Origin of the sequence: Streptomyces sp. NPDC048172, assembly GCF_043202595.1 — a bacterium.
Taxonomy (GTDB): domain Bacteria; phylum Actinomycetota; class Actinomycetes; order Streptomycetales; family Streptomycetaceae; genus Streptomyces.
Genome location: NZ_JBIDAT010000005.1, coordinates 635,329 through 690,385, shown reverse-complemented (window position 1 = coordinate 690,385; position 55,057 = coordinate 635,329). Strand labels below are relative to the sequence as shown.

Here is a 55,057-nt window from a genome sequence, read left to right as displayed (position 1 = left end):
GAGGACGCAGCGCCGAGGAGCTGGGCGCAGGCACATGGCGACCTCGGCGACGCCGCGGCGCTCGACCGGCTGCGGGCGGCGCGGGACCTGCTCCAGGGCGCCACCCGCGGCACCGTGCCCGTGGCGGAGCTGCGCGGCGTACTCGACGACGTGGCCCGGGTCCCCGAGATCGACGGGTCGGGCGGTCTGGGCTGGCGCCTCCGGACGCCGCCCGGGCGGAGGCTCGCGGTGGAGCTGGTGCTCGCCTGGTTCGACGTCCAGGAGCGCAGGCCCGGACGGCTGCGCCCCTGCGGCAACGACGAGTGCTGCCTCTTCCTCCTCGACCGCAGCCGTGGCAACACCGCCCGCTGGTGCTCGATGAAGACCTGCGGCAACCGCCTCAAGGCCCGCCGCCACCAGGAGCGCGCCCGGCACGTGCCGGAGTGACCGGAGTGATCAGGGCTCCGGGGGCCAAGGGGTGTGGCAGCCCAGGCGGACGTGGCCGTCGGGGGTGCGGTGGAGCTGGAGGCCGTCGGGGGCGAGCACGTTGTCGACTAGGGGGTCCCTGCCCTGGCCGACCCCCGTCAGCTCCAGCCGGTCGCCGCGCGAGACGGGCAGCCAGGCCGGTGGCCCGGACGCGGGCGGTTCCGGGTAGTCCGTGACCGCGACGGTGAAGCCCCTGCTGTCCGAGCCGACCAGCAGCCGGAAGGACCTCGCCGTGGTGTGCCCGACCACGTAGTGCGCCGCGACGCGGACCGCGTCCGCCATGCGGCGGACCAGCGGCGCGGGCGCCCCGCTCGCCGCGAGGACCGTGCGGGTCACCTGCCCGACCGCCGCGTAGTCCCCGGCATCGTCGCCGTGGCCGCGCGGGAACTCCAGGACGAGCGACAGCTGGTGGGCCGTCCATGGCGCGGAGGCCGGGTCGTCCCGCACGATCCGGGGCAGTCCCGGCAGATTCACGCTGGGTCCCATCGACGCCTCCCCTGCATCGTCGGACGCCATGGCGCGTCCCGGCACCCGGGCTCGGAGCAGCGGGGCCGCGGCAGGCGGGGCCAGTTCAACACCGCCGCGGCCGCCCGCGTACACCGCGCCGGGGACCGGGGCGCCGGTCCCGCAGACGCTACGTCCGCACCGGGGACGGGCCCAGGAAGAAACGCGCCAAATCGCGGCGGGTAACGGACTGTTGACGCGGAGCGACGTTCCGCCTCGGGATCCGCCTCAGGCGGGACGCGGGTCGGAGACCGCCGCGAGCCAGTCGAGGAGGATCCCGTTGACCTCCTCGGGGCGCTCCTGCTGCACCCAGTGGCCGCAGCCCTCCAGCAGGTGCGAGGAGACCAGTCCCGGCAGGGTGACGGGGAACGCCTCGATCGCCTGGGACATCCAGGTGGTGGACGCGTCCAGGGTGCCGCCGACGAAGAGCGAGGGCTGCGCGATCGCCGCGCCGTCCAGCCCGGCGAGGTCCTCCCAGTCGCGGTCCACGTTGCGGTAGCGGTTCAGCGCCCCGGTCAGGCCCGTCCGCTCGAACTCGGCCGCGTAGACGTCGAGATCGGCCTCCGACAGCCAGCCGGGCAGCGCGCCGCCGGTCCCGTCCGCGCCGCCGGACGGGAAACGGTCCCTCAGCCTGCCGCCGGGCGCGACGAAGTGCACGTCCGGCGCGTCGGCCGGGGGCATCGTGTCCGCCGACAGCGCCGCGTAGAACCCGGCGAGCCAACCGCGCACCTCGGGCTCGATCTCCGCCTCCGCCCTTCCGGGGCGCTGGAAGTAGCTGACGTAGAACTCCTCGTCGCCGCCGAGGCCCGCGAAGATCTCGGTGGGCCGGGGTCCGCCGCGCGGCGCGTACGGCACGCTCAGCATGCCCACGGCCGAGACGGCGTCGGGGTGCAGCAGCGCCGCGTGCGCCGCGATGCCCGCGCCCCAGTCGTGGCCCACGACGACCGCCGTACGCTCGCCGAGGCCCCGCACCACGGCCGCGCAGTCCTCGGCCAGCGCCCGCATCCGGTACTCCTCGACGGCCTCGGGCCGCGACGAACGCCCGTACCCGCGTACGTCCATGGCCACCGCCCGGTATCCGGCGGCGGCCAGCGCGGGGAGCTGGTGCCGCCACGAGTACCAGGACTCGGGGAAGCCGTGCACGAGCAGCACGAGAGGGCCCGTGCCCTCCTCCACGACGTGGATCCGCCCGGCGGGGGAGGGGACCAGACGGTGCGACCACTTCTCCATGACAACTCCTCGGTGCGGTGTTCCGGGTGACGGCCCTTCCGATCATGCGGGGGCCGTCACCCGGGGGCGACGATTCTTGCCGGATCGGCAATTCGCGGCCCGCGCCGAGTAGCATCCGGGCACTGACGACGGCGCCGCTCAGGGGGATGCATGCGGAGTTACGAGGGACACGCACTGTCCGTGCGCGGGGGCCCGAGTCTGTACGGCTGGCTGTTCGCCACGGCGCTGCTCCTCGCCGCCGCCGTGCTGTCCCTGTTCACCGGCATGGAGGTCCGCGATCCGGCCGCCGCGGAGGGCGAGATCTCGCGGCGTGACCCGGTGGAGTGCGGCTCCGTGCTGGGGCCCGCCCGCTGGAGCGAGGAGAAGTGGACCGAGAACGGGATCGCGTGGCGCACCCGCGTGTGCGACAACGCCCGGATCACCCGGCTGGGCTGGACCGGCATCTTCCTGACCGGCGGCCTCGCCGTGCTGGTGACCGGCCTGGGCGTGAACGCCTGGCAGCGGTCCAGGAGCTCCTCACCGGAGAGCTGACCCCCGGCAGCCTCACACCCCCACCGGCTCGCGGAGGTCCGCCGTGCGGGCCTCGCGGCGTGCTGTCGCCTCCGTCGGGTCGAGGACCGGGACCGCGGTGAGGAGGTGGCGGGTGTACGGGTCGCGCGGGGTGTCGTAGACCTCGTCGACCGGGCCCTGTTCGACGACCGCGCCCCGGCGGACGACGGCGACGCGGTCGGCGGCCTGGCGGACGACCGCGAGGTCGTGGGCGATGAGGACCAGTCCCAGGCCCAGTTCGCGCTGGAGTCCGGCGAGGAGGTCCAGGACCTGGGCCTGGGTGGTGACGTCGAGCGCGGAGACCGGCTCGTCGCAGACCAGCACCTTCGGGCCGGGCGCCAGGGCCCGCGCGATGCCCACGCGCTGCCGCTGTCCGCCGCTGAACTCGTGCGGGAAGCGGTGGTACCAGTCGGGGTCGAGCCCGACCTGCGCCAGCAGCTCCCGCGCCCGCGCGGTCGCCTCGCGGTCCGTCAGTTTCCCGGCGGCCCGCAGCGGGTCGGCCACCGACTCGCCGATGGTGCGGCGGGGGTTGAGGGAGGAGACCGGGTCCTGGAAGACCATCTGGAGGTCCGGGCGTACGCCGCGCAGGGCCTCGCCCCGGTAGCGGACGGCCCCGCCGCTCGGCGGGAGGAGTCCGACCAGCATCCGGCCGAGCGTCGTCTTGCCGCTGCCCGACTCGCCGACGACGCCGAGGGTCTCGCCCTCCGCGACCGTCACCGAGACCCCGTCCACCGCGACCGCACGGTCCTTGCGGCGCCCGAACTCCCGCCGTACGTCCGCCGCTTCGAGGAGGACCTCCCCGGGGGCCGCCGAGGGGCGGGTCCGGGGGGCCTCCAGGCGGGGGACGGCGGCGAGGAGTTCGCGGGTGTAGGAGGCCACGGGGGCCTCCAGCACCTGCCCGACCGGGCCCTCCTCGACGGCCCGGCCGTCGCGCATCACCAGCATGGCGTCGACGCTGCCCGCGACCACGCCCAGGTCGTGGGAGACCAGCACGAGGCCCATGCCGTTCTCGGCGCGCAGCTCGTGCAGGAGGTCGAGGATCTGCGCCTGCACGGTGACGTCCAGCGCGGTCGTCGGCTCGTCCGCGACGAGCAGCTTCGGCTCGCAGGCCAGCGCCATGGCGATCAGCGTCCGCTGCCGCATGCCGCCGCTGAACTCGTGCGGCCTGGCCCGGGAGCGGCGGGCCGCGTCGGGGATGCCGACCCGGTCCAGCACCGCCACGGCCCGCTCGCGGGCCGCGCGCCGGGAGACCCGGGGCGCGTGCGTACGGTGCACCTCGGCGATCTGGTCGCCCACCGCCATGTACGGGTCGAGGGAGGAGAGCGGGTCCTGGAAGACCATCGCCGCCGTCCCTCCGCGCAGCCTCCGCAGCTCGTCCCGCGGCGCGTTCAGCACGTCCGTGCCGTCGACCGTGACCGCGCCCGACACGCGCGCGCCCGTCTCCCGGTGCAGCCCGAGCAGCGCGCCCGCGACGGTGCTCTTGCCCGAGCCCGACTCGCCCACGATGCCGAGGGCCGCGCCGGGCGCGAGCGAGAAGGAGAGCGCGTCCACCGCGCGTACGGAACCGTCGCCGGAGGGGAAGTCGACGGTGAGGTCCTGTACGTCGATCAACTGGCCGGTCATGACAGGGCCACCCTTCGGTCGGCGAGTGCGTAGAGGACGTCGGCGACGGCGTTGGCGATCACCACGGCGGCGCCGGTGACGAGGACGATCCCGACGACGACGGGCAGGTCCACCTCGCGCACGCTCTCGATCAGCAGCCGCCCCAGCCCCGGCAGCCCGAAGAGCTGCTCGGTGATCATCGCGCCGCCCAGCATCGTCCCCAGGTCCAGCGCGCTGAGCGCGATCACCGGGGGCAGGGCGCCGCGCAGCGCGTGCCGGGTGACGACGGCGCGCTCGCTCACCCCGTACGCGCGGAACGTACGGACGTGATCCTCGGCGAGCACCTCCAGCGTCGAGGAGCGCGTCAGCCGGGCGTACTTGGCGCTCTCGAAGAGCCCCAGCGCGAGCCACGGCAGCAGCATGTTCCACGCCCACTGCTCGGGGTCGCGGGTGAGGGGGACGTACGAGGGGAACGGCAGCCACTGCAGATAGGCGCAGACCGCCATGAGCAGCAGCAGGCCCAGGATGAAGACGGGCGTGCCGCTCCCGGCGAGGGTGAGGACGGTCAGCACGCGCTCGGTGATCCCGCCGCGCCGCAGCGCCGAGACCAGCCCGGTGCCGACGCCGAGCAGCAGCCAGATCACCATCGCGCCCAGCGCCAGCGAGGCGGTGGCGGGCAGGCCCTCGGCGATGAGGGAGGTGACCTCCTCGTCGTTCTGCCGGGAGAGCCCGAGGCAGGGCGCCTGGCAGTGCTGGACGCCGTTGCCGGCGGGGAAGTCCCGGCCCGTGAAGAGGCCCTGGACGAAGTGCAGGTACTGCGCGTACACCGGCTCGTTCAGCCCCAGCCGCTCGCGGACCTGCGCGACCTGCTCGACGTTGCAGCGGTTGCCGCAGGCGAGCCGCGCCGGGTCGCCGGGGACGAGGTAGAAGAGCGCGTAGAGCGCGACGGACAGGACGAGCAGCACGAGGACGGCGCCCACCAGCCGCTTGGTGGTGAACAGGGCGAATCTCACGGGGTCTTCTTCTCCTTGCGGGTCCCGCGTGTCCCCGTCCCCGTCCCCGTCCCCGTCCCCGTGCGGCCCACCCGCAGGCGGCTCGCCTCGCGCGGGTCGAGCGCCGTGCGCACGGCGTCGCCGAGGACGGTGAAGGCGAGGACGGTCACGAAGAGCAGCCCGGTGGGCAGCAGCACGTACATCGGGTCGGCGCGGAACCAGGTCGTCGCCGTCGAGAGCATCTGCCCCCAGGACGGGGTGGGCGGCTTCACGCCGATGCCGAGGAACGACAGCGACGCCTCCAGCACGATGTTCGTCGGCAGCAGCACGGCGGCGTACGTGATCACCGGCGCGGCCAGCGACGGCAGCAGCTCGCGCCGCGCCACCCGCAGCCGTCCCGAGCCGCCGAGCCGGGCAGCCGCGACGAAGTCCAGCCCGCGCAGCGTCAGCGCCTGCGCCCGTACGACGCGCGAGGTGGCGCCCCAGCCGAGCAGCCCCATGACGAGGATCAGCAGCAGCGGACGCGGGAAGCTGTCGGGGACGACGGTGGTGAGCGCGATGGCCAGGACCAGCATCGGCAGCGCCACCATCACGTCCGTGACGCGGCTGAGGACCTGGTCGGCCCAGCGGCCGCCGAGCGCGGCGGCGAGCCCGACGGAGACCCCGATCAGGATCTGGACGACCGTCGCGCCCGCTGCCACGAGCAGCGAGATCCGCGCCCCGTACAGCAGCCGCGCGAACAGGTCGCGGCCCGTGCCCGGTTCGACGCCGAGCCAGTGCTCGGCGCTGACGCCGCCGAAGGCGCCGCGCGGGGCGCCGCCGCTCGCGGAGTCGATCAGTCCGTCGTGGTAGGTGTCCGGGTCCTGGCCGCTCGCCGCCGCCAGGAGCGGCGCGGCGAGCGAGGCCAGGATCAGGACGGCCAGCACGGCGGCGGCCACCACGGCCGAGGGGCGGGCGCGCAGCCGCCGCCACAGGCGGCGGTCCGCGCCCGGCGCGGTGGCCGCCGCCCCGGCCACCTCGGCCGCCTCGTACGCGGTCGTCATTACTTGACCGCCACCTGCGCGATGTCGAGGACGCCGGTCCAGTCGCTGATGACGACGTTCTTGACGTCCTTGCCGACGAGCCGCTGGTAGACCGGGTGGAAGAGCGGCACGGAGAGCGCCTGCTCGCCGATCTCCTTGTCGAGGGCGCCCCAGCGGCGGGCCGCGGCCTTGAGGTCGGTGTCGCCGCTGATGTCGTCGAACTTCTTGTTGATCTTGTCGTCGTCGAGCTGCGCGTGGTTGAAGTTCGAGCCGTCCTTGACGATCTGCCGCCCGTCGTAGATGGGCGCCAGGAACGGGTAGCCCGCGGGCCAGTCCGCGCCCCACTGGGAGAGGAAGAAGCCGGGGGTGTCGCCCGCGTCCTGCCGCTTCTCGTCGTAGGCGTTGCGCTCAAGGCCCTTGAGTTTGACGGTGATCCCGGCCTTCTTCAGCGACTGCTGCACGGCCGTGGCGACCTTCGAGCCGATCGCGCTGTCGTCGGTCGAGTGGGCCAGGGTGACGGTGAGCCCCTTCTCGTACCCGGCCTTCTTCAGGACCTCGCGGGCCTTCTCCGGGCTGCCGTTCTTCCCGGCCGGGAAGTGGTCGTAGGGCGTGTAGCCCAGCGCCTTCTGGTTCGGCAGGAAGGTCGTGGCGGGCTCGGCGAGCGAGGTGCCGCCGACCGCGTTGACGACGCTGCGCCGCCCGATGGCGTACGAGATCGCCTCGCGGACCTCCTTCTTGTCGAAGGGCTTCACCTTCGGGTTGAACGCGAGGTAGTTGGTGTAGCCGAAGTGGCCGACGCCGACGCGCTTCTTCAGCTCCTTGTCGTTCCCGTCCTTGCCCAGCTTCGCCAGCTCCGCCGGGCCGAGGTTGGTGTCGGTGGTGATGGCCTTCGCGTCGTCGCCCGAGCTGGTGGAGAGGCGCTGGTTGATGACGGCCGGGTCGAGTCCGGAGCGCACCTCGATGGAGTCGGGGTAGTCGTGCCGGTGCGGGTCGTTCTTCGCCGACCAGTGGGTGTTGCGGGCGAGCTGGAGACGCTCGCCGTCGTTCTCGTTCTTGACGACCTTGTACGGCCCGGACGACAGCGGGTGCTTCTCGTACTTCGCGCCCTTCTCCTTCTTCTCCGGTACGGGCGCGAACTGGGTCTGCGTCGCGACGTACGGGAAGTCGCCCACGGGCTTCTTCAGACGGAAGACGATGGTCCGCTCGTCCGGCGTCTCGATCGAGTCGAGCGTCTTGGGGCCCTTCTTCGCGAACGGGCCCTGGAAGTCGGCGCCGCCCTCCAGCCAGTCCCGCAGGTACGGCGCGCCGCCCGACAGCTCCGCGGCGAACGAGCGCTCGACCCCGTACTTGATGTCGGCCGAGGTGATCCGCGAGCCGTCCTCGTACGTCAGGCCCTTCTTGAGCTTGTACGTCCACACCTTCGCGTTCTCGCTGGGCTTGCCGAGCCCGGTCGCGAGGTCGGGGACGACCTTGGTGCCCTCCTCGCCGTTGGCGCGCTTGCGGGTGGTGAGGGTGCGGAACACGAGGGAGGGGACGTTGCCGCCGCCGGAGGTGTAGAGCCGGGCCGGGTCGAAGTTGACCTGCGGCTCGGTGTTGAGGACCAGCAGCTTCCCGCCCTTGGCGGGCTTGCCCCCGGCGCCGCTCTCCGAGTCCCCGTCCTGCGGCCCGGCGCAGGAGGCGAGCACCCCGGTCAGGGCGATTCCGGCGACGGCGGTGACGGCCGTATGACGAGACGGGCGTATCAGTATGTGATTGCGCATGGCGAGAGAGTGCCTTTCGCGGCGGCAGACGCCGTCGGCGTGAGCGAAGGAGGAGCGAAGGGAGGAAGAGAGAGGCGAACGCGTCGTGTCAGGCCGCTGCGGGACGCCGCTGCGGGGCGCTGACCAGGAAGCTCAGCGACAGTCGATGTCGGAGACCGCGTGCGCGTGCACACCGATGAGCACCAGGCGGAAGCCGGTGTGCTCGGGGAAGTGGTGGCGCGACATGGGCAGAAGCCTGGACGATCTGCCCTGGTCCGCACAAGACGGTATCGCCATGCGAGACGGAGTGTTTCGAGTGCCGGGACAAGAGGTGTCGCGTCGGAGGTCAGGATGGGGTCAGGAGTGCCTCAACTGCCGTAGGAACGTGGCGTTGTCGGGGGTTTTCCTGAGCCGTTCGAGGAGGGCTTCGAGCGAGGTCCGGCTCCCGTCCGTCCCGGCCCCGAGGGCCTGGCGCAGTGCCCGTACGCCCGCGAGCTCGGTCGAGGGCATCAGCAGCTCCTCGCGGCGGGTGCCGGAGGAGGTGAGGTGCACGGCGGGGAAGACCCGCCGGTTCGCGGGGGCCGCGTCCAGGCGCAGCTCCATGTTGCCGGTGCTCTTCAGCTCCTCGAACCAGAAGTCGTCGGCCCGGGAGCCCGTCTCCACGAGGGCGGTGGCGAGGATGGTCAGCGAACCGCCCTCCTCGGCGGCCCGCGCCGCGCCGAAGAACTTCTTCGGCCCGTGCAGCGAGGCCGCGTCGACCCCGCCGCTGAGGGTGCGGCCCCCGGACGCCGCCGCGCTGTTGTGGGCCCGGCACAGCCGGGTGAGGGAGTCCAGCAGGATGACCACGTCCTCGCCCTGCTCGACGAGCCGCTTGGCCCGGGCGAGAGCGAGGTCGGCGAGCGCGATGTGCTCCTTGGCGGGCCGGTCGAAGGTCGAGGAGAGCACCTCGCCGCGCACGGAGCGGCGCATGTCGGTGACCTCCTCGGGGCGCTCGTCGATCAGCACGACCATCAGATGGCACTCGGGGTGGTTGGCGGTGAGCGCCGCGGCGAGCTGCTGGAGCAGCACCGTCTTGCCGGTCTTGGGCGGCGCGGCGATCAGCCCCCGCTGCCCCTTGCCGACCGGCGCGATCAGGTCGACGAGACGGGACGTGAGCCCGCCGCCCGCCCCTTCGAGGCGCAGCCGGTGGCGGGGGTGGAGCGGGGTGAGCTCGTGGAACCGGGGCGGCCGCTCGCGCGGTGCGTCGCCGGGCTGCAGAAAGCCGAGAGCGCTGGTCATGGGTGACCTTTCGTGAATGTCCTGAAATGAGAAAAGGGAGGGGGGTGAGAGAGAAGGCACCCGGCCGGAAACGGCACGGGGCGCGGCACGGCACGGCGCGTCACGTCACATACGAGATACGCGACGGATCACCACGTGGTGCGAAAGGAAGCGGGACGGAACCCGCTGTCAGAGAGATGCGGCACCGGCGCCACACGAAGGGGCTGCGACAAGTGCCGTGAAAACCGTACCACTTAGGGGGCTCAGCTCTCCGGCCGCCGGGGGAGGAGCAGCACCGCGGGCACCGTCGCGCAGCACAGCCCCGCCAGCGACCAGACGACGAGCCGGAACGCGGAGGTCGCCTCGGCCGCGCCGGGCGACGCGGAGGCCAGCGGCGCCGAGTAGAGCGCCGCGGCGCACGCGAGGCCGATCGCGCCGCCGAGCTGCTGGACGTTCTGCAGCAGCCCCGCGGCGGTCCCGGTCCCGTGCGCGGGCACCTCGGCCAGCCCGAGCGTCAGCAGCGGGGAGACGATCAGCCCCATGCCGCAGCCCGCCAGCAGCAGCCACGGCGCGAGCGCGAGCGTTCCCGGACCCGTCGGTGCGGCGGTCAGCGCCCCTCCCGTGCCCGCCAGTCCGGCGGCCAGCACCGCGATCCCGGCCCCGAGTACGCGGCGGCCGTGGCGCGGCACCAGGAACCGGGACGCCGGGGTGGAGGCGAGCGGGATGCCGAGGCTCCAGGGCAGCACCGTCAGCGCCGCCGTCGCCACGCTCCGGTCCAGGCCGCGCTGGAGGTAGAGGGCGAGTGTGAAGAAGAGCCCGTGCACTGCCGCGAAGACCAGGCCGCTCACCACCACCGCGCCGGTGAGGCCGCGGTGGCGGAAGAGCCGGGTGTCCACCAGTACCGGCAGGCCCCGCGCCGTACGGGCCCGCTCGCGCGCCACGAACGCGGCCAGCGGCACGCACGCGAGGACCGGCAGCGCGCCGGCCCACCACGTCGCGCCCGCCTCGCCGCCCTGGAGCAGCGGCAGCACGACGGCCACCAGGCCGAGCGCGAGCAGCGCCGCGCCGGGCAGGTCGAGCGTGTCCCGCGCGGCGACGGGCGTCCGCGGCAGTGTCCGTACGCCCGCGAGGACGCACCCGCTCACCGGCACGTTGATCAGGAACACCGCCCGCCAGCCGAGGCCCAGCACATCGGCCTCGGCCAGGAGCGCGCCCGCCACGGGGCCCGCGACCGTCGTCAGCCCGGTCACGGTGGCGAACAGGCCCATCGCGCGGGCCCGTTCACGCGGCGCATGGAGGAGCTGGACGAGGGCCAGGGCCTGCGGCACCATCAGTGCGCTCGCCGCGCCCTGCGCCACGCGCGCGGTGATCAGCACCCCGGCTGTCGGCGCCGCCGCGCACGCCAGCGAGGCGGCGGCGAACCCGGCGGTCCCGGCGAGCAGTACCCGGCGGTGCCCGTAGCGGTCCCCGGCCCGGCCGCCGACGGTGAGCAGCACGCCCAGGGCCAGGGTGTAGCCGGAGGCGATCCAGCCCGCCGCCGCGTTGTCCGCGCCGAGTTCGCGCTGGATGGCGGGGAGCACGACATTGACGACGGTGCCGTCGAGCAGATCCATCACGGCCGCGAGGAAGACGGCCACGAGCGCGATCCGGCGCCTTGAGGCGCTGCTGAACATGTGCGGAGTCCCTTCCGGGGAGACGAGTCGGAAGGGAGGCGGCGGACGGGAACCCGTCCAGCCACCCGTCACTCAACGGGAATCGCGACGGGAAGGTTCCCCGCGGGCCGGGCGCGCCGGCTCACATGTCCCAGGACGGCTTGCCGGGGTAGCGGAACTGGTGCTCCCGCAGCACCTGCCGGACGTCCAGCCAGGCGTTGTACAGCACGGCCTCCTCCTCGGTGGCGACGCCGTCGATGATCCTGTCCCGCCAGTGGTGCAGCTCGTCGTCGGGCATGTGGGCCACCCAGGAGAGGTAGTCGGGGAGGGTCTGCCCCTTCGTGCGGGCGGCCGTTTCGAGGACGGGCCGGTGGTCGGCGATGACGGAGGAGTCCATCCGGTCCATGCGCACGCGCCACCGGTGGTCCATCCCGTCGTCCCCGACGCCCTCGAACGTCCAGCCGTCCTCGTCCTCGCCCCTGCCGCGCTTGAACAGTGCCATCCGCTTCCCCTTCAGCCGTGGCCGACAACCGCCACAGTGTGACGCGGCACCGCTGCCGCCCCGCGCCCGTTCCACAGACCCTTCACGGGGCCGGGTTCTCGCGGAGCTCCGCGAGGTCCTGGGCCGCCTGGGCCAGGAGGTCGCGCATGGCGGACTCGGCCGCGTCCGCGTCGTGGGCGCGTACGGCGTCCAGGACCGCGCGGTGGCTGGGGACCGGGTCGCCCGGGTGGTGGCCGGGGCCGTGGACGATGCGGTCGCGCGCGGCGAGGCCCGTGGAGATGACCATCTCCATGCGCTCCAGCAGCTCGTTGTGGGACGCCGCGAGCAGCGCCCGGTGGAAGGCGAGGTCCGCCTCGACGGCCTCCGGCGCCCCGTCGTCGGCCTCGTCCATGGCGGTGAGCGCGGCGTCGAGCGCCGCGAGGTCGGCGTCCGTACGCCGCTCGGCCGCGAGCCGTACGGCCGCGGGCTCGACGATGCCCCGCACCTCGTCCAGGTCGCGGAGCAGCGGCGGGACCCCGCCCGCGCCGGGGCCCGCTTCGGCGCCCGGTCCCGTGCCGGACTGGAACTGCCAGCGCAGCACGTCGACATCGAGCAGGTTCCAGTCCGCGCGCGGGCGGACGAAGGTGCCGCGCTTCTGCCGCGCGTCGACCATGCCCTTGGCGGCGAGCACCTTCAGCGACTCGCGGAGCGCGGTGAGGCTCACGCCCAGCTCCGCCTGGAGCGCCGCGAGATCGAGAGTGGCGCCCTCGCCGAGCTGGCCGCCGAGCACCCGGTGGGCTATGGCCTCGACCGTCTGGCCGTGGACGCCCCGACGCGCGTACCCGGACATCGGGCACCTTCCCTTCTCCTCTACGACCCCCGCCGTTCACCTCGACCTCGTACGGCCGGGTCAGGCCGATGACTTTACGACGCTCCAGCCGCCGTCCACGACCAGGCTCGCTCCCGTCACGAACGAGGCCTCGGGGGAGGCCAGGAAGGCGACGGCGGCGGCGACCTCGTCCGGGTCGCCGAGGCGCCCGGCGGCCGTCTCCGCCGCGCTGGCCCGCCGCTCGTCCTCCGGGACCCTGTCCCACAGGCGGGTCAGGACGGGGCCCGGCAGCACCGCGTTGACCCGCACGTCAGGCCCGTACTCGACGGCGAGCTGGCCGCACAGCGACAGCAGGCCGCCCTTCGCCGCCGCGTAGGCGGGATGGCCGGGGATGCCGTGGCGGGCGTGGACCGAGGAGACCAGCACGGCCGCGCCGCGCTCCGCGCGCAGCTCCGGCAGGCAGGCGCGGAAGCCGAGGAAGGCGGCCGTCAGCCCGACGTCGAGCTGCCGGTGCCAGGACTCCGGGGAGGTCTCGTGCGCGGGGGCGACCTCGACCGCGACCGCGTTGGAGACCAGCACCGAGACCGGGCCGAGCGGGCGCGCGGCGGCCAGGACCGCCTCCCAGCCCTCCTCGCCCGCCACGTCGGCGGCCACAGGCACGGCCGTGCCCCCGTCCTTCACCAGGGCCTCGGCGGTCTCGGCCGCGCGCTCGGCGGCGATGTCCGCGACGACGACCGAGGCGCCCTCGGCCGCGAGCCGACGCGCCGTCGCCGCGCCGATCCCCGCCGCCGCTCCGGTGACGACGGCTGTACGTCCGATGAACCTCCGGGTGTCAGCGCTCATGGGACGAGGGTCGTCCGGTAGAAGAACGGCGTCAAGAACTATTCATAAATAACGAGTTCTTGTACGGTGCCGCGCATCGCACTTGTCACTCGTCAAGAGAGGCAGAGCCCATGACCGCAGTACGCAGCGACCGCATCCACTTCGGCGGCGACTACAACCCCGAGCACTGGCCCGAGGAGGTCTGGGCCGAGGACGTCCGGCTGATGAAGGAGGCCGGGGTCACCATGGTCACGGCCGGGATCTTCTCCTGGGGGCTGATCGAACAGCGCCCGGGAGAGTACGACTTCGGCTGGTTCGACCGCGTCATGGACACCCTGGCGGAGGCGGGCATCCGCGTCTGCCTCGCGACCATGACGGCCTCGCCGCCCCCGTGGCTGAGCGAGCTGGCCCCCGAGATCCTGCTGGAGACCGCCGAGGGCGTCCGGAAATGGCCCGGCTCCCGGCAGCACTTCTGCCCCTCCAGCCCCGTCTACCGCGAGCACGCGGCCCGCCTCGTCGAGCGGCTCGCCACGCGCTACGCGGACCACCCCGCGCTCGACATCTGGCACATCGGCAACGAGTACGGCTGCTCGAACCCCGTCTGCTACTGCGACGTCTCCGCCGCCGACTTCCGCCGCTGGCTCCGCGAGCGCTACGGCACCGTCGAGGCCCTCAACGCGGCCTGGGCCACCACCTTCTGGTCCCAGCGCTACGGCTCCTTCGACCAGGTCGTGCCGCCCCGCGCGACCCCCACGCACCCCAACCCGACGCAGGTCCTGGACTACCTCCGGTTCAGCGACGACGCGCTCCTGCAGTGCTACCTCGCGGAGAAGGAGGTGCTGGACCGGGTGGCCCCCGGGGTGCCGGTCACGACGAACCACATGCCGCACCACAAGCCCGTCGACCCCTACCGGTGGGCCGCGCACGAGGACGTCCAGTCGCTGGACTTCTACCAGGACCCGTACGACCCCGAGACCCACATCGACGCGGGCGCCGCCTTCGACGTCACGCGCTCCACCGGCGGCGGACGGCCGTGGATGCTGATGGAGCAGGCGCCCAGCGCCGTCAACTGGCGAGCGCGCAACAGCCCCAAACCGTACGGGAAGATGCGGCTGTGGAGCTGGCAGGCGGTGGCGCAGGGCGCCGACGCGGTCCTGTACTTCCAGTGGCGCCAGTCGCCCGGCGGCGCCGAGAAGTTCCACTCCGCGATGGTCCCGCACGCCGGGCCCGACACCCGGATCTTCCGCGAGGTCGCCGAGCTGGGCCGCGAGCTGGGGTCCGTCCCGCAGATCGCCGGCTCGCGGAACGCCGCGGACGTCGCGCTGCTCATCGACTGGCAGAGCTGGTGGGCGCTGGAACAGGGCTCGCACCCGTCCTCGGCGCTCAGCCAGCGGGAGGCGCTGCTGCGCCACTACCGGCCGTTCTTCCGCGCCGGCGTCCCCTGCGACGTCCTGCCGCCGGACAGTGATCTGTCCGCGTACAAGCTGGTCGTCGTCCCGAACCTGTATCTGATGAGCGAGGGCACGGGCGAGCGTCTCACGCGGTACGTCCGTGAGGGAGGGCACCTGCTCGTCTCCTTCTTCACCGGCATCTCCGACGAGAACGACCGCGTCCACCTCGGGGGGTACCCCGGGCCGCTGAGGGAGGTGCTCGGCCTGCGGATCGAGGAGTTCTGGCCCCTCGACGAGGGTTCCACGGTGGGTGTGCGGGGCGGCCTCTCCGGCGCCGGTGACCTGTGGTCGGAGGACATCCACCTCGAAGGGGCTTCGGCTGTCGCCGAGTTCGGGGAGGGAGAGCTCGCGGGACGCCCCGCGCTGACGCGGCACGCCTACGGGGACGGTGTCGCCTGGTACGTGGGTACGCGGCTCGACCCCGCGACGATGAGGGCCCTGACGGACCGGGCCCGGGGTGAGGCGGGGGTCAGCCCTCTCGTCGACGGGCTCCCCGAGGACGTCCAGGTGACGGTCCGCGAGGGCGCGGAGGGCCGGTTCCTCTTTCTGCTCAACCACGGCGAGGAGGAGGCGGAGATCGCCCTCCCGAGCGCGGGCCGAGACCTCCTGAGCGCCTCTCCGGAGGAGGTGACGGCCCTCGTTCTCCCCGCACGCGGAGTGGCGGTGATCCAGCACTGAGCTGATCAGGGGCTGCCCCTTGCCGTGCTTCGCAGGCCGCGCCCGCGACGTGGCTTGTCGCGCAGTTCCCCGCGCCCCTGACGGGGCACGTTCCGAGCCCGGAACGGTCGCGCTCGCGCGGCGGAGCCGCAGATCAGCACAGTCCCGCGCCCCTGACGGGGCACGTTCCGCGCCCGGAACGGCACAGCCCCGTGCCCCTTGCGGGGCAAGCCCTGCTTCTCCCTTCTGCGCTTGGGAGGTCTGCGCCAGAGGCGCAGGGCTGGCAAGCGCAGCCCACTTCGCCGGGCACGCGACAGAAAGAGCTCTGACAAGGAGGTCAGGTGCCTACCAGAAGGAAAGTGCTTACTTGGGGCGCGGCTGCCGCCGCAACGCCGACGCTCGCGGCCTGCGGCGAATCCGCCGGGGCCACCCGGATGACGACCTCGGCCCCGCGTAAGGCGGGCCAGAAGGTCAGGCTGGTTCTGTGGACGTGGGTGCCGCTGCAGAAGGCCGTCGCTCTGTGGAACAAGAAGAACCCGGACATCCACGTCCAGGTCCAGATGGTGCCCGCCAACACGTCCGGCGGGTACCAGAAGATGCACTCGTCGCTGAAGGCGGGCGACCCTCCCGACCTCGCGCAGATCGAGTACTACGCGCTGCCCGAGTTCATGCTGGCCAACGGGCTGACGGACCTCACGGAGTACGGGGCCGACAAGGTCAAGGACCAGTACGTCGACTGGCAGTGGAAGCAGGGCGTCTTCGCGGGCCGGACCTACGCCATGCCGCAGGCGTCGGGCCCGATGGGGTTCTTCCACCGCAAGGACCTCTTCGAGAGGTGGGACGTGGAGGTCCCGCGCACCTGGGACGCGTTCCGAGCCGCCGCGAAGAAGATCCGTAAGCGCGGCTCGTACATCACCGCGTTCCCGCCGGTCAACGCGCAGTGGTTCGCCTCCCTCCCGTGGCAGCGCGGAGCGCACTGGGTGCGGGCCGAGGACGACACGTGGGTGGTGGACCTGACGAGCCCCGAGTCGATGGAGGTCGCCGACTTCTGGGACGGCTTGCTGCGCGACAAGCTCGTGGCGGCCGTCCAGGACTCGCAGTCCGGGTTCTTCAAGGGCCTCCAGACCGGCCAGTTCGCGGGCTGGCTCGGCGCCCAGTGGCAGGACGCGCTGGTGCGCGGCAACGCGCCCCGCACGAAGGGGAAGTGGCGGGTGGCGGAGCTGCCGCAGTGGGAGGCGGGCGCGCACGCCTCGTCCAACTGGGGCGGCTCCGCCACCGCGATCCTCCAGGGCACCCGGCACCCCGTCGAGGCGATCAAGTTCGCGCACTGGCTCAACAGCGCGCCCGAGTCCATCGACCTGCTCGTCGCCGCCGGGTACGGCTGGCCCGCGGCGAAGCTCGACCTCGACAAGAGCGCGCTGGGCAAGCCGGACCCGTTCTTCGGCGGCCAGCGTTACAACGAGGTCTTCCAGGTCTCCGACGAGAACGTGGACACCTCGTGGCGGTTCGCGCCGACCACCATCCAGTCGTACGCCCACATCCAGGACAACATCGGCCGGGCCGCCGACGGACACGGCAGCGTCCAGGAGGCCCTGCGCGACGCGCAGGGCAAGTTCGTGGACGACCTCAAGGCCAAGGGGCTGAAGGCGAGGAGTGCGCGATGAGCGGCCTCAGGACCCGGCGGCGCAGCCGTCCCGACCGTAAGGCGTGGCGGTTTCTCGCGCCCTTCCTCGCGGTCTACCTCTTCGCGATGATCGCGCCGATCTTCTACGCGGTCTACCAGAGCATGCTGAAGGTCGAGCGCTCGGGCCCGATGGGCCTGGGCAAGCCGTCCGTCGGCTTCGCGGGGCTGGAGAACTACCAACTGGCGCTCCAGCAGACCTCGTTCCTGGAGGGCTTCGGCCGGGTGCTGCTCTTCGGCATCGTGCAGGTGCCGGTGATGCTGCTGCTGGCGCTGGTGCTCGCGCTCCTGCTGGACCAGGTCAAGGACCGCTGGGCCGGGCTGATGCGGGCCACGTACTTCCTGCCGTACGGCATCCCCGGCGTGATCGCCACCATCCTGTGGGGCTTCCTCTACGTCCCCGGGGTCAGCCCGATCAACGACATGCTGGGCTCGCTCGGCTTCCAGCCCGACTTCCTCGGCTACGACAACGTGCTGTGGTCCATCGCGAACATCGTGATCTGGGAGTTCGCGGGGTACAACATGCTGATCATCGTCGCCCAGCTCAAGTCGATCCCGCAGGAGCTGTACGAGGCGGCGAAGATCGACGGCGCCGGTCCTTGGCAGACCGCGCTGCGCATCAAGATCCCGCTGGTGCGCCCGGCCCTCGTCCTCACCTGCGTCTTCTCGATCATCGGCACGATGCAGCTCTTCGCCGAGCCGCTGGTGCTGAAGAAGCTCGCGCCCGCCGTGAACAACGACTTCACGCCGAATCTCAGCGCCTACTTCGACGCCTTCGCCAACGCCAACGTCTACATGGCCGCCGCGAAGTCCGTCATCCTCGCCGTCGTCGCCATGGTGCTGTCGTTCGGCTTCCTCAGCCTCGTCAACCGCAAGCGAAGGAGCGAGCGGTGAGCGCCACGACCACAAGCACCAGGACCGACGCGCCCCCGACGGCCCCCGCGCCCCCGCCCGCGCCCCGGCGGCGACGCCCGCTCCGACCCGGCCGCGTGCTGCTCGTCGCGGTCCTCGCGCTCGCGGCGGTCTACTTCCTCATCCCCGTCTACTGGCTGGTCGTCGCCGCCACGAAGTCCAACGGCAGCCTCTACGGCAGCTTCGGCTTCTGGTTCGACGCCCCGCAGCTCTGGCACAACCTCGGCAAGGTCTTCGCCTACGACGACCACATCTATCTCCAGTGGGCGCTCAACTCGCTGCTCTACGCGGGAGTCGGCGCCGTCGTCGCCACGCTGCTCTCGGCCGCTGCCGGGTTCGCGCTGGCCAAGTACCGCTTCCGGGGCAGGGAGGCCGTCTTCAAGCTCGTCCTCGCGGGCGTGCTGCTGCCCTCCACGGCGCTGGCCCTGCCGCTCTATCTGATGTTCAGCAAGCTGGAGCTGACCAACACCTACTGGGGCGTGCTCATCCCCAGCGTGGTGAGCCCCTTCGGCGTCTACCTGTGCCGGATCTACGCGGAGTCGGCGGTGCCCGACACCGTGCTGGAGGCCGCCCGGGTGGACGGGGCGAGCGAGGAGCGGATCTTCTTCACGCTGGTGCTGCGCATCATGTCGCCCGCGCTGGTGACCGTCTTCCTCTTCCAGTTCGTGCACATCTGGAACAACTACTTCCTGCCGCTGGTGATGCTCTCCGAGGACCGGAAGTACCCGATCACCCTCGGCCTCGTCACCTGGAAGGAGGCCGCCGACCGGTTCCCCGAGCTCACGCAGTACACCATCGGCGGCGCCTTCGTCTCCGTCATCCCCCTGGCCTTCGCGATGCTCGTCCTCCAGCGTTACTGGCGGACGGGGCTCACCGAAGGCAGCGTCAAGGAGTAGGGAACACACGTGAAGATCACCCGGGTCGAGACCTTCGCCGTGCCGCCGCGCTGGCTGTTCTGCCGGATCGAGACGGACGACGGCCTGGTCGGCTGGGGCGAGCCCGTCGTGGAGGGCCGCGCCGACACCGTCCGTACGGCCGTCCGTGAACTCGCCGCCCAGTTCCTGGTGGGCGCGGACCCGCTGCGGATCGAGGACCACTGGCAGCTCATGACCAAGGGCTCCTTCTACCGGGGCGGGCCCGTGCTCTCCTCCGCCGTCGCGGGGCTCGACCAGGCGCTGTGGGACCTCGCGGGCAAGGCGTACGGCGCGCCCGTGCACCAGCTCCTCGGCGGGCCGGTGCGCGAACGGGCCCGCGCCTACTGCTGGGTCGGCGGCGACGAGCCCGCCGCCGTCGGCGAACAGGTCGCCGAGCAGGTGGCGGCGGGCTTCACCGCCGTGAAGATGAACGGCTCCGGGCGCATGGACCGGCTGCCCAACGTCGCCGAGCTGCGCCAGGTCGCGGCGCGCGCCGAGGCGGCCCGCGAGGCGCTGGGCCCCGAGGGGGACTTCGCGGTCGACTTCCACGGCCGCTTCTCCGCCGCGGGCGCCCGCCGCGCCATCGAGGTGCTGGAGCCGTACGGGCCGATGTTCGTCGAGGAGCCGGTGCTGCCCGAGCACACCGCGCTGCTCCGCGAGGTCACCGCGGGCACCACCGTCCCGATCGCCACGGGGGAGCGGCTCTTCTCCCGTACGGAGGTGCTCCCGGCGCTCCAGGCCGGGGTCGCCGTGCTGCAGCCCGACCTGTCGCACGCGGGCGGCATCTCCGAGACGCGGCGCATCGCCTCCCTCGCCGAGACCTTCGACGTGGCGGTCGCCCCGCACTGCCCGCTGGGCCCCCTCGCCCTGGCCGCCAGCCTCCAACTGGCCTTCTGCACCCCGAACTTCCTCATCCAGGAGCAGTCGATCGGGATCCACTACAACACCGGGGCCGAGCTGCTCGACTACGTCGCCGACCCCGAGGTCTTCCGCTTCCACGACGGCCATCTGCTGCGCCCCACGGAGCCGGGCCTCGGCGTCCGTATCGACGAGAAGGCCGTACGGGAGGCCGACGGCAGGGCGGAGAGCTGGCACAACCCGGTCTGGCGGCACCCGGACGGCTCGTTCGCGGAGTGGTGACCGGTGACCGAGCGGGAGGCTCCATGGCAGGAAAGGTGGGGAACTCGTCATTGCCGCCGTCCCCGGGCCGCTGAAGAATCGGGGGCATGACACCCCTTCCCGCCGCCGGTGGCACCCGTGACGTGCTGCTCGTCGTCTTCGACGGCGTCCAGAGCCTGGACGTCACCGGCCCCCTGGAGGTCTTCACCGGCGCGGGGTTCGCCGCGGGCGGCAGCCCGTACCGGGTGCGCACCGCGTCGGTGGACGGCGGGCCCGTCCGCGCCTCCAGTGGACTGCGGCTGCTCCCCGACCTCGCGCTCGGGGACGCGCCCTCGGCGCCGCACACCCTGGTGGTGCCCGGCGGCTCGGGCGAGGGCGCCGACGAGGAGCGGGTCGTCGCCTGGCTGCGGCACGCCGCGCCGCGCGCCACGCGGCTGGTCTCCGTCTGCACCGGCGCCCGGCTGCTCGCGGAGGCGGGCGCGCTCGACGGGCGCCGGGTGACCTCGCACTGGGCGTACTGCGACACGCTCGCACGCGACCACCCGGAGATCGAGGTCGACCCGGACCCGATCTACGTCCGCGACGGGCACGTCGCGACCTCCGCGGGGGTGACCGCCGGGATCGACCTGGCACTCGCCCTGGTCGAGGAGGACCTCGGCCGGGACGTCGCGCTCACTGTCGCCCGGCACCTGGTGGTCTTCCTGCGCCGTCCAGGGAACCAGGCACAGTTCAGCGCCCAGCTCGCCGCGCAGACCGCCAGCCGCGCGCCGCTGCGCGAGGTCCAGCGCTGGATCACCGAGCACCCGGACGCCGACCTCTCGGTGGCCGCCCTCGCGGACCGGGCCCGGCTCTCGCCCCGGCACTTCGCCCGCGCGTTCCAGGCGGAGACCGGGACGACGCCGGGGCGGTACGTGGAGCGCGTACGGCTGGAACACGCCAGGCGGCTGCTGGAGGACACCGCGTACGGAATCGAGGAGATCTCCCGCGCCTCCGGATACGGCACGCCCGAGGCGATGCGGCGGGCCTTCCTCAAGGCGCTCGGAACTCCGCCCTCCGAATACGGCCGCCGCTTCCGCTCGGCCGTGGCGCTCGACTGAGCGCGCCTTCGCACACTCTCTGGAACCCGCCCCCAGGAAAGGGAATTTTCCATGCAGATCGCCATTCTCCTCTACGAGGGCTTCACCGCGCTCGACGCCATTGGCCCGTACCAGACGCTCAGCCCGCTGCCGGACGCCGAAATCGTCTTCGTCGCCGAGCGCCCGGGGCCCGTACGGGACGACCTCGGCACGCTCACCCTTCCGGCCACGGCCTCCTTCGCCGACGTTCCCGCGCCCGGCATCGTCGTCGTCCCCGGCGGCCCCGAGCCGGACGTCGGGAACGCGCGGCTGCTGGAGTGGCTGCGCGCGGCCGACGCGACCAGCGTGTGGACGGTCTCGGTGTGCACCGGATCACTGCTGCTGGGAGCGGCCGGACTGCTCCAGGGGCGCCGCGCGACCTCCCACTGGCTCGCCCTCGACCAGCTGCGGACGTACGGCGCCGAGCCGACGGGGGAGCGGGTGGTCTTCGATGAGAAATACGTCACCGCGGCGGGGGTCTCCGCCGGCATCGACATGGGTCTTTCGCTCGCCGGACGCCTCGCCGGTGACGCCTTCGCGCAGGGGGTGCAGCTCATGATCGAGTACGACCCCGAACCGCCCTACGACGCGGGCTCGCCGCACAAAGCACCTGCGGAGGTCGTGCGGAAGTTCAGCCAAGCCCGGTGAAGAAAAGGGGTGTTCACCGGAGCGGGCGCCGCAAGGGTATATGCCAATTTGATTCCGCGGCGCACCTGTGAATTGCCGTGATAACGCGCTTCAATTTCCGCGCGAGCCACGCGTCACGGTCATGTAAACACCTCGGCCCGGCTTAAAGCCTCCCTGTGCAGCCGGTAATCTCGCTGGTTACACTCACGCCTCATGCGTAGGACCCCCCACAGTAGTAGTCAGCAAGATCAGGGCAACCGCCCGATATTTATTGAAAGTTCAGGTAGAAGAAGGAGGTTCTTCCGGTTCACGGCCGTTGCCGTGGGTTGTGGATGTGCCGGATATCTGCTGTTCGTCGGTGTTGTCGTCGGCGGACTCTGGAAGCCGTACGAGAAGACCCCGCCCCGCACCGACGCGCCGCTCCCGACGGCTCCCGCACGCCAGGCCTCGCAGGCGCCCTCCGCGCCCTCGGACGACGGTCCCGGGGACTCCCCGGCGCGGGACTCCCCGGCCCGGGACGGCGGACGGGGTGAGAGAGCCACACCCAGCCAGGCCCCGGTCACACAGCAGCGACACTCCGACGGATGAGCCCCCGGCACGCACTGCGCCGTCCCCCACGCGGGCACTGGGTGCTGTTGTTGCTCATCCTTCCCGTGGTCACCATCGCCCTGCTCTTCGAGGGCTGGACCACGCACGAGGTGGACTCCGCGCGCACGAAGCCCGCCTGCGACAGGCCGATCCCCAAGGCGGCCGACACCGGTGACCCGGTCCTGCGGCTGACCGGCGACCGGATCGAGACGGCGGCGATGCCACCCGGCACCGCCGCGCTCACCTTCGACGGCGGCCCCGACCCCACCTGGACGCCGCGCCTGCTCGACCTGCTGCGCAAGCACCGGGTGCACGCCACGTTCTTCGTCTACGGGAAGCAGGCGGCCCGGCACCCCGGGCTGATGCGGCGCATCAAGGACGAAGGGCACGAGATCGGCGCTTACACGTACACGGGCGGCGATCTGGGCGCGGCCTCGCCGCTGCGCGCGCGGATGGAGCTCTCGCTCACCCAGACGGCGTTCGCGGGCACCGCGGGCGTCACCACGCGGCTGCTGCGGCTGCCGCACACCACCGCGGCCGACACGCTGTGCGGCGCCGAGTGGCAGGCGGCGAAGCGCGCGGCCGACCAGGGCTATCTGCTGGTCGCGGCCGACCGGAAGTCCCGCAAGACCTCGCAGGGCGTGATCCGCCAGTACAGCCACACCGACCTCGGCTACCGCGAGGCGGAGGGGCTGCTCAAGAATCCGCGGGTCGAGCGGTTCACGACCGTCACCAACGGGCTCGGGCAGCCCTCCTACACGAGCCGTGCCCCGCTCGTGCAGCGGCTGGAGGGCGAGGGGCTGATCCGGGCCCAGGCGCTCGGCCACTTCTTCACCCGCGCCATGGCCTGGGCGCTGGGCGTCGCCGGGGCGCTGGGCATCCTGCGCCTGGTGCTGCTCGTCCACTTCGCGCGCACCCACGTGCGGCGGCTCTCCCGCTACCGGCCCGGCGCGCCCCGGCTGCGCGAGGTGACCGAGCCGGTGACGGTGCTGGTGCCCGCGCACAACGAGGAGGCGGGCATCGCCGCCACGGTGCACTCCCTCCTCGCCTCGCTCTACCCGCGCCTCCAGGTGCTGGTCATCGACGACGGTTCGACCGACGGCACCTACGACGCCGTCGCCGCCATCGACGACCCGCGCGTGACGCTCGTACGCCAGCCCAACACCGGCAAACCCGGCGCGCTCAACACCGGGCTCGCGCACGCGCGGCACGACATCGTGGTCATGGTCGACGGCGACACGGTCTTCGAGCCGGACGCGCTCTACCGGCTCGTCCAGCCGCTCGCCCACCCGGCCGTGGGCGCGGTCAGCGGGAACACCAAGGTCGGCAACCGGCGCCACCTGCTCGGCAAGTGGCAGCACCTGGAGTACGTCCTCGGCTTCAACCTGGACCGCCGCATGTTCGAGGTCCTGGAGTGCATGCCGACGGTGCCCGGCGCCATCGGCGCGTTCCGCCGGGACGCGCTCATGGGCGTCGGCGGCGTCAGCGACGAGACCCTCGCCGAGGACACCGACCTCACGATGGCCCTGTGGCGGGCGGGCTGGCGCGTCGTCTACGAGGAGACCGCGGTCGCCTGGACCGAGGTCCCGCAGAGCCTGCGACAGCTCTGGCGGCAGCGCTACCGCTGGTGCTACGGCACGCTCCAGTCGATGTGGAAGCACCGGCACGCGGTCCGCGAGGTCGGCCCCGCCGGGCGCTTCGGCCGCCGCGGACTGGGCTACCTGGCGCTCTTCCAGGTCGTCCTGCCGCTCTTCGCGCCCGTCGTGGACATCTTCGCGCTGTACGGGGTGGCGTTCCGCGACCCCACCCAGGCGGTGCTGGTCTGGCTCGGCTTCCTCGTGCTCCAGATGGTCACCGCCGGATACGCGCTCCGGCTGGACCGGGAACGGCTCCGCGCCCTGTGGTCCCTCCCGTTCCAGCTCTTCGTCTACCGCCAGCTGCTCTACCTCGTGGTGATCCAGTCCGTGATGACCGCGCTGCTCGGCTCCCGGCTGAAGTGGCACCGCATGCGCCGCGAGGGCACCGCCGACCCGTACCAGCTCGACGAGGGGCCACCGCCCGCGCCCGACCGGCGCGGACGCAGCCTCACGCCCAAATGAGCACCCTGACCACCTGAACAAGGGGATTCGGATGAAGACGGACCCGCCTGACCAGTGGGTCGAGCCCGGAGGCAACACCCCGTACGCGCCGTACGACCCGTACGCGCGCTACGACCCGTACGCGCCTCACGAGCCCTATGAGCCCTACGCGCAGCACACCGTGTACGCGCCGCACTCGCCCTACTCGCCGCACGCGCCGGAGCTGTACGACCCCGGGGCCGGGCCCGAGCCGGAGCCCGAGCCCTGGCGCGAGACGGCCCCCGCGCTGCAGCACCGCAGCCGCGAGGTGTACGGCTGGCGCGGCAACCAGCCGCGCGGGCAGCGCACCCGGCGCCGTCCCCGGCGGCGGCGCAAGGTGCTGCGGGCGCTGCTCGTGCTCGTCCTCGCCCTCGTGACCGGCGCCGGAGGCACGTTCGCCTGGGCCGAGAACGAGCTGAACAGGGACGTCGACCTCGGCAAGTACGGCCACCGGCCGCCGCCCGGCAAGGGCACCAACTACCTCATCGTGGGCTCCGACAGCCGCGACGGGCTCTCCGAGGGCGACAAGAAGAGCCTGCACGCGGGCGGGGGAGGGGGACGCCGCACGGACTCCATGATCGTGCTGCACACCGGGGCGCGCGGCGCGACCATGGTCAGCCTTCCCCGCGACTCCTGGGTGACCGTCCCCAGCTACCTCAGCCCCTCCACCGGCAAGCGCTCGGCGGACGAGAAGGACAAGCTCAACGCGTCCTTCGCGTACGGCGGGCCCGAGCTGCTCACCCGTACCGTCGAGCACAACACCGGGCTGCGCATCGACCACTACGCGGAGATCGGCTTCGCCGGGTTCGTGAACATCGTCGACGCGGTCGGCGGCGTCCGCATGTGCCTGGAGCGGGACATCAAGGACAAGAAGTCCGGGGCCGACCTCAAGCGCGGCTGCCAGACGCTCGACGGCAGCCAGGCGCTCGCCTTCGTCCGCCAGCGCCACCAGGAGGCCGAGGGCGACCTGGGGCGCTCGCAGAACCAGCAGAAGTTCCTCTCCGCGCTGGCCCACAAGGCCGTCAAGCCCGGCACCGCGCTCAACCCGGCCTCGACCTACCCGGCGATGAAGGCCGGGCTCGACACCCTCGTCGTCGACGAGAACATGGGGCTGCGGGACCTGGCGACCATGTTCCGCGCGCTCCAGGGCGTCGCGGGCGGCAAGGGGAACCAGATCAACGTCCCCGTCTCCGGCGTCGGCATCGGCACCAAGAAGGGCAGCGCCATCCAGTGGGACGAGGGCCAGGCGCGGAAGCTCTTCGGGCAGCTGCGGGACGACAGTCCGGTGACGGTACGGGGCGGCCGTACGTCGTAGGCGCGGGGACGTACGTCAGACGACGCGGGCCACGGCCGCGTACATGTTGACGTCCGTGTCGGGGATCTCCGCCGCGTCCGCGTCCGGGTGCCAGCGGTTCATGGGCACCACGCCGGGCTCGACCAGTTCGAGCCCGGCGAGCAGCCCCTCGACCTCGGCGCGCGTCCGCAGGTACATCGGGACGCCGCGCTCGGTGTAGCGCCGGGCCATCTCCGTGACCTCGTCCGGCGTGATGTCGGCCGTCGCCGTCGTCAGCGCCACGTAGCTCCCCGGCGCCAGCGCGGAGGCCAGCTCCCGCAGCAGCGCGCTCGGGTCCTCGACGAACTGGAGCATGGCGATGACGGTGACGGCCACGGGCCGCGACAGGTCCAGGGTCGCGAGCAGCTCGGGGGAGCGGAGCACGGCGGCCGGGTCGCGCATGTCCGCGTCGATGTAACTGGTGCGGCCCTGCGGCGAGCTGGCGAGCAGCGCGCGGGCGTGCTCCAGCACCATCGGGTCGTTGTCGACGTACACGACGCGCGACTCCGGCGCGATGCCCTGCACGACCTGGTGCAGATTGGGCTCGGTCGGTATGCCCGTACCGATGTCGAGGAACTGGCGGATCCCGGCCTCGCCCGCGAGCCAGCGGCCCATCCGGTGCATCGTCGCGCGGTTGATCCGCATGCTCACCGGCAGCTTGGGCCACGCCGACGTGAGGTCGTCGGCCGCCTCCCGGTCGGCGGGGAAGTGCGTCTTCCCGCCCAGGATGTAGTCGTAGACCCGCGCCGAGTGCGCCTCGCCCGTGTTGATCCCGCCGTTGGCCGCACCGCTGCTTCCGCCGCCCTGGGGCATGCGTCCTCCTGTGGTCGCTCCGGGCCGGGACCACGTACCGCCCGGCCCAACTTCCGCGCAGGTTACGCGACTTCCCGGGGCTCCTCGCGGGCGGGCCGGGCTCACAGGTTCGGCGAGTGCTCCGCCTCGTGGCACACCCCGCACGTGATCCGCCGGGCCCGCTTCTCGCTGCTGGCCGTCCCGGTCCCCGCCACCTGGTGGACGGTCTCGGGCGACAGCCGTACGTGGTCGACGCAGAGCCCCGCTCCGCAGCGGCGGCACACCGCCACCGCGTGGCGTTCCGCCGCGCGCGGCAGGCAGTCGTAACAGTCCATGGCGCGCTCCTCTCTCGGACCGTGCGCGGTACCCGCTCGCGGGGACCTCAGTCGTCCGTCTCCGGATCGGCCGCGAGGTCCACCGTGAGGACGCCCTCCGTGCGGAAGAGCGAGGCCGTCAGCCGCTGCGTGCGGTCCTCGCGCCCGGCGAGCAGCAGGAGCACCCGCGAGCTCCCTTCGCCTTCAGCCTCGTCCCCGGTCTCTTCCGCGCGCACCTGGAGGATGCGGAAGCCCTGTGCCGTGCACTCCTCCATGAGCCGCGGCAGCAGCGACCGGCCCGTGCGGTACGTCAGCCGCAGCGTCGGCCGTACGGTCGCCGGGCTCCGCGACAGCCGCCCGGCGAGGAACGGATAGCCCCTGATCACCAGGAAGTGCAGCGCCGTCGCCGCGCTCGCGAGGAGCAGCAGCCCGCCGCCGCAGGCCATGCCGATCGCGCAGGTCAGCCAGATCGTCGCGGCCGTCGTCAGCCCCCGTACGGCGTCGCGGCGGACGAAGATGAGGCCGCCGCCGATGAAGCCGATGCCGGAGACGATCTGCGCGGCGACGCGCGAGGGGTCGTACGCGGTGTGCGCCATGCCCAGCGCGTTCCCGAAGCCGTGCTGCGAGACCTGCATCATCAGCGCGCTGGCGACGCCCACCAGCGCGTGGGTGCGCAGCCCCGCGCTCTTCTGCCGGGCGCCGCGCTCCCAGCCGACGAGCGTGGACAGGGTGAGCGCCACGGCCAGTTCGACCAGCTGCCGGGGCCCCTGCCCGGCCGGAACGGCTCCGACGGTTCCGATGGAGGTGGCGAATTCCCGCATGCAGAGCCTCCTCTCTCCCGTTTGTCCTGATCTGCCCTCCGCACGTTAGACCCGTCGGACGGCGGGCACTCCGGGGGGTCCGAAGGAGAGACTCCGGGAGGTTCTCCATGCTGAAGGCCATAGCCGACGTCCTCCGCGCGATCGGAGGCGCGGTCGCGACCGTGGTGACGCTGCCGTTCCGGGCCGTCGCCCGGCTGTTCGGCGGCGCGTCGGACACCGTCAGGCGGCGTCCGGGCGCGGGTCGTGCGCGCGCCCGTGGAACGAGGCGCGGTAGGCGCGTGGCGTGACGCCCGCGACCCGCTTGAACCGCTCACGGAACGCCGTGGGTGAACCGAAGCCCGTACGCTCCGCGATCCGTTCGACCCCGTGGTCCGTCGTCTCCAGCAGGAACTGCGCCTGCCGCACCCGCGCGCACAGCAGCCACTGGAGCGGCGTGGTGCCGGTCTGCTCGCGGAAGCGGCGGCTGAACGTCCGCTCGCTCAGCCCGCTGCGCGCGGCCATGTCCGCGAGAGCGAGGTCCCGGGCGAGGTGGTCCTCGATCCACGCGAGGACGGGCTCCAACGCGGAGCCCTGAGGCACCGGCGGCCGGGCGTGCGGGATGAACTGCGCCTGGCCGCCCTCCCGTTCGAGCGGGACGACCGCGAGCCGCGCCGCGTCGGCCGCGACCGCCGAGCCGAGGTCCCGCCGGATCATGTGCAGGCACAGGTCGAGCCCGGCGGCCGAGCCCGCCGAGGTCAGGATCTGGCCGTTGTCGACGTACAGCACGTCGGGACGTACGTCGATCGCGGGGAACCGCTCGGCCAGCAGCTCCGCGCCCAGCCAGTGCGTGGTGGCGCTCAGCCCGTCCAGCAGGCCCGCGGCGGCGAGGACGAACGTGCCCACGCAGATCGACGCGATCCGCGTGCCCGCGGCGTGCGCCGCGCGCAGCGCCTCCAACGCGTCCTCCCGCGGCGGCGGCGCGTCCTGGGCGCAGCCCGGCACGACGATCGTGTCGGCCGTCTCCAGCGCGTCCAACCCGTACGGCACCTCGGCGATGAACGCGCCGGTCTCCACGCGCCGCGTCGGCGCGCAGACCCGCACCCGGTACGGACTCCGGCCGTCCGCGAGCCGCGCGCGGCCGAACACGTCGATGGGCGTGGCCATGTCGAAGGGGATGACCCGGTCGAGGGCGAGAACCGCGACGTTGTGCATGAATCCCACGGTAAACAGGATCCCGCCACGGGTACAGCCCCAGGTAGAAGGCATAGGGCTGCCCCAGTCTCCCCGCAGGCGGGTTGGCGAGAACCCGTTGGACTTTGTCATTCCAGCCTCTGGGAGGCGGTCGACGGGCTGCCTAGCGTGAGGGGCGTTCCGGCCCCCTCCCGCGAAAGGCGCGCACATGCTCGCTCAGATCGCCCTGTTCGACGGCTTCGACCCCCTCGACGCGATCGGCTCGTACGAAGTGCTGTACGCGGCGGGGATGTTCACCGACGGCGACGTCCGCGTCGAACTCGTCACCGCCGAGGGCCCGCGCGAGGTCCCCAGCGGCACCCCGCCCGTCACGCTCACCGCCACCGGAGCCCTCGACCCCGCCCGCGCGGACCTCCTCGTCCTGCCCGGCGCTGCGGGCGTCCCCGGGGAGGTGCCGGGACGCCCCGACCTGGTGCCGGTCGAGGTCCGCCTCGCCCGCGCCCTGGAGACCGGACTGCCCCGGCTCGCGGGGGAGGCGATGGCCCGCGACGACACGCTGGTCGCCACCGTCTGCGGCGGCTCGCTGCTGCTCGCCATGGCGGGCCTGGCGAAGGGCCGCCCGGCCACCGGCCACGGCCTCACGCCCGACGTCCTGCGCGAGAACGGCGCGGTCCCCGTCGACGCGCGCGTCGTCGACGACGGCGACCTCGTCACCGGCGCGGGCGTCACCTCGGGCATCGACCTGGCGCTCCACCTCGTCGACCGCGAGATCGGCCCGCGCGTCGCGCACGCCGTGGAGACCCTCTTCCACCACGAACGGCGCGGCACCGTCTGGTCCCCCGGAGGCAGGACCCCGACCCTCACCCTCTGACCCTCTGACCTCCGCCCCGCCCCTCTCACCCGGAGCCTCCCGAACCCCCGATGACGAAACTCCTCCTCTCCCTCCACGTCCTGGCGGCGGTCATCGCCGTCGGCCCCGTCACGGTCGCCGCCAGCATGTTCCCGGCCGCCGCCCGCCACGCCCACGCCGCGGCGCCCGACGAACCGCCCCTCGCCACGGTCCGCCTCCTCCACCGGATCTGCCGCGTCTACACCCTCGTCGGCGTCTCCGTCCCGGTCTTCGGCCTCGCCACCGCCAACACCATGGGCGTACTGACCGACACCTGGCTCATCGCCTCGATGCTCCTCACCGCCGTCGCCGCGGTCGTCCTCGCCGCTCTCGTCCTCCCCCGCCAGGAGTCCCTCCTGACCCAACTCACCACCGCGCCCCCCACCCTGGACCGCCGCACCACCACCCGCCTCGCCATGTCCACCGGCATCTTCAACCTCCTCTGGACGACGGTCACCATCCTCATGATCGTCCGCCCGGGCTCGACGACGGGCGCGTGACCGGTGAGGTGCGGCAGCTCAGCTCTCTGCGGGCTCCTGACTGAGCGCGGCGAGCTGCTCGCGGACACGGGAGGCGTCGTCGGCCCGGTGCTGTGAGGCGTAGAGATCCAGCGCCTTTTCCCAGGTGCCGCGGGCCTGCTCGCGGTCGTGCACGGCATAGGTGTGCCCGAGGTGATCGAGCGTGTCAGCCTGCGCCGACTCGTTACCGAGGTCGTAATAGAGGTTCAGCGCTTGCTGGTAGTGCTCCTCGGCATGTGTGTACTCGCCGGTGTAGTGAGCGATGTACCCCAGGTTGTCGAGGATGTCTGCCTTGCCGCTCGGGTTACCGCCTCCGCTGCACCGGTCCAGCGCCCGGCTGCAGATTTCGCGGGCCTCCGCATAATCACCGAGCCGCGCTGTGTACCGGCCGATCTCGTTGAGGGCGTTGGTGCCGCTGACGTCGATGTCCAGTTCCTGGAACAGGCGCCAGGCGTGTCTGGAGTGCGCGAGCGCCTCGCGGTCGTTGCCCTGGACCTCCCAGGCCTTCGCCAGAGCTCTGTGCGTATGCGCCTGGCCCAGGCGGTCGTTGTCGTGCGCTGCGACGGCGAGGCCGGTCTGCAGGTGGGTGACGGCTTCTTCGTGGAGCCCCGCTAGCGCACAGGCGCGCCCGAGGTGACGGTACGAGCGGGTACGGAGGTCCGCGTCGAGGTGATCGGACGCAGGCGCGCCCATCCGCCACGCCGACAGGTTGTCATCCAGACGCCCCTGACGCAGCTGGAACGTGGTCAGGGTCCAGGCGAGCTGCCAGACCTGGGTGTTCCACTTCTTCTCCACGGCTACGTGCTGGACAGCCAGCAGAGTGAGGCGTTCGGCATTGAGCCACCTCCAGGCGTCCTGGACGTCCTTCAGCGGCTGCGGACTGCACGCTGGGGGAAGTTGGGCCAGTGCGATGGGCGCATGGTGCTTGGCGATGAGCAAGTCGGCGGCGTGTGCGGTATGAACGCCGTACTCCGTCAGGCGGTACAGGGCCATGTCCCGTTCCGAAGCCGTGTCTTCCTCTTCCGCCTGGCGCGCGGCGTAGAGCCGGACCAAGTCGTGCATCCGGTAGCGGCCCTTCGTGTGCTGCTGGACCAGCGAGACGTTCTCCAGGGTCCTGAGCTGGTTCCGTGCCTCCCGCAGGGTCGTTCCTGCAAGGCTGGCTGCGGCGTACACGCTGACATCGGCACCCGGGGCGAGCCCCACCATGCGGAACATGGTGGCCTCAGTCGTGCGCAGAGCCCGGTACGACCATGACAGCACCGTTTCCAAGCAGGCTTCGGGCGACTCCAGGCTGAGTGCTTCCAGCCGTTGTGAGGTGTCCTCCAGCTCCTCAGCGATGCCGGAGAGCGGAAGGTGCGGCTCCAGGACGGCGCGGCTGGCGACGATGCCCAGCGCCAGGGGAAGACCTGCGCACCACCGCACCAACTGGTCCGTGGCACCCGGCTCGGCCGCGATCCTGGACTCGCCGAGCTGCCGGGCGAGCAGGGCGCGCGCCTCGTCGTCGCCGAGTGCGTCCACCTGCACAGGCCGGGCGCTGTGTGTGGCGACGAGGCTCGCCATGCGGTCGCGGCTGGTCACCAGCACGGTGCAGGCGGGGGCGCCGGGAAGCAGCGGAGCCACCTGCGTGGTGTCCCGGGCGTTGTCGAGCACGATCAGCATGCGCCGCCCGGCAACGAGGCTGCGGTACAGCCCCATCTGGGCTTCGAACTGCCGCGGAATCTCGCCCGGCTCCATGCCGAGCGCATCGAGGAACACCCGCAATGCCTCGTGGGGCGGCATCGGCTCCTCGCTGGGGTGGAAGCCCCGCAGGTTCACGAAGAGCTGTCCGTCCGGGAAGCGGTCCGCGTACGCGTGGGCCCAGTGCAGCGCCAGCCAGGTCTTCCCGATGCCGCCCGCGCCCCCGATCGCGGAGATCACCACGGTCGTACCGTGCTCCACGCCTGCATCGAACGCCTTGGTCAACTCCGCGACCTCGGCGTCCCTTCCCGTGAACGTTCGTGGCGCTGCCGGGAGTTGCCTCGGTACGACGGGCTCCCGGGCCGTGCCGTGAAAGTGCACGCCTCCCGTGATGTCTCTGGCCTGGACGATGTGGCTTCCGGCGCCACCTCTGGCGCTGTTGCGGACCTCGGATTCGCCAGTCATGCCGCTCAGTCTCGCACTGCCGTTTGGGCGTCGAGGCGCCAGTTAGCATGAGCCGAATGAGCGATGGGGATTCGAACGACGGTCAGTCCGGCTCTTCTTCCGCTCCGGGGCGGAGGTCCGGGGGTGGGGTGTCGTGGAGCACTGTGCGGTTGTTCTTCCGGTGGGAGGTCTGGGCGATCGTGGGGGTGCTGGTCGTCGTGGCGTTTCTCGCTTCCTGAGGGGGAGGGGGCTCAGGGGGTTCGCTCGCGGGTCGGCAGGAGGCCTGTCAGGAGGCTTGCCAGGGCGAAGAGGGTGCCTGTGGTGACGACCGCGGGCCAGCCGCCGTGGGTCCAGGCGAGGGAGCCTGCCAGGGAGCCCAGGGAGATACCGAGGAAGCGCAGGGTGAAGTAGAGGGTGTTGAGGCGGCTGTGGATCGCGGGGTCCAGGGCGAAGAGGAGGGTCTGGCTCGCGGCCTGGTTGCCCCAGACCCCGACGTCCAGGACGACCACGCCGACGATCAGCCAGGCCAGCGACGTACCGCCGGGCAGCAGGGTCAGCCAGCCGATCACGACCATGCCGACGAGGGCGAGCACGGAGCCGCGGCGGCCGAAGCGGTCGGCCGTGCGGCCCGCCCACGGTGAGGCCAGGGCGCTGGCCGCGGCCACCAGGCCGAACAGCCCGGTCTGCGCCGGGCCGTAGCCGTAGTCCTCCTCCAGGAGGAAGGTGAGGGTCGTCCAGAAGGCGCCGAACGCGACGCCGACCAGCGCGCCCGAGCCCACGATCCGCCCGACCAGCGGCCGCGCCGCCAGCGCGGGCAGTGACGCGAGCGAGGCGCGGTACGCCGTGCCGTGCGCGGCCGGAGGCACGTACGGCAGGGCCCGGCGCAGCACCAGCGTCAGCGCGAGCGTGAGGACGCACGAGTAGGCGAACACGCCCCGCCATCCGGCGAGTTCGGAGAAGGCGCCCGAGTAGGCGCGCGAGGCCAGCACCCCGACCAGCAGTCCGCCCTGCACCGTGCCGACGACCTTGCCGCGCGTCGCGCCCTCAGGGCCGGTGAGGGCGACGGCCAGGGGCGTGATGAGTTGGGGTACGGGGGAGAGCAGTCCTACGGCGAAGCTCGCGGCGATCAGGAACCAGACCGTCGGCGCGAGCGCGCAGGCGGCCAGCGCGGCGGACGAGGCGGCGCCGAGGCCGAGGATGAGCCGCCGCCTGCCGTGCGTGTCGCCGGCGGGGACGATCAGCAGGATGCCCGCCGCGTAGCCGAGCTGCGTGGCCGTCGGCACGGCGCCGAGCAGGCCGGGGCCCGCGTCCAGCGACGCGGCCAGGGAGCCCAGCAGGGGCTGGCTGAGGTAGACGTTCGCCGCCGTGACGGCGCTGGCGGTCGCCAGCAGCGGGATCAGGGAGGGGGTGCGTTCGCTCACGTGAATCGACCGTAGGGCGGACGTGGGTGGCATACTTTCGTCCGTACGCCAGATCCTGTCGAGAACGTGCCAGAACCTGTCAGGGGGTCGCGCCGTGTACGGGAAGAGCGAGGACCGCGACGACTACCAGGCCGTGCCCAGGCCGGTCGCGGCCATGGCCAGGGACCTGGCCGACGGTCACCACATCCCGCCGCACAGCCACCGCCGCGCCCAGCTCATCTACGGCACGACGGGCGCCATCACCGTCACCACCGACCACGGCGCGTGGGTCGTCCCCGCCACCCGGGGGGCCTGGATCCCCGCCGGGCTCACCCACGCGATGACCTGCGCGGGCGCCGTCGCCATGCGCACCCTCTACCTCGCCCCGGAGGCCGCCGTACGGCTGCCCGCGCGCCCCACGGTCGTCTCCGTCTCCCCGCTGCTGCGCGAGCTGATCGACGAGGCGACGCGGCTCCCCGTCGAGTACGACGCGGAGGGCCGCGACGGCACCGTCATGGAGCTGCTCCTGCTCTCCCTCACTCCGCACCCCGTACGAGCGCTGCACCTGCCCAGCCCTGGCCCGGACGGCGGAGGCGGCGGAGACGAGCGGCTGGCCGCGCTCTGCGCGGAGATCCGTCGGGACCCGGCCGCGCCCTGGACCGCCGCGTACGCCGCGGCGCGGACCCATCTGAGCGCGCGCACCCTCCAGCGCCGGTTCACGGCCGCGACGGGCATGCCCCTCGCCCGCTGGGTCCAGCAGGCGCGGCTCCTGCACGCCGCCGCGCTGCTCGCCCGCGGCGAACCCGTCACCTCGGTCGCGGCGCGCGTCGGCTACGCGACCCCGAGCGCCTTCACCGCGATGTTCCACCGCGCGCTCGGCACCACGCCCACGGCCTACTTCGCGGGCGGGGAGCAGAGCGAGCAGAGCGCGCAGGGCGAGCAGAGCCAGGCGCCGACGTCTACTTCGTGATGCTGCCCGTGCGGCACGCCCTGGCCGCCTCGGCGACCGTGTCGTAGACCAGCCCGTCGTGGGGGACGTCCTGGCCGCGCAGCGCGGCGCGGACCTTCGACCCGCCCGTGACGGCGAGCGTGCCGCCCCGCGAACGGATCTTCGACGCCAGGCCCACCAGATCGCGGGCCCCGGCACCGTCGACGTGCCCCACGTTCCCGAAGTCGACGACGAAGCGGGACTGCCCCGCCTCCACGAACCGGAGCACCGGCCGGGACAGCAGGGGCGCGCCCGCGGCGTCGAACTCCCCGGTGGCGTCGATCACCACGACGCCCTCGTCGTCCCAGCGGCACTTGAGACTCAACCGCGGTCCTGGCAACGCCTCGCCTTCCCCTGAGTGAACAGTGGCGGCGGCACGGCCGTCGTCCCCCGGACCTGCCGCCTCATTCGCCACCTGCCCGCCCCGGCGCCGTTCATGCCGAACCGTTCAATCCGTTCAATCGGAGCCGAGCGGTTCGGCCAGTCCGACGACGATGCCCTCGGGGCCGCGTACGTAGCAGAGCCGGTAGCTGTCCTCGAACCGGACCAGCTCGCCGACCAGCTCCGCGCCGTGCGCGTCGCGCAGCCGGGCGACGGTGTCCTCGACGTCGTCGACGGCGAACATGACGCGGCGGATGCCCAGCGTGTTCGACGGCGCGTCCACCGGACCGTTCCTGACCGCCTTCGGCGTGCGGAACATCGCCAGCTCCACCTTCCCGTGGCCGTCCGGGGTCCGCAGCATGGCGACCTCCTGCCGGACGTCGTCGAGCCCGATGACACGCTCCGCCCACCGCGCGCCCTCCAGCGGCATCCTGCCCTCCAGCTCCATGCCGAGCTCGACGAAGAACGCGACGGCGGCGTCGAGGTCCTCGACGACGATGAGAACGTTGTCCATGCGCTGAATCGCCATGCGACCCATTCTGACCGAGCGCGACCGGGTCTCAGCGGGACGGGCGGCGGCCCGAGCGGCGGAAGCGGAGGCCGAGGTAGAGCAGCGCGACGACGAGCACCACGATGCCGATGATCAGCAGATAGAGGAGCCCCTTCAGCACGGCGCCGAGAATGCCCAGCACCATCGCGACGAGCACCAGGAACAGGAAAAGTGCCACGGCGCTGCCTCCTAACGGCGGGCGAGCTGGCGCCTGCCGTCGGGGCCCGGCGCGTAGTCGAGTTCGTAGTGCTCGAAGATCGCCTTCTCGTCCTCGGCGGGCAGCACGTCGTCCGTGCCGATCGAGGGGGCCTTCTTCACCTGCGACCTGTCGTACGCGACCCGCACCTGCTCCGGCGCGACGGTCGCGCCCTCCAGCGGGACGAACACCAGGCGGTGCCGGGTCGGCATGCCCACCTGGACGGTGACCATCGACGGCTCGTCCGTCCGGGTGTCGACGTACACCGCCTCCAGCGTGCCGATCTTGTGTCCGCCGGGGTCGACGACGTCGTGCGTGCGCCATTCACGGATGTCCGCTGTCTGGATCACCGCGCATCCCCTTCCCACGGGAGTGAGGTCCGCGTCCCCCAGTCTGCTCCCGCCCGCGGGACGCCGCCATCGGGGCGCCGCCATCGGGAGGGGACCGTCAGAGCCCCATGATCACGCCGCGCCAGGTCCACCCGGCGTCGAGGACCGTGTTCCGCAGCGGGTCCCGCATCTCGCGGGAGTCGAAGCGGTGGACCTCCGTCGCCTCGACACGGCCGCTCTCGCCCCGCCCGATGGTCCACTCCCGGGAGACCCTGGTCGACGGCCCGCGGCTGTACTCCTTCATGCGCACCATCCGGGGCGGGTCCCCGACCCAGGAGACCTTCCACTGCTCGTCGAGCGCGCGCGCCTCGTTGCGCTCCGGCACCAGGCGTATCCGGGTCTTGATGTCCCAGGTGAGCTGCGTACGGACGAAGAACGTGCGCCAGGCGGGGTCTTCGGCCCGCAGTTCGGCGACCACGTCGGCGCCCTCGGCGACGGTGCCCTCCCGTACGAGGAACGGCACGTCCGGCCCGTTGAGCGCCAGCAGCGCGTCCAGGAGGTCCTCATCCGGAAGCGGCTCGATCCCGGGGGAGGGGCGCTTGGTGCCGGTGAGCTTGTCGAAGAGACCCATGGGGACAACCTAGAGAACGCGCCGGGCACGCCGTCAACCGAGGTGGACGGAGGGCCCGAGGGCCCGGCGCAGTTCCGTGAAGGCCCGGCCGTCCGCGTGCCACTGGGCGGTGACCCGCCAGCCCTCCCGCGCGGCGTACCGCCGGAGGGCGCGGGGGCCCACGCGCGCCCAGGGGAACGCCGGACCGTGGGCCGAACGGCCGTCGTGCACCCGCACCGTGAGGCGTTCGTCGGTCCCGGCCACCCCCGTCTCCGCTTCCGTCTCGACGAGCAGGACGCCGTCGGGAGCCGCGAGTTCGGTCAGCCGGCGCAGCAGCGCGGGCGGGTCGCCGCCGATGCCGACGTTGCCGTCCATCAGCAGCAGCGTGCCCCAGCGGCCCTCGCCCGGCAGCGGGTCGAAGACGGAACGGCGCAGCGCGCTGCCGCCCCGGCCGACCGTGCCGTGGACGGCGGCGCCGCTGACGTCGATGCCGAGGGCCCGCAGGCCCAGGGCCGCCAGCCCGCTCACCATCCGCCCCGGGCCGCAGCCGACGTCGAGGACGGCTCCACGGCAGCGCCGCAGCACCGTGGCGTCGGCGGCGTCGGGCGCGGCGTGCCACCGGTCGGCCTCCAGGGGCAGCAGACGGCCGTCCGCGCAGCGCAGGAACAGCGCGCCGGGGCGTGGACGCAGGGCGGGGGCGAAGGGGAGATCCGTGTCGATCACGGGCAGCACCGTAGGCCGCGGCGCGGCGCTCCAGGAGGTCCCGGGACCTTACGGAACGCGAACGCCCTGCGGACCGCCCTGCCGACCGCCCCGCGGACCACCCCCGGAGCGTGCCGGGGCCTCCCGCTGATCAGGGGCGTTCGTGTTCCGTAAGGGGTACGTCCGGGTTCCGCAAGCCTCCCGGCGCGGCCGCGCGGCTAGCTTGAGCGCATGACCTCCCCGGCCGGTGACCGCCGCCCGCTGTCGGTGCGGCTCTCCAGGGCCTTCACCTCCCGTCTGCGCACGCCGCGCCTGACGAGCCAGCTCGGAGTGGCGCTGGGCGCCGCCTTCGGGATCTGCTTCGTCACCGGCTACCTCAGCCACGCGATCCAGCACCCGCCCTGGTGGTTCGCCTGGCCGTCACGCCCCGTCAGCCTCTACCGGGTGACACAGGGGCTGCACGTCGCGACGGGGCTGGTCGCGATCCCGCTGCTGGCCGCGAAGCTCTGGGCCGTCTTCCCCCGGCTGGTCAAGTGGCCCTCCGTACGGGACGTACGCGCGCTCGTCGAAAGGCTGAGCCTGCTCGTGCTGGTCGCCGCGGCCACCTTCCAGCTCGTCACCGGCGTCCTCAACATCGCCCGCTGGTACCGCGCGATGGGCTTCTTCTTCACCACCGCGCACTACTGGACGGCGTGGCTCGCCGTCGGCGCCCTCCTCGTCCACGTCGGCGTCAAGCTGCCGCTGACCCGCCGCGCGCTGAAGGCCCGCGTCCGTCCGGTACGGGGCGAACAGCACGGCCTCACCCGGCGCGGCCTCCTCGCCACCGTCGCGGGCGCGGCCGGGGTGGTGACGGTGGCGACGGCGGGGCAGACCGTACGCCCGCTCGCGGGCCTCTCCCTCCTCGCCCCGCGCGACCCCCGCGTGGGCCCGCAGGGGTTGCCGGTGAACAGGTCCGCCGTGCGCGCGGGCGTCGTCCGCGCCGCGACCGACCCCGCGTTCCGGCTCGAACTCGTCGGCCCCTCCGGCACCCGGACCTTGTCCCTGTCGCTCGCCGACCTGGGCGCACTGCCGCAGCACACCGTGGACCTCCCGATCACCTGCGTCGAGGGGTGGAGCGCCGGGGCGCGCTGGACCGGCGTCCGGCTGCGCGACCTGGTGGCGGCGGCGGGAGGCGATGAGCATGCGTCGGTACGGGTCCTGTCCCTGCAGCGGAGAGGGCGTTACGGCAGCTCCACCGTCGCACCGCCGCACGCCCGCGACCCGCTCACCCTGATCGCCCTGAAGCTGCACGGCGAACCTCTGCATCTCGACCACGGGTTCCCCTGCCGCCTGATCGCTCCCAACCGGCCCGGTGTCCTGCAGACGAAATGGGTGCGCCGCATCGTCGTGGAGCGGGCCTCGTGAGGGGCGGCGGTGTGGTGGTGTGGGCCCGTCGCCTCCTCGTCGCCTTGGGCACGGCGATGCTGGGGTACGGCGTCTACGGTGCCGTCGGCGCGGGCGAGTTCGGCCTCGCGCCCTACCGGAACTTCCTCGCCGCGTCACTGCTGTGGCCCACGCTTCTCGGGGTGCCGGTGGCTCTGGGGCTGGGCGCCCTTGTCGCCCGCCTGGTCCCGGGCACGGTCCGAGCGCCGGTCCAGGCGGCCCTGTTCACGACGGGCGTGGTCCTCGTGGTCGCCCTGCCGCTGGTGCTCGGCACGGGCCATGACCCGACCTTGCCCTCGGCCCTTCCCCGTGCTTACGGGTGGGGCCTTGCCCTGGTACTGGGCCTTGTGTGGACCGGGGCTTTGGCCTGGGCGGCACTCCGTCTGCGAGCCGCCTTCGCCGCTTCGCGGCGCTGAGGGAGCCCGGTGCTGTTATGCGTGCCGGCGCGGTGGGGGCTGCGCCCGGGGTGCCCCTTGCGGCGCGTTGCAGACTGCGGCTTGCGTCGTGGTTGCTCGCGCAGTTCCCCGCGCCCCTTCGGGGCGCATCCTGGCGCCCGGAACCGTGCTCCGAAGCTCGCCCCGGAGGGGCGGCTTCAGGGGCGCGGGGAACTGCGCGCCCGGCCAGGAAGCAGCGGCAGTCTGCGATCCGCCACAAGGGGCAGCCCGGATGCAGCCCTCCCCGCCGGGGACCGGCAAGGGACGGTGGGGGAGCTTTGGTCAGGCCCGGGTGAGGGCGTGGGCGAAGTGGGTGGTGGGTGCGGTGGCGGCGACCGCGAACGCGTCGGCCGCCGTGTCCACGTCCCGCAGGGTCGGCAACTCCCCGACGACAAGCCCCGCAAGGACAAGGCGGCGGAGTTGCGCGTCGCCGGTCCCGCTCGTGGACATCGGGACACCGCGCACCAGCGAGGGATCCGGCGCCGCGAGGCCCAGCGCCCAGAAGCCCCCGTCGGCGGCCGGGCCCAGCGCCGCGCCGCCGCGCGCGAGGGCCAGCCCGCGGGCGAGGAGCCGCGGGGTGACCTGCGGGGTGTCCATGCCGATGAGCAGCGCCGGGCCCGCGACCTGCGAGAAGGCGTCCGCGAGGCGCTCGTCCAGCCCGCCCGCGGCCTGCGGCAGTACCTCCAGGTCCAGGCCGTCGGGAAGCCAGGCGCCGGGCGCGCCGTCGAGGACCAGGACCCGGCGGTCGGCGGGGGTCGCCGCGACCGCGGCGAGGGTGTCGGTGAGCGCGGCGCACGCGAGCCGGGCCGCCTCCCCGGGGCTGAACGGCGGGGTGAGCCGGGTCTTCACACGCCCCGGCACCGGTTCCTTGGCGACGACGAGGAGCGTGCTCACCGCACCGGCTCCGACGAGTCCGACGAGTCCGACGAGGCGGACAGGACGCCCCGCATGTCCCGTACCGCCTGCCAGGTGCCGCGCCAGGTGCCGGTCACCTTCGAGCTGCCCGTACGCGGCAGGTACGGCACGTCGTGTTCCCGTACGCGCCAGCCCGCGTCAGCGGCGCGTACGACCATCTCCAGGGGATAGCCGCTGCGCCGGTCCGTGAGCGCGAGGGCGAGCAGCTCCTCGCGGCGCGCGGCCCGCAGCGGCCCGAGGTCGTGCAGGCGGAGCCCCGTACGGCGGCGCAGCATCCGGGCGAGGGCCCAGTTCCCCGCACGGGCGTGCGCGGGGAAGGCGCCCCGCCCCTCGGGACGGCGACGGCCCAGCACCAGGTCCGCCGTGCCGTCGGCGACCTCGGCCACGAACGGCGCCAGCAGCCCGGGGTCGAGGGAGGCGTCGCAGTCGCAGAAGCAGACGACGTCGGCCTCGGCCGCGAGCAGGCCCGCGTGGCAGGCGGCGCCGAAGCCCCGGCGGGGTTCGTTCACGACCTCGGCGCCGAGGTCCCGCGCGACGGCGGGGGAGCCGTCCGTCGAGCCGTTGTCGACGACGAGGGCGCGCCAGCCGCGCGGGACGCGCGCCAGCACCCAGGGCAGCGCCGCGGCCTCGTCGAGGCACGGCAGGACGACGTCGACGGAGACGTCGACGGAGACGCCGGGAGGGCCCGGGGCGGGGCCCGGCGGGCGCGCGGGGTTCGGATCGTTCACGGCATTCACCGTAGGGAGCGGAACGGGCCGAGAGGGGCCGCGAGACCTTACGAAACGCGGACATCGCCGCGAGGAGCGCCCGACCGGGCCCCCGCCTCCCGGCCCGGGTGCGACGCTGGACGCATGCACGCTGAGCAGCACGTCCTCGTCGTCGACGACGATCCGACCGTGTCCGAGGTCGTCGCGGGCTACCTCGTCCGCTCCGGCTTCTCCGCCGAGCGCGCGCCCGACGGCCCCTCGGCCCTGCGCGCCGCCGAACGGCGCTGGCCCGACCTGGTCGTGCTGGACCTGATGCTGCCCGGCGTCGACGGGCTGCGGGTCTGCCGCGAGCTGCGCTCCCGGGGCCCCGTCCCGGTGGTGATGCTGACCGCGCGCAGCGACGAGGAGGAGCGGATCCTCGGACTGGAGGTCGGCGCGGACGACTACGTCACCAAGCCGTTCAGCCCCCGCGAACTCGTACTGCGGGTGCAGGCGGTGCTGCGGCGCGGCGCCCGGGAGCCGGGCGCCGAGCGTGGTGCCGAGCCCGGCGCCGAGCGCGGCGCCGGGCCCCTGCGCGCCGGGAACCTGGAGGCCGATCCCGCCGCCCGCCGGGCCCTGAAGGACGGGCGCGAACTGGTGCTGACCCTGCGCGAGTTCGACCTCCTCGTCCACTTCCTGCGCCACCCCGGCCAGGTCTGCGACCGTGAGCGGCTGATGCGGGAGGTGTGGGGCTGGGAGTTCGGCGACCTGTCGACGGTCACCGTCCATGTACGGCGGCTGCGCGCCAAGGTCGAGGACGACCCCGCGCGGCCCCGGCTGATCCAGACCGTGTGGGGCGTCGGCTACCGCTTCGACCCCGAGGGGGAGTGACGGCGTGCGTGACGTGCTGCTCATCGCCCTGTACGCCTTCCTCGGCGCGGCCGGAGCCGGACTGCTGGGCGCGGCGGCGCTGCGCGTGCTGCGGCGCCGCTCCCTCGCCGCCTCCCTGGCCGTACTGGCCGCCGTCGCCGTCGGCGCGATGCTGGCGGGCACGCTCGCCGTGGCCTGGGCGATGTTCCTCTCCTCGCACGACCTGTCGGTGGTCACGACGGTGGTGGCGATGGCCGCCGCCGTCTCGCTCGTCACGGCTTTGCTGCTGGGCCGCCAGATCGTGGCGGGCTGCCGCGACCTGGCCGTCGCCGCGCGCGGCTTCGGCGAGGGCGGCGCCTTCGCGGCGCCCGCGCGCCCCGTACCCGCCGAACTCGCCGCGCTCAGCCAGGAGCTGGCCGCGACCAGCGAACGGCTGGCCGCCTCGCGGGAACGCGAACGCGCGCTGGAGGCGTCACGCCGCGAGCTGGTCGCGTGGATCTCGCACGACCTGCGCACCCCGCTGGCCGGGCTGCGGGCCATGTCCGAGGCGCTGGAGGACGGCATGGCGGAGGACCCCGACCGCTACCACCGGCAGATCCGCACGGAGATCGAGCGGCTCAACGGGATGGTCGGCGACCTCTTCGAACTCTCCCGCGTCCACGCGGGGACGCTGCCGCTGAGCCGCTCGCGCGTCAGCGTGTACGACCTCGTCGGCGACGCGCTCGCGGGCGCCGCGCCGCTCGCCCGCGAGCACGGGGTCCGCTTGGCCGACGGGCCTCTCGACCCCGCGCCGGTCGAGGTCGACGCGGTGGAGATGACGCGGGTGCTGGCCAATCTTCTGGTCAACGCGATCCGTCACACCCCGGCCGACGGCACGGTGGCCGTCGCCGCCGAACGTCACGCCGATACGGTCGTGCTGTCCGTCACTGACGCGTGCGGCGGCATCCCCGACGAGGACCTGACGCGGGTCTTCGACACCGGCTGGCGCGGCAGCCGCGCCCGGACGCCGCCCGCCGGCGCGGGGCTCGGCCTCGCGATCGTGCGGGGCATCGTCGAGGCGCACGCCGGGCGCGCCGACGTCCGCAACGTCTCCGGCGGCTGCCGCTTCGAGGTCACGCTCCCCCTTTCCCCCGCCCATTCGTAGCCGTCCCCGGCGCGGTGGGTCTGCGCCCGGGCTGCCCCTCGCCGTGTCCGGCAGGCCGCGGGTGCGTCGTGGTTGCCCGCGCAGTTCCCCGCGCCCCTGACGGGGCGTTTCCGGCGCGGTGGGTCTGTGCTCGGGGTGCCCCTTGGGGTGCTTTGCAGGCTGCGGGTGCGTGGTGGCTAGCCGCGCAGTTCCCCGCGCCCCTGAGGGGGCGTTTCCGGCGCGGTGAGGGCTGCGCCCGGGCTGTCCCTTGCCGTGTCCGGCAGGCCGCGGGTGCGTCGTGGTTGCTCGCGCAGTTCCCCGCGCCCCTTCGGGGCGCTTTCGTTCTCGGAGCGGTGGGGGCTGTGTCCGGGTTGCCCCCCGGGGCGTGTTGCAGGCTGCGGGTGCGTGGTGGCTTGTCGCGCAGTTCCCCGCGCCCCTGAGGGGGCGCTCCCGTGGCGCCCTGAAGCGGCCCGCGCGGCCCGCCTCGGTGCGCCCGCGGCCCGCAAGGCACCGCAAGGGGCAGGGACTGCCCGGCCCCGGCTATTCCGTTCGCGTCGCGAACTCCCGCATCCCCTCCTCGAAGGAGACCTCCGGCTTCCAGCCGAGGTGGGAGCGGAGCAGTTCGGAGTTGGCGGTGATGTGGCGGACGTCGCCGAGGCGGTAGTCGCCGGTGACCACCGGCTCCGGGCCGCCGTGCGCGGTGGCCAGAGAGCGGGCCAGCTCCCCGACGGTGCGCGGATGACCGCTCCCCGTGTTGTACGCGGCGCACGTGCCGGGCTCTTGTTCGTCCACGGTCTCCAACACCAGCGCGTTGGCCGCCGCCACATCCCGTACGTGCACGAAGTCCCGCCGCTGGCCGCCGTCCTCGAACACCCGTGGCGCCTCGCCACGGGCCAGCGCCGAGCGGAAGAGCGCGGCCACGCCCGCGTACGGGGTGTCGCGCGGCATCCCCGGTCCGTACACGTTGTGGTAGCGCAGCGACACCGCCCGGCCGCCGGTCGAGCGCGCCCAGGCGGTGGCGAGGTGTTCCTGGGCGAGCTTCGTCGTCGCGTAGACGTTCCGCGGGTCGGCGGGGGCGTCCTCGCCGACCAGTCCGGGCACCAGGTCCTGCCCGCAGCGCGGGCACCGCGGCTCGAACCGCCCCGCCGCGAGGTCCCGTTCGGCGCGCGGCCCGGGCCGTACGGTCCCGTGGCGCGGGCAGTCGTACCGTCCCTCGCCGTACACCACCATCGATCCCGCGAGCGTCAGCCGCCGTACGCCCGACGCGGCCATCGCGGCGAGCAGGACGGCGGTGCCCAGGTCGTTGCGGGAGACGTAGTCGGGCGCGTCGGCGACGCCCTGGCCGAGGCCCACCTTCGCGGCCTGGTGGCACACGGCGTCCACGCCGCGCAGCGCCCGCCGTACGGCCTCCTCGTCCCGTACGTCAGCGTGGATCCACGGCACGCCCTCCGGTGGCGCGGGCGGCGCGGGCGGCGCGGGCAGAGCGTCCAGCACGAGTGGCTCGTGGCCCCAGGAGACGAGGGTGCGGACGATGTGGGAGCCGATGAACCCGGCCCCGCCGGTGACGAGTACGCGCATACGCCGACGCTAGGCGGCAGCGTCCCCGGACGGGACCGACACGCGTGCGACGTCCGCGTTCCGTAAGACGTGGGCGGGAGGTTCACCAGCCGGTGACGAACGCGTGGTTGAGGACCAGGGCCAGTGCCGCCTGGGCGGCGAGCCACGGGCGGCGGGCCCGGTCGGGGAGGAGGGCCGTCGCGGGGAGCAGCCAGAGCGCGAAGGGCAGCCAGATGCGCTCCGTCTCGGCCTTGCTCATGCCCGAGACGTCGGCCACGAGGACGGCCGTGAGCGCGGCGGCGGCGAGCAGTCCGACGGCCCGGCGCCCCCCGCTGTCCCGCGCGGCACGGGGCGCGCGGCGGAGTCCCGCCACGCACGCGGGGCCGACGACGAGCGCCGTGCAGGCCAGGTTCGCCCAGACCCAGTACCCGTACGGGCGGACGCGCGCCGCGCCCTGGTAGTAGCGCTCGACCAGCAGCCGGTACCCCTCCCACCAGTCGAAGCCCAGCGAGCCGAAGACGACCGGCACCACGAGCGCGCCCGCGACGACGAACGGCAACGGCCGCACCGTACGGGCGACGAGCAGCACCGCGCCGCCGACGAGGGCGAGGAGGCCGAGGCCGTAGGAGAGGTAGCACAGCCAGCCGGACAGCAGGCCGGTGCCGAGTGCGGCGAGACGGGCCGCCTGCCCTGTGCGGGTCGCGGCGTACGCGAGCAGCGCGAGGGCCCAGGCGGCGACCGCGGCGAAGTACCCGTCGGCCGAGACGCCCACCCAGACCGCGGCGGGCGCCAGGACGAGGTACGGGGCGGCACGCCGCGCGCTCTCCTCGCCCGCCAGCCACCGCAGGGCGAGCAGGACCGCGGCGACGGCCGAGGCGCCGGTCACCACGCACCAGGCGGCGGCCCAGGCGCCCCCGCCCAGCCCGATCCGGTCGAGCGCCACGAACGTCAGCGTCGCGCCGGGCGGGTGCCCGGCCACGTGCGGCGGCCAGTTGTCCGGGGCGTCCAGGAGGATGTGGCCGGTGAAGCCGCGCAGGGCCGCGGGGACGTCGTGGAAGCGGTCCATCACCGTCAGGTACTCGTACTTCGTGGTGAGCCGTCCCGCGAAGCCGCGGTGCCAGCCGTCCACCAGCGCGAGCGAGAAGGTCCAGGCGGCGGACGCCGCCCAGCCCGCCAGGGGCAGCGCGCGCCGGGGGAGCCGGTCCGCGAGCGGCGGCCCGTACGCGAGCACCAGCGCCGCGACGAGGACCGCGGCCGGGGTCCCCGGGCCCCAGTGCGGCTCCCACTTCGCGTACAGCGGCGGCCAGCCGACGCGCAGGCTGGCGTCCGCGCGCTCGATCGCGTGCCCGACGACGACGGCTGCGGCCACGAGCACGGCCACGGTGGCGACGGCGTACAGGTCACGGCTCCGGGAGCGAGCGGGCTGGGCGTTCACCCGGGAACCGTAGGCCGCGCCCCGCACCGCGCGGGGGACGGCGCGGCGGACGTCAGACTTCCGTCATTTCCGGGAGCCATCCCAAGGGCTTCTGGACGGCAGGGACTCCAGGAGGTGTACGGCCGCTTCCCGCGCGTACGGGGGTGCGGCGGCACGGTCGCGCAGGTGGCGTCCGGTGGCCGCCAGGGACGCGACCGTACGGGCCGAGCCGGTGCGGGCGGCCGTCGGGGCCAGCTCCGCCGCGAGGCGCGCGGCCTCCGTCCAGGCGCCCGCGTGGGCCGTGGTGGCGAGGAGTCCGGCCGCGAAGAGGTGCCGGTAGGAGGGGCCGGGCGCCGCGACCGCCGCGTGGAGCTGCGGGAGCGCGCGGTCCCAGTGGCCGAGCCGGGCGCGCACCCAGCCCTGGTGGCCGAGGAGTTCGGGCTCGTCGATCCACCAGGCCCAGTGCGGGTCCCGGGTGGAGACGCCGTCCAGGAACGCCGTACGGGCCCGGTCCGTCAGCTCCACCGCGTCCCGTTCCCCGCCGAGCAGGGCCACCGCGTGGGCCCGCCGGATCAGCACGAGGCTCGCGACGCGCGGCGGCAGCGGCCGGGGCCCCGCGGCCGCGCGTTCCGCCGCGGCGAGGGCGGCGCGCGGACGGCCCGTGCGGGTCAGCAGCATGCTGCTGTTGAGCAGGGTCAGCCGGGCCGTCCACCGGTCGCCGCAGCGGTCGGCGAGGGCCAGCGCCCGCGCGTTCGCGCGGTGGGCGGGGCCGGGGAGGCCCGCGTCGAAGAGGATCCAGCCGATCACCTCGTACAGCTCGGCGAGCGCCGCGAGCCGGTCGCCGTTCCCCTCCCGGCTCCCGGCCAGCCGACGGGGGCCTGGCAGCCGTCGCGCCGCCTCCCGTACGGCGGGCAGCGCGGCCATGGCCCCGCACCCGGCGTCGAGGGCGACCAGGCGCCGTACGGCGGCGCGGGCCTCCTCGGCCCCCGGCCCCGGCCCGGCAGCTACGCCACCCAATGCCGCCGTCCGGCGCCCGGGCCCTCGCCGTCCCCGTTGTTCCCGTTGTCCCCCTCGTCCCCGGCGTCCGCGAGCGCGGCGGCGAGGCGGGTGACGGCCGCCTCGATGTCTTCGGGCGGGAGCGTGAAGGGGATCCGCAGCCGGTGCTCGTGGGTGCCCGGGTCGACGCCGAAGCGGGAGCCGCCCTCGATCCGTACGCCGTGCCGCAGCGCGGCACGTGCCAGCGCCGAGGCGACGGGGCGGCCGAGATCGGCCCAGAGGGAGAGGCCGCCCGGCGGCGTCTGCCAGCGCCACTCCGGGAGGTGCAGGGAGAGGGCCGTGGTGAGCGCTTCGCGCTGGGCGCGCAGGACCGGGAGGCGGCGGCGCAGCACCTCGTGCTCGCGGTCCAGCAGGCCCAGCCCCACGAGCTGGTCGATGACGGGGTTCGACATGTCGGCGGGGACGCGGGCCGTCGCCAGCTCCGTCACGAGCGGGGTGCCCGCGCGGATCCAGCCGACGCGCAGCCCGCCCCAGTGGGTCTTGCTCAACGAGCCGACGGTCAGCAGCTGTTCGCCCGCGCCCGGCGGGACGACGGAGGCGAACGGCGGGGGAGCGGGCACGTCGAGCGCGATGTCCGACACCGTCTCGTCGATCACCAGCCAGGTGCCGGTGGCCCGCGCGGTCTCCGCGATCCGCACCCGGTCCTCGCGGGGCATCAGCGCCCCGGTCGGGTTCTGGAAGTCGGGCACGAGGTACGCGGCGCGCGGCGCCGTCTGCCGCAGCGCCGCGGTGATCAGCTCGGTGTCCCAGCCGCCCGCGGTCACCGGTACGGGCACGGCGCGCAGCCCGGCGCGGCGCAGCGCGTCGAGCGCGTTGGGGTACGACGGGTTCTCGACCAGCACCCGGTCGCCGGGGCGGCCCAGCAGCGACAGGGCGAGCGAGAGCGCCTGCTGCGCGCCCGTGGTGACGAGGATCTGCTCCGGCACCGTCGCCAGCCCCCGGCGCGTGAACCGCTCGGCGATCGCGGCCCGCAGCTCCGGCAGGCCGTACGGGTGGTAGCCGGGCGCCGCGGCGTGACGGGGCAGCGCCCGGCCCGCGTCGGCGTACGCGTCGAGCAGCTCGCTCTCCGGCGCGGGCGGCGCGGCGATCGCCAGGTCGAGCATGCCGTCGCCGACGGGGAACGCGGCCACGTTCGCCGGGCGGCGCCCCTCCGGCAGCGCCGTCCAGGTTCCCGCGCCGCGGCGGCTGAGCGCGTAACCCCCCTCGCGCAGCAGGTCGTACGCCGCCGTCACCGTCGCCCGGGAGACCTTGAGCGCCCCCGCGAGCTCCCGCTCGGCCGGCAGCCGCGTGCGGAGCGGGACCCGGCCGTCGAGCAGCAGCGCCCGTACGCCCTGTGCGAGCGCCCGATAGCCGGGACGCGTTCCCGCTCCCGCCCCCGCCGTACGGGAGACGAGCCGCGCGAGTGCCTCCGCGCCGACGGCGGCCCTGCTCACGGTGGGGACCACTCGCGTTACGGCCATGCCAACTCTCCCGTATTGGCCCTGTCATCCAGGCCAATCACCCTACAGACTCGGTCCGGAGCGACGGAGAGGAGACGTCCGCGCGGGCCCTCGACGGGGAGGGGGCGGGCGGGCGCTGAACGGAAGGGGGCCGGCCGGTATGCGGGCACGGGCGTACGGAGAAGCGGGGGCCGACCGGCGGGGGCGGCGTCCCGCCCGGGTCGTCGTCGGCGTCAGCGGCTCGCTCGCGAGCCTGGCCGCGTTGCGGGTCGCCGCGCAGGAGGCCCGGCGCGGCGGCGCCACGCTCGTCGCGGTGACCGCCTGGTCGCCGCCGGAGGGCGAACGCGCGTATCTGCGGCGCCCGGACCGCGACTGGCTCCGCCACTGGCAGGGCGAGGCGAGGGCGCGGCTCGACCTCGCCTTCGACGAGGTCTTCGGCGGTACGCCGACGGGGGTGCCGTCCGTCGAACGGCGGGTCGTCCGTGACCGGCCGGGCCCCGCTCTGTGCGCTGTGGCCTGTGGGCCCGACGACCGTGTCGTGGTGGGCGCCGCCCGTGCGGGGCGCGTCCGCCGGTACGTGCTGGCCCACGCACGTGTCCCCGTCCTCACGGTGCCTGCTCCGGCCGTGCCCCGGCGGGTCCGGCGTGCCTTGCGGCGGGCTACGGTCGCCGACATCGTGGCGGGACCGTGAGGGGTGGCCGGGGTGAGCCGGGGCGAGCGTGCCCCTTGCCGCGCGTCGCGGGCTGCGGGTGCGTCGTAGCTTGTTGCGCAGTTCCCCGCGCCCCTTCGGGGCACCTCGTCAGCGGTCCAGGGCCTTGGCGATGTCCTTCTCCTCCGGGCCCAGGAAGTGGGGGTCGGGGGTGAAGGTGGCTTCGAGGGCGGCTTTGGTGGCGCTGGGGAGTTCGCGGAGGGAGCTGGCGTACCAGGTCGCGTCGCGGGGTTCGGGGACCGGGACGCCGTACGAGGTGACGCCCGCCGAGCGGCAGAGCGCGGCGGCGCGGCGGATGTGGAAGTCCTGGCTGACCAGCAGCGCGCGGTGGACGCCGAAGACGCGGCGGGCGCGGCTGCACGAGTCCCAGGTGTCGAACCCGGCGTAGTCGGCGACGACACGACGGGAGGGGACGCCCTTCGCGGCGAGGTAGCGGCGCATGGCGGACGGCTCGTCGTAGTCCTCGCGGCTGTTGTCGCCAGAGACGAGGACCGCGCGGACCTTGCCCCGGGTGTAGAGCTCGGCGGCGGTGTCGAGGCGGTGCGCGAGGTACGGGGAGGGCTCGCCGTCCCACAGGCCCGCGCCGAAGACGAGGGCGACGGGTGCGGAGGGCGCGTCCGCTGCCGTACGGGCGAGGCGGTCGTCCGTCGTGAGCCGAAGCCAGGTGGCGGGGAGCAGCGCGAGCACGCACAGCGCCACCAGGGCCTGGACGGCGCGGCGCCTGCCCCGCCGGGTGCGGGGGACGAGGCGGCGGAACCGGTGGGGGAGCTCGCGTATCTGCACGAGTGGTGTCACGCGGACATGTGTGCGGACGGTTGCACGCCGGGCTACTCCTTGGGGCGTACCGCCCGGCCGACCTCTGTCCGGAGTTCGGTGAAGGCCGGGAGGCCCCTGGTGCCGATCTGGTCGCGTTCGGCGGGGAGTCCGACGGGCAGGTCGGCGTGGACGCGGCCCGGGCCGGGGGCCAGGACGACGACGCGGTCGCCGACGTAGACGCTCTCGTCGATGTCGTGCGTGACGAACAGGACCGTCATGCCCTCGGACCTGTGCAGCCGCAGCAGCAGGTCCTCCAGGTCCTCGCGGGTCTGCGCGTCCAGCGCGCCGAACGGTTCGTCCATGAGCAGCAGCGCGGGCCGCGCGGCCAGCGCGCGGGCCAGCGCGACGCGCTGCTGCATGCCGCCGGAGAGCTGCCAGGGGCGCTGCCGTCCGGTGTCCGCCAGGCCGACCTGGTCCAGCATGCGGGCCGCCTCCTCGTGGCGGCGTGCGCGGTCGAGGCCCTGGCGGCGCAGCGGCAGGGCGACGTTGTCGCGGACGGAGAGCCAGGGGAAGAGGGAGCGGCTGTAGTCCTGGAAGACCACCCCGAGCCGGTCGGGGACGCGGTCGACGGGGGTGCCGTCGAGCACGATCCGCCCCGAGGTGGGGCGGGTGAGCCCGGCGACGCAGCGCAGCAGCGTGGACTTGCCGCAGCCCGACGGGCCGACGAGAGTGAGCAACTGGCCGTCGGGCACGCTGAGTCCGATGTCGCGCAGGACGAGCGGTCCGTCGCCGTAGCGGTGGCTGAGGTCCTTGATCTCCAGCACGCGCGTCACTCGCCGCCTGTGCCGTACGGCGGGGTGTCGTCGGCGACGACGGGGACGTGGAGCAGCACGGGCCCCTCCTCCGGGCCGAGCCCGAGCACGCGGTCGAGCGCCCCGGGCAGCTCCACGGCCCGTTCGACGCGGCTGCCGGGGCAGCCGAACGAGGCCGCGAGCGCGGCGAAGTCGATGCCGCCGATCGCCGTCCCCGGCACGTCGGGGACGCCGATACGGGCGCCGAGCCCGCGCACGGCGCTGTAGCCGCCGTTGTCGAGCAGCACGAACGTGACCGGGGCGCGGTGGCGTGCGGCGGTCCACAGCGCCTGCACCGCGTAGAGCGCGGAGCCGTCGCCGAGCAGGCAGACCACGCGGGAGGCGCCCTCGGGCCCGGCGGGCGCCTCCCGTTCCGCCAGCGCCCGTCCCACGGCCAGCGGCAGGCCCCAGCCCAGGGCGCCGCTGCCGGTGGTGAGGTAGCGCCCGGGGCCGCTGACGGGCAGCCGGGCGTGCAGGATCTCGCGGTGGCTGGGCGCCTCCTCGACCAGTACGGAGCCGGGGGAGAGCCGCTCCCGCAGCAGGTCCAGCAGCAGTTCGGCGGAGGCCGCGTCGCCCGCGCGCGCCGGCGGGGGCGCGGGCCGCGCCGGGGGTGCGGGCCGCTCCGCCTTGCGGACCAGCCCGTTCAGCGCCCGTACGGCCGGGCGCAGCGTGGTGACGAGGCTGGTGCCCAGCGGCAGCCAGGCGGCCTGCGCGGGGTCGCAGTCGAGGTGGTGCAGCGCGGTGCCCTCGCGGAGGGGCGGCGCGTCCGGGTCGCCCGCGGCCAGGTGGTACGTGAAGAGCGGGGCGCCGAGCGCGAGCACGAGGTCGTACGGCGCCAGCGTGGCGGAGAGGCCGTCGGGGACGGGCGGCAGGAAGCCCTGGAAGAGCGGGTGCCGCTCGTCGAAGCCCGAGCGCCCGGAGAGCGGGCTGATCCAGACCGCGGCGCGGGTCCGTTCGGCGAGCTCGGCCACCTCGTCGTACGCGCCTTCGGCGTCCACGCCGGGGCCGACGACGAGCGCGGGGCGGGCCGCGTCGTCGAGCGCGCGGGCCAGTTCGGCGAGCGCCTCGGGGCCGGCGGTGTGGGCGCTGTGCACGGTGCGCGGGGCCACGGGCCGCGCCGGGCGGTCCCAGTCGTCCTCGGGGACGGAGAGGAAGACCGGGCCGCGGGGGTGGGCCATGGCGAGGCGGTGGGCCTCGGCGAAGGCGGCGGGCACGTCGGCGGCGCGCTCGGGCTGCCGCGCCGACTTCACGTACGGCTCGGGGAAGCGGGCCGGGTCGTCGGCGCCGAGGAACGGCCGCAGCTGTAGCAGCGCGCGGGACTGCTGGCCCGCGACGAGGACGAGCGGCACCCGGTCCCGGTAGGCGTTGAACACCGAGCCCAGCGCGTGCCCGACGCCGCCCGCCGAGTGCAGGCTGACCAGCGCGGCGCGCCCGGTGCCCAGCGCGTACCCGGCGGCCATGGCGACGGCGGTGGACTCCTGGAGCCCGAGGACGTAGCGGAAGTCGTCGGGCCAGTCGCGGAACATGCGGACCTCGGTCGAGCCGGGATTGCCGAACACCGTCGTCATCCCGGCGTCCCGGCAGAAGTCCCGCACGGACTCACGGACGGACTTACGGACGGTGGGTGCCATCCGCGTCACCTCCTCCTCGGTGGGCGTACGGATCGACGAGCCGTTCGACGGCCAGCAGCGCGCTGTTGAGCAGATGCCCGAGCACGCCCAGGAGCAGCAGCACCGCCCAGACGGTGAGCAGGTCGGAGCGGGTCTGGGCGTCGACGAGCTGGAAGCCGACACCGTTCGCCGTGCCCGGCAGCAGCTCGGAGAACACCATCAGGATGAGCGAGAGCGCCAGGCTCAGCCGCAGCCCGGCGAAGATCTTCGGCAGCGCTGCGGGCAGGTACAGCAGCCGTACGCGCTCCGCGAGCGGCATCCGCAGCACGGCGGCGACGTCCAGCCGCAGCGGATCCACACCGCGCACGCCCTCCGCCGTGTTGATGAGGACGGGCCACACGGCGCTGAAGACGATCGCCGCCAGCTGCATCGGCGTCCCCAGGTCGAAGAGGACGACGGCCACCGGCACCAGCGCGGGCGGCGGCACGGCCCGCGCGAACTGGAGCAGCGGGTCGCAGAGCGCGTACGCGGTGCGCGAGCGGCCCAGCACCAGCCCCAGCACGATCCCGCAGACGGCGGCCGTGCCGAACCCGGCGAGGACGCGTCCGACACTGGGCAGCACATTGGCCACCGCCTCGTCCGTCAGGAAGAGCCGCGAGGCCGGGCCGTCGAACCAGAGCCGGTGGGCGTGCCTGGCGATCCGCGCCGGGGGCGGGAAGTAGACGCTGTCGCGCAGCACCGCGGCGGCCTGCCAGAGCAGCACGGCGCCGACGGGCACGCCCACCCGGAGCGGCAGATGGGACCTCATGCCTGCTCCGTACGGTGGCCGGGGGCCCAGGGGAAGAGCCGACGCTCGGCGGCGACCAGCACGCCGTTGATCACCAGCCCGAGCGTCCCCGCCCACACGACCCCGGCCAGCACGTCCCGCGTGCCGTCCGTGGCCGTGCCCGCCTGGGCGATGAAGATGCCGAGCCCCTCGCCGAACCCGGAGAGGATCTCGGTCGCCACGGCGAGGATCAGCGCGGTCGCCGCCGAGATCCGCACCCCCGCGGCGATGAACGGCGCCGCCGACGGCAGCCCGACGCGCAGCACGACGGCGAGCCGCCCGAAGCCGAAGGCCCGCAGGGTCTCCTTGGCGAGCGGGTCGGTCTCGCCCAGCCCGTAGACGGTGTTGAAGAGCACCGGCCACACGCTCGCGTACGTCACCAGCGCGACCGTCGTCTCCGTGCCCGAGCCCAGCAGCAGCGAGACCAGCGGGATCAGCGCCACGGACGGGACGGGGCGCAGGAACTCGATGAGCACCTTCACCGCCGCGTTCACCGCGGGGACGCTGCCCAGCAGCAGCCCCAGCGGCACGGCCAGCGCGCAGGCCAGCCCGAGACCGGCCGCCCACGCCTTCAGGGTGGCCCCGACCCCGTCCAGGAACGCGGCGTCCCCGGCCAGTCCGACGGCGCGGGCCAGCACCTCGGAGACGGGCGGCAGGAAGTCGCGCCGCACCCCTCCCGTACGGCTCGCGGTCTCCAGCGCGGCGAGGGTCCCGGCCACTCCCGCCGCGCCCAGCAGCGCGTCCCTGAGCCTCACTTCCCCGGCTCGTGGAGCACGTCGGCGGCGGTGAGCTTCTTCTTGAGGAGCCCCTGCCGTCTCATCTCCTCGATGAGCCGGTCGAGTTCGGCGGCGCTGGCCTTCTCCGGGTAGGCGGGCAGCTTGATGGCGGCGGCCTCGTCGGGCTTGATCTCGGTGTACGCGGGCAGCGCCTTCTCCACCGCGCGCCGGTCCTTCGCGGCGAGGGCCTGGCCCTTGCGGAGGGCGCGGACGAAGGCGGCGGCGGTCTTCGGGTACTTCTCGGTGAACTCCTTCGTGGTCGCGTAGCCGCTCAGCGGCAGCCCGTCGGCGGGGGTCGCGTCGCCGTCGACGACCGTACGGGTCTTCAGCTTCCGCTTGAGCGCGGTGCGGAACGGCTCCGCGATGTGCACCGCGTCCACCTGTCCGCGCTCCAGCACGGTGGCCATCTGCGGGAAGGGGACCTGCCGGTAGTCGGGCCGTTCGGCGCCCTCCTGGCGGAGGATGCCGTTGAGGGTGAGGGACTGGATGTTGTTGAGGATGTTCACGGCGACGCGCTGGTCCTTGAGGTCCCGCGCGCTCTTGATGTCCGAGTCACGGGGCACCAGGACGTCCATCATGTGCGGCGCGTTGCGCGCGCCCTCCGCCAGGTAGCGGGTGGCGAGGGTGCCCTTCTCGCGGGCCTGGAGGAAGTTGACGTAGTTGGCGCCGCCGATGATGTCCACCTGGCCCTTGGCCAGCGCGGGCAGCGCCTGGACGCTCTGCTGCACGGGCTGGACGCGGACGGTCAGCCCTTCCTTCTCGAAGTACTTCCGCTCGATGGCGAGATGGAGCCCGGCCACGTCGGCGAGGGGCAGCCCCGCGACGGTGAGGGTCTTCTTCTCCGGCCCGTCACCGCCGCCCGCTCCGTCGTCGTCGGATCCGCCGCACCCTGCCGCCAGGAGGGTGGTGACCGTGATGATGGTGGCCAACTTCGCTACTGAGGGGCTCAGTTGGATCCTCATGAGCCGTCACCATACGTGACATGTCCATCACGCACCATACGTCACATGTACGGCACCGCTAAGTGGGTCCGCTGAGCAGGGGCTGCCCCTGCCGGTGCGTCGCAGGCCGCGCGTGCGTCGTGGTCGCTCGCGCAGTTCCCCGCGCCCCTGAAGCAGCCCCTTCGGGGCGCTTCGGGGCGCCACGGGTGCGCCCCGTCAGGGGCGCGGGCCTG

At 73.7% G+C, this 55,057-nt stretch carries 54 protein-coding genes and 1 pseudogene (1 of these 55 cut by a window edge); 20 read left to right on the top strand and 35 right to left on the bottom strand.

What is annotated here, in order from left to right:
* Positions 1-426 carry the 3' portion of a CGNR zinc finger domain-containing protein gene (locus ACGF3A_RS24860; protein WP_393732476.1) on the top strand. The gene continues 105 nt to the left of window position 1, outside the view, so the window shows 426 of its 531 coding nt (coding positions 106-531); the start codon falls outside the window, past its left edge; the stop codon is at positions 424-426.
* Positions 427-435: 9 nt separating this feature from the next.
* On the opposite strand, the gene ACGF3A_RS24855 is transcribed toward ACGF3A_RS24860, so the two are convergent.
* Together ACGF3A_RS24855 and ACGF3A_RS24850 are read right to left on the bottom strand one after the other, a co-directional pair.
* A complete protein-coding gene (locus ACGF3A_RS24855) occupies positions 436-951 on the bottom strand; it encodes a hypothetical protein (protein ID WP_393732475.1) in 516 nt (171 codons plus the stop codon).
* 246 nt (positions 952-1,197) lie between these two features.
* A complete protein-coding gene (locus ACGF3A_RS24850; protein ID WP_393732474.1) occupies positions 1,198-2,199 on the bottom strand; it encodes an alpha/beta fold hydrolase in 1,002 nt (333 codons plus the stop codon).
* A 150-nt stretch (positions 2,200-2,349) separates the two neighbouring features.
* On the opposite strand from ACGF3A_RS24850, the gene ACGF3A_RS24845 reads away from it, so the two are divergent.
* The gene (locus ACGF3A_RS24845; protein ID WP_393732473.1) at positions 2,350-2,730 is read left to right on the top strand and encodes a hypothetical protein; all 381 of its coding nucleotides are present in this window, start codon (positions 2,350-2,352) and stop codon (positions 2,728-2,730) included.
* Positions 2,731-2,742: 12 nt separating this feature from the next.
* On the opposite strand, the gene ACGF3A_RS24840 is transcribed toward ACGF3A_RS24845, so the two are convergent.
* The 9 genes from ACGF3A_RS24840 to ACGF3A_RS24800 all read right to left on the bottom strand — a co-directional run bounded on the left by ACGF3A_RS24840 (position 2,743) and on the right by ACGF3A_RS24800 (position 13,165).
* Positions 2,743-4,371, bottom strand: a complete 1,629-nt coding sequence (locus tag ACGF3A_RS24840; protein WP_393732472.1) for a dipeptide ABC transporter ATP-binding protein — start codon at positions 4,369-4,371, stop codon at positions 2,743-2,745.
* Complete coding sequence (locus ACGF3A_RS24835) at positions 4,368-5,363, bottom strand: ABC transporter permease (protein WP_393732471.1); 996 nt, start codon at positions 5,361-5,363, stop codon at positions 4,368-4,370. The genes ACGF3A_RS24840 and ACGF3A_RS24835 overlap by 4 nt, the downstream gene beginning before the upstream one ends.
* Positions 5,360-6,385, bottom strand: a complete 1,026-nt coding sequence (locus ACGF3A_RS24830) for an ABC transporter permease (RefSeq protein ID WP_393732470.1) — start codon at positions 6,383-6,385, stop codon at positions 5,360-5,362. Before ACGF3A_RS24830 ends, ACGF3A_RS24835 begins: the two co-directional genes overlap by 4 nt.
* Positions 6,385-8,124 (bottom strand): ABC transporter substrate-binding protein, encoded by a 1,740-nt coding sequence (locus ACGF3A_RS24825; RefSeq protein WP_393732469.1) that lies wholly within the window; start codon positions 8,122-8,124, stop codon positions 6,385-6,387. The genes ACGF3A_RS24830 and ACGF3A_RS24825 overlap by 1 nt, the downstream gene beginning before the upstream one ends.
* Before the next feature lie 336 nt (positions 8,125-8,460).
* Positions 8,461-9,381 (bottom strand): transcription termination factor Rho, encoded by a 921-nt coding sequence (gene rho, locus ACGF3A_RS24820; RefSeq protein ID WP_393732468.1) that lies wholly within the window; start codon positions 9,379-9,381, stop codon positions 8,461-8,463.
* Positions 9,382-9,623: 242 nt separating this feature from the next.
* The gene (locus ACGF3A_RS24815; protein ID WP_393732467.1) at positions 9,624-11,033 is read right to left on the bottom strand and encodes an MFS transporter; all 1,410 of its coding nucleotides are present in this window, start codon (positions 11,031-11,033) and stop codon (positions 9,624-9,626) included.
* A 121-nt stretch (positions 11,034-11,154) separates the two neighbouring features.
* Positions 11,155-11,514 (bottom strand): hypothetical protein, encoded by a 360-nt coding sequence (locus ACGF3A_RS24810; protein WP_393732466.1) that lies wholly within the window; start codon positions 11,512-11,514, stop codon positions 11,155-11,157.
* Between the two features lie 82 nt (positions 11,515-11,596).
* Entirely contained in the window at positions 11,597-12,343 is a 747-nt protein-coding gene (locus ACGF3A_RS24805; RefSeq protein WP_393732465.1) for a FadR/GntR family transcriptional regulator, read from the bottom strand.
* Positions 12,344-12,403: 60 nt separating this feature from the next.
* Positions 12,404-13,165: an SDR family NAD(P)-dependent oxidoreductase gene (locus tag ACGF3A_RS24800; protein ID WP_393732464.1), complete on the bottom strand. Its 762-nt coding sequence runs from the start codon at positions 13,163-13,165 to the stop codon at positions 12,404-12,406.
* Between the two features lie 110 nt (positions 13,166-13,275).
* Between ACGF3A_RS24800 and ACGF3A_RS24795 the strand changes: the two genes are divergently transcribed.
* The 9 genes from ACGF3A_RS24795 (at position 13,276) to ACGF3A_RS24755 (ending at position 25,640) form a co-directional block, all read left to right on the top strand.
* The gene (locus ACGF3A_RS24795; RefSeq protein WP_393732463.1) at positions 13,276-15,273 is read left to right on the top strand and encodes a beta-galactosidase; all 1,998 of its coding nucleotides are present in this window, start codon (positions 13,276-13,278) and stop codon (positions 15,271-15,273) included.
* Between the two features lie 338 nt (positions 15,274-15,611).
* The gene (locus ACGF3A_RS24790) at positions 15,612-16,916 is read left to right on the top strand and encodes an ABC transporter substrate-binding protein (protein ID WP_393732462.1); all 1,305 of its coding nucleotides are present in this window, start codon (positions 15,612-15,614) and stop codon (positions 16,914-16,916) included.
* A complete protein-coding gene (locus ACGF3A_RS24785) occupies positions 16,913-17,827 on the top strand; it encodes a carbohydrate ABC transporter permease (protein WP_393732461.1) in 915 nt (304 codons plus the stop codon). The genes ACGF3A_RS24790 and ACGF3A_RS24785 overlap by 4 nt, the downstream gene beginning before the upstream one ends.
* On the top strand, positions 17,824-18,741 hold the full coding sequence (locus ACGF3A_RS24780) for a carbohydrate ABC transporter permease (protein ID WP_393732460.1): 918 nt from the start codon (positions 17,824-17,826) through the stop codon (positions 18,739-18,741). The genes ACGF3A_RS24785 and ACGF3A_RS24780 overlap by 4 nt, the downstream gene beginning before the upstream one ends.
* A gap of 9 nt (positions 18,742-18,750) precedes the next feature.
* Positions 18,751-19,899, top strand: coding sequence for a galactonate dehydratase (gene dgoD, locus ACGF3A_RS24775; protein WP_393732459.1), 1,149 nt, complete (start codon positions 18,751-18,753; stop codon positions 19,897-19,899).
* A gap of 86 nt (positions 19,900-19,985) precedes the next feature.
* Complete coding sequence (locus ACGF3A_RS24770) at positions 19,986-20,975, top strand: GlxA family transcriptional regulator (RefSeq protein ID WP_393732458.1); 990 nt, start codon at positions 19,986-19,988, stop codon at positions 20,973-20,975.
* A gap of 51 nt (positions 20,976-21,026) precedes the next feature.
* The gene (locus ACGF3A_RS24765; RefSeq protein ID WP_393732457.1) at positions 21,027-21,641 is read left to right on the top strand and encodes a DJ-1/PfpI family protein; all 615 of its coding nucleotides are present in this window, start codon (positions 21,027-21,029) and stop codon (positions 21,639-21,641) included.
* A gap of 563 nt (positions 21,642-22,204) precedes the next feature.
* Positions 22,205-24,307: a bifunctional polysaccharide deacetylase/glycosyltransferase family 2 protein gene (locus tag ACGF3A_RS24760; protein WP_393732456.1), complete on the top strand. Its 2,103-nt coding sequence runs from the start codon at positions 22,205-22,207 to the stop codon at positions 24,305-24,307.
* A gap of 31 nt (positions 24,308-24,338) precedes the next feature.
* Positions 24,339-25,640: an LCP family protein gene (locus tag ACGF3A_RS24755; RefSeq protein WP_393732455.1), complete on the top strand. Its 1,302-nt coding sequence runs from the start codon at positions 24,339-24,341 to the stop codon at positions 25,638-25,640.
* A 15-nt stretch (positions 25,641-25,655) separates the two neighbouring features.
* Here the strand turns inward: ACGF3A_RS24755 and ACGF3A_RS24750 are convergent, their stop codons facing one another.
* The 3 genes from ACGF3A_RS24750 to ACGF3A_RS24740 all read right to left on the bottom strand — a co-directional run bounded on the left by ACGF3A_RS24750 (position 25,656) and on the right by ACGF3A_RS24740 (position 27,585).
* On the bottom strand, positions 25,656-26,471 hold the full coding sequence (locus ACGF3A_RS24750; protein ID WP_393732454.1) for an SAM-dependent methyltransferase: 816 nt from the start codon (positions 26,469-26,471) through the stop codon (positions 25,656-25,658).
* 101 nt (positions 26,472-26,572) lie between these two features.
* Complete coding sequence (locus tag ACGF3A_RS24745; RefSeq protein WP_393732453.1) at positions 26,573-26,785, bottom strand: DUF2180 family protein; 213 nt, start codon at positions 26,783-26,785, stop codon at positions 26,573-26,575.
* 47 nt (positions 26,786-26,832) lie between these two features.
* Entirely contained in the window at positions 26,833-27,585 is a 753-nt protein-coding gene (locus tag ACGF3A_RS24740; RefSeq protein WP_393732452.1) for an MgtC/SapB family protein, read from the bottom strand.
* Between the two features lie 107 nt (positions 27,586-27,692).
* Here ACGF3A_RS24740 and ACGF3A_RS24735 point away from each other — a divergent pair.
* Positions 27,693-27,809, top strand: a pseudogene (locus ACGF3A_RS24735) (LPFR motif small protein); the annotation flags it as partial.
* Here the strand turns inward: ACGF3A_RS24735 and ACGF3A_RS24730 are convergent.
* A complete protein-coding gene (locus ACGF3A_RS24730; protein WP_393732451.1) occupies positions 27,805-28,776 on the bottom strand; it encodes a GlxA family transcriptional regulator in 972 nt (323 codons plus the stop codon). The pseudogene ACGF3A_RS24735 and the gene ACGF3A_RS24730 sit on opposite strands and share 5 nt — an antisense overlap.
* Before the next feature lie 187 nt (positions 28,777-28,963).
* Here ACGF3A_RS24730 and ACGF3A_RS24725 point away from each other — a divergent pair, with 187 nt between their 5' ends.
* A complete protein-coding gene (locus ACGF3A_RS24725) occupies positions 28,964-29,626 on the top strand; it encodes a DJ-1/PfpI family protein (protein ID WP_393732450.1) in 663 nt (220 codons plus the stop codon).
* Between the two features lie 50 nt (positions 29,627-29,676).
* Positions 29,677-30,144 (top strand): DUF2269 family protein, encoded by a 468-nt coding sequence (locus tag ACGF3A_RS24720; protein ID WP_393732449.1) that lies wholly within the window; start codon positions 29,677-29,679, stop codon positions 30,142-30,144.
* Between the two features lie 18 nt (positions 30,145-30,162).
* Here the strand turns inward: ACGF3A_RS24720 and ACGF3A_RS24715 are convergent, their stop codons facing one another.
* Positions 30,163-32,304 carry an ATP-binding protein gene (locus ACGF3A_RS24715; protein ID WP_393732448.1) on the bottom strand — a complete coding sequence of 714 codons (2,142 nt, stop codon included), beginning with the start codon at positions 32,302-32,304 and terminating at the stop codon, positions 30,163-30,165.
* A gap of 230 nt (positions 32,305-32,534) precedes the next feature.
* Positions 32,535-33,704, bottom strand: a complete 1,170-nt coding sequence (locus ACGF3A_RS24710; protein ID WP_393732447.1) for an MFS transporter — start codon at positions 33,702-33,704, stop codon at positions 32,535-32,537.
* A 94-nt stretch (positions 33,705-33,798) separates the two neighbouring features.
* On the opposite strand from ACGF3A_RS24710, the gene ACGF3A_RS24705 reads away from it, so the two are divergent.
* Complete coding sequence (locus ACGF3A_RS24705; protein ID WP_393732446.1) at positions 33,799-34,653, top strand: AraC family transcriptional regulator; 855 nt, start codon at positions 33,799-33,801, stop codon at positions 34,651-34,653.
* Here the strand turns inward: ACGF3A_RS24705 and ACGF3A_RS24700 are convergent.
* The 6 genes from ACGF3A_RS24700 to ACGF3A_RS24675 form a co-directional block, all read right to left on the bottom strand.
* Positions 34,643-34,996 (bottom strand): STAS domain-containing protein, encoded by a 354-nt coding sequence (locus tag ACGF3A_RS24700; RefSeq protein WP_393732445.1) that lies wholly within the window; start codon positions 34,994-34,996, stop codon positions 34,643-34,645. The two genes, ACGF3A_RS24705 and ACGF3A_RS24700, sit on opposite strands and share 11 nt — an antisense overlap.
* Positions 34,997-35,128: 132 nt before the next feature.
* Entirely contained in the window at positions 35,129-35,581 is a 453-nt protein-coding gene (locus tag ACGF3A_RS24695; RefSeq protein ID WP_393732444.1) for a VOC family protein, read from the bottom strand.
* A gap of 31 nt (positions 35,582-35,612) precedes the next feature.
* Positions 35,613-35,780 (bottom strand): hypothetical protein, encoded by a 168-nt coding sequence (locus ACGF3A_RS24690; protein ID WP_393732443.1) that lies wholly within the window; start codon positions 35,778-35,780, stop codon positions 35,613-35,615.
* Positions 35,781-35,791: 11 nt separating this feature from the next.
* Positions 35,792-36,148: a PRC-barrel domain-containing protein gene (locus ACGF3A_RS24685; RefSeq protein WP_393732442.1), complete on the bottom strand. Its 357-nt coding sequence runs from the start codon at positions 36,146-36,148 to the stop codon at positions 35,792-35,794.
* Between the two features lie 97 nt (positions 36,149-36,245).
* The gene (locus ACGF3A_RS24680) at positions 36,246-36,758 is read right to left on the bottom strand and encodes a hypothetical protein (RefSeq protein ID WP_393732441.1); all 513 of its coding nucleotides are present in this window, start codon (positions 36,756-36,758) and stop codon (positions 36,246-36,248) included.
* A gap of 33 nt (positions 36,759-36,791) precedes the next feature.
* Positions 36,792-37,460 carry a class I SAM-dependent methyltransferase gene (locus ACGF3A_RS24675; protein ID WP_393732440.1) on the bottom strand — a complete coding sequence of 223 codons (669 nt, stop codon included), beginning with the start codon at positions 37,458-37,460 and terminating at the stop codon, positions 36,792-36,794.
* Between the two features lie 210 nt (positions 37,461-37,670).
* On the opposite strand from ACGF3A_RS24675, the gene ACGF3A_RS24670 reads away from it, so the two are divergent.
* Both ACGF3A_RS24670 and ACGF3A_RS24665 read left to right on the top strand, forming a co-directional pair.
* On the top strand, positions 37,671-38,843 hold the full coding sequence (locus tag ACGF3A_RS24670) for a molybdopterin-dependent oxidoreductase (RefSeq protein WP_393732439.1): 1,173 nt from the start codon (positions 37,671-37,673) through the stop codon (positions 38,841-38,843).
* On the top strand, positions 38,840-39,277 hold the full coding sequence (locus tag ACGF3A_RS24665) for a hypothetical protein (protein WP_393732438.1): 438 nt from the start codon (positions 38,840-38,842) through the stop codon (positions 39,275-39,277). The genes ACGF3A_RS24670 and ACGF3A_RS24665 overlap by 4 nt, the downstream gene beginning before the upstream one ends.
* Positions 39,278-39,577: 300 nt before the next feature.
* On the opposite strand, the gene ACGF3A_RS24660 is transcribed toward ACGF3A_RS24665, so the two are convergent.
* Both ACGF3A_RS24660 and ACGF3A_RS24655 read right to left on the bottom strand, forming a co-directional pair.
* On the bottom strand, positions 39,578-40,189 hold the full coding sequence (locus ACGF3A_RS24660) for a DUF2064 domain-containing protein (protein WP_393732437.1): 612 nt from the start codon (positions 40,187-40,189) through the stop codon (positions 39,578-39,580).
* Positions 40,186-40,854, bottom strand: coding sequence for a glycosyltransferase family 2 protein (locus tag ACGF3A_RS24655; protein WP_393732655.1), 669 nt, complete (start codon positions 40,852-40,854; stop codon positions 40,186-40,188). The genes ACGF3A_RS24660 and ACGF3A_RS24655 overlap by 4 nt, the downstream gene beginning before the upstream one ends.
* 207 nt (positions 40,855-41,061) lie before the next feature.
* Here ACGF3A_RS24655 and ACGF3A_RS24650 point away from each other — a divergent pair, with 207 nt between their 5' ends.
* Complete coding sequence (locus tag ACGF3A_RS24650; RefSeq protein ID WP_393732436.1) at positions 41,062-41,787, top strand: response regulator; 726 nt, start codon at positions 41,062-41,064, stop codon at positions 41,785-41,787.
* A gap of 4 nt (positions 41,788-41,791) precedes the next feature.
* On the top strand, positions 41,792-42,910 hold the full coding sequence (locus ACGF3A_RS24645; protein ID WP_393732435.1) for a sensor histidine kinase: 1,119 nt from the start codon (positions 41,792-41,794) through the stop codon (positions 42,908-42,910).
* A 519-nt stretch (positions 42,911-43,429) separates the two neighbouring features.
* Here ACGF3A_RS24645 and ACGF3A_RS24640 read toward each other — a convergent pair.
* The 4 genes from ACGF3A_RS24640 to ACGF3A_RS24625 form a co-directional block, all read right to left on the bottom strand.
* Positions 43,430-44,467 carry an NAD-dependent epimerase/dehydratase family protein gene (locus tag ACGF3A_RS24640; RefSeq protein WP_393732434.1) on the bottom strand — a complete coding sequence of 346 codons (1,038 nt, stop codon included), beginning with the start codon at positions 44,465-44,467 and terminating at the stop codon, positions 43,430-43,432.
* Between the two features lie 82 nt (positions 44,468-44,549).
* The gene (locus tag ACGF3A_RS24635; RefSeq protein ID WP_393732433.1) at positions 44,550-45,881 is read right to left on the bottom strand and encodes a hypothetical protein; all 1,332 of its coding nucleotides are present in this window, start codon (positions 45,879-45,881) and stop codon (positions 44,550-44,552) included.
* A gap of 63 nt (positions 45,882-45,944) precedes the next feature.
* Complete coding sequence (locus ACGF3A_RS24630) at positions 45,945-46,877, bottom strand: DNA-binding protein (RefSeq protein WP_393732432.1); 933 nt, start codon at positions 46,875-46,877, stop codon at positions 45,945-45,947.
* Positions 46,865-48,376: a PLP-dependent aminotransferase family protein gene (locus ACGF3A_RS24625; protein WP_393732431.1), complete on the bottom strand. Its 1,512-nt coding sequence runs from the start codon at positions 48,374-48,376 to the stop codon at positions 46,865-46,867. Before ACGF3A_RS24625 ends, ACGF3A_RS24630 begins: the two co-directional genes overlap by 13 nt.
* A gap of 139 nt (positions 48,377-48,515) precedes the next feature.
* On the opposite strand from ACGF3A_RS24625, the gene ACGF3A_RS24620 reads away from it, so the two are divergent.
* Positions 48,516-49,046 (top strand): universal stress protein, encoded by a 531-nt coding sequence (locus ACGF3A_RS24620; RefSeq protein ID WP_393732430.1) that lies wholly within the window; start codon positions 48,516-48,518, stop codon positions 49,044-49,046.
* Between the two features lie 108 nt (positions 49,047-49,154).
* Here the strand turns inward: ACGF3A_RS24620 and ACGF3A_RS24615 are convergent, their stop codons facing one another.
* The 6 genes from ACGF3A_RS24615 to ACGF3A_RS24590 are packed head-to-tail and all read right to left on the bottom strand — an operon-like array spanning position 49,155 to position 54,845.
* The gene (locus ACGF3A_RS24615) at positions 49,155-49,859 is read right to left on the bottom strand and encodes a vancomycin high temperature exclusion protein (RefSeq protein ID WP_393732429.1); all 705 of its coding nucleotides are present in this window, start codon (positions 49,857-49,859) and stop codon (positions 49,155-49,157) included.
* Positions 49,860-49,891: 32 nt separating this feature from the next.
* Complete coding sequence (locus ACGF3A_RS24610) at positions 49,892-50,644, bottom strand: ABC transporter ATP-binding protein (protein WP_393732654.1); 753 nt, start codon at positions 50,642-50,644, stop codon at positions 49,892-49,894.
* 5 nt (positions 50,645-50,649) lie between these two features.
* Complete coding sequence (gene mdlC, locus ACGF3A_RS24605; RefSeq protein ID WP_393732428.1) at positions 50,650-52,302, bottom strand: benzoylformate decarboxylase; 1,653 nt, start codon at positions 52,300-52,302, stop codon at positions 50,650-50,652.
* Positions 52,283-53,089, bottom strand: coding sequence for an ABC transporter permease (locus tag ACGF3A_RS24600; RefSeq protein ID WP_393732427.1), 807 nt, complete (start codon positions 53,087-53,089; stop codon positions 52,283-52,285). Before ACGF3A_RS24600 ends, mdlC begins: the two co-directional genes overlap by 20 nt.
* Complete coding sequence (locus tag ACGF3A_RS24595; protein WP_393732426.1) at positions 53,086-53,862, bottom strand: ABC transporter permease; 777 nt, start codon at positions 53,860-53,862, stop codon at positions 53,086-53,088. The genes ACGF3A_RS24600 and ACGF3A_RS24595 overlap by 4 nt, the downstream gene beginning before the upstream one ends.
* Positions 53,859-54,845 carry an ABC transporter substrate-binding protein gene (locus tag ACGF3A_RS24590; RefSeq protein WP_393732425.1) on the bottom strand — a complete coding sequence of 329 codons (987 nt, stop codon included), beginning with the start codon at positions 54,843-54,845 and terminating at the stop codon, positions 53,859-53,861. Before ACGF3A_RS24590 ends, ACGF3A_RS24595 begins: the two co-directional genes overlap by 4 nt.
* Between the last annotated feature and the right edge of the window lie 212 nt (positions 54,846-55,057).

Coding starts and splice junctions, on each gene's coding strand:
- ACGF3A_RS24845 (WP_393732473.1), top strand. CDS start 2,350: ATGCGGAGTTACGAGGGACACGCACTGTCCGTGCGCGGGGGCCCGAGT.
- mdlC (WP_393732428.1), bottom strand. CDS start 52,302: ATGGCACCCACCGTCCGTAAGTCCGTCCGTGAGTCCGTGCGGGACTTC.
- ACGF3A_RS24795 (WP_393732463.1), top strand. CDS start 13,276: ATGACCGCAGTACGCAGCGACCGCATCCACTTCGGCGGCGACTACAAC.
- ACGF3A_RS24670 (WP_393732439.1), top strand. CDS start 37,671: ATGACCTCCCCGGCCGGTGACCGCCGCCCGCTGTCGGTGCGGCTCTCC.
- rho (WP_393732468.1), bottom strand. CDS start 9,381: ATGACCAGCGCTCTCGGCTTTCTGCAGCCCGGCGACGCACCGCGCGAG.
- ACGF3A_RS24620 (WP_393732430.1), top strand. CDS start 48,516: ATGCGGGCACGGGCGTACGGAGAAGCGGGGGCCGACCGGCGGGGGCGG.
- ACGF3A_RS24850 (WP_393732474.1), bottom strand. CDS start 2,199: ATGGAGAAGTGGTCGCACCGTCTGGTCCCCTCCCCCGCCGGGCGGATC.
- ACGF3A_RS24770 (WP_393732458.1), top strand. CDS start 19,986: ATGACACCCCTTCCCGCCGCCGGTGGCACCCGTGACGTGCTGCTCGTC.
- ACGF3A_RS24725 (WP_393732450.1), top strand. CDS start 28,964: ATGCTCGCTCAGATCGCCCTGTTCGACGGCTTCGACCCCCTCGACGCG.
- ACGF3A_RS24840 (WP_393732472.1), bottom strand. CDS start 4,371: ATGACCGGCCAGTTGATCGACGTACAGGACCTCACCGTCGACTTCCCC.
- ACGF3A_RS24715 (WP_393732448.1), bottom strand. CDS start 32,304: ATGACTGGCGAATCCGAGGTCCGCAACAGCGCCAGAGGTGGCGCCGGA.
- ACGF3A_RS24680 (WP_393732441.1), bottom strand. CDS start 36,758: ATGGGTCTCTTCGACAAGCTCACCGGCACCAAGCGCCCCTCCCCCGGG.
- ACGF3A_RS24590 (WP_393732425.1), bottom strand. CDS start 54,845: ATGAGGATCCAACTGAGCCCCTCAGTAGCGAAGTTGGCCACCATCATC.
- ACGF3A_RS24745 (WP_393732453.1), bottom strand. CDS start 26,785: ATGGACTGTTACGACTGCCTGCCGCGCGCGGCGGAACGCCACGCGGTG.
- ACGF3A_RS24825 (WP_393732469.1), bottom strand. CDS start 8,124: ATGCGCAATCACATACTGATACGCCCGTCTCGTCATACGGCCGTCACC.
- ACGF3A_RS24815 (WP_393732467.1), bottom strand. CDS start 11,033: ATGTTCAGCAGCGCCTCAAGGCGCCGGATCGCGCTCGTGGCCGTCTTC.
- ACGF3A_RS24695 (WP_393732444.1), bottom strand. CDS start 35,581: ATGGCGATTCAGCGCATGGACAACGTTCTCATCGTCGTCGAGGACCTC.
- ACGF3A_RS24805 (WP_393732465.1), bottom strand. CDS start 12,343: ATGTCCGGGTACGCGCGTCGGGGCGTCCACGGCCAGACGGTCGAGGCC.
- ACGF3A_RS24830 (WP_393732470.1), bottom strand. CDS start 6,385: ATGACGACCGCGTACGAGGCGGCCGAGGTGGCCGGGGCGGCGGCCACC.
- ACGF3A_RS24730 (WP_393732451.1), bottom strand. CDS start 28,776: ATGCACAACGTCGCGGTTCTCGCCCTCGACCGGGTCATCCCCTTCGAC.
- ACGF3A_RS24650 (WP_393732436.1), top strand. CDS start 41,062: ATGCACGCTGAGCAGCACGTCCTCGTCGTCGACGACGATCCGACCGTG.
- ACGF3A_RS24600 (WP_393732427.1), bottom strand. CDS start 53,089: ATGAGGTCCCATCTGCCGCTCCGGGTGGGCGTGCCCGTCGGCGCCGTG.
- ACGF3A_RS24640 (WP_393732434.1), bottom strand. CDS start 44,467: ATGCGCGTACTCGTCACCGGCGGGGCCGGGTTCATCGGCTCCCACATC.
- ACGF3A_RS24755 (WP_393732455.1), top strand. CDS start 24,339: ATGAAGACGGACCCGCCTGACCAGTGGGTCGAGCCCGGAGGCAACACC.
- ACGF3A_RS24750 (WP_393732454.1), bottom strand. CDS start 26,471: ATGCCCCAGGGCGGCGGAAGCAGCGGTGCGGCCAACGGCGGGATCAAC.
- ACGF3A_RS24760 (WP_393732456.1), top strand. CDS start 22,205: ATGAGCCCCCGGCACGCACTGCGCCGTCCCCCACGCGGGCACTGGGTG.
- ACGF3A_RS24765 (WP_393732457.1), top strand. CDS start 21,027: ATGCAGATCGCCATTCTCCTCTACGAGGGCTTCACCGCGCTCGACGCC.
- ACGF3A_RS24785 (WP_393732461.1), top strand. CDS start 16,913: ATGAGCGGCCTCAGGACCCGGCGGCGCAGCCGTCCCGACCGTAAGGCG.
- ACGF3A_RS24740 (WP_393732452.1), bottom strand. CDS start 27,585: ATGCGGGAATTCGCCACCTCCATCGGAACCGTCGGAGCCGTTCCGGCC.
- ACGF3A_RS24855 (WP_393732475.1), bottom strand. CDS start 951: ATGGGACCCAGCGTGAATCTGCCGGGACTGCCCCGGATCGTGCGGGAC.
- ACGF3A_RS24810 (WP_393732466.1), bottom strand. CDS start 11,514: ATGGCACTGTTCAAGCGCGGCAGGGGCGAGGACGAGGACGGCTGGACG.
- ACGF3A_RS24800 (WP_393732464.1), bottom strand. CDS start 13,165: ATGAGCGCTGACACCCGGAGGTTCATCGGACGTACAGCCGTCGTCACC.
- ACGF3A_RS24720 (WP_393732449.1), top strand. CDS start 29,677: ATGACGAAACTCCTCCTCTCCCTCCACGTCCTGGCGGCGGTCATCGCC.
- ACGF3A_RS24625 (WP_393732431.1), bottom strand. CDS start 48,376: ATGGCCGTAACGCGAGTGGTCCCCACCGTGAGCAGGGCCGCCGTCGGC.